This window comes from Aquabacterium sp. (genome assembly GCF_030652515.1).
GTDB lineage: Bacteria > Pseudomonadota > Gammaproteobacteria > Burkholderiales > Burkholderiaceae_C > Aquabacterium.
In genome coordinates this window covers 1-49,438 of sequence record NZ_JAUSAR010000110.1, presented here as the reverse complement: position 1 = coordinate 49,438, position 49,438 = coordinate 1, and the positions used below count along the sequence as shown (strand labels likewise).

General features: G+C 63.1%; 40 protein-coding genes and 1 tRNA gene. 18 read left to right on the top strand and 23 right to left on the bottom strand.

Features of this window, described 5'->3' with window-relative positions; translation table 11 throughout:
- Positions 1–307: 307 nt before the first annotated feature.
- Complete coding sequence (locus Q7V20_RS13345) at positions 308–1,084, top strand: PEP-CTERM sorting domain-containing protein (RefSeq protein WP_304791840.1); 777 nt, start codon at positions 308–310, stop codon at positions 1,082–1,084.
- A 137-nt stretch (positions 1,085–1,221) separates the two neighbouring features.
- Positions 1,222–1,848 (top strand): PEP-CTERM sorting domain-containing protein, encoded by a 627-nt coding sequence (locus Q7V20_RS13340; protein ID WP_304791837.1) that lies wholly within the window; start codon positions 1,222–1,224, stop codon positions 1,846–1,848.
- Positions 1,849–2,656: 808 nt separating this feature from the next.
- On the opposite strand, the gene Q7V20_RS13335 is transcribed toward Q7V20_RS13340, so the two are convergent.
- Positions 2,657–2,746, bottom strand: a tRNA-Ser gene (locus tag Q7V20_RS13335).
- Positions 2,747–2,778: 32 nt separating this feature from the next.
- The gene (locus Q7V20_RS13330) at positions 2,779–3,603 is read right to left on the bottom strand and encodes a symmetrical bis(5'-nucleosyl)-tetraphosphatase (RefSeq protein WP_304791834.1); all 825 of its coding nucleotides are present in this window, start codon (positions 3,601–3,603) and stop codon (positions 2,779–2,781) included.
- Positions 3,604–3,666: 63 nt separating this feature from the next.
- Between Q7V20_RS13330 and Q7V20_RS13325 the strand changes: the two genes are divergently transcribed.
- The gene (locus Q7V20_RS13325; RefSeq protein WP_304791831.1) at positions 3,667–4,971 is read left to right on the top strand and encodes a hemolysin family protein; all 1,305 of its coding nucleotides are present in this window, start codon (positions 3,667–3,669) and stop codon (positions 4,969–4,971) included.
- Here Q7V20_RS13325 and Q7V20_RS13320 read toward each other — a convergent pair.
- The 3 genes from Q7V20_RS13320 to Q7V20_RS13310 form a co-directional block, all read right to left on the bottom strand.
- A complete protein-coding gene (locus Q7V20_RS13320; protein WP_304791828.1) occupies positions 4,959–7,451 on the bottom strand; it encodes a DNA internalization-related competence protein ComEC/Rec2 in 2,493 nt (830 codons plus the stop codon). The two genes, Q7V20_RS13325 and Q7V20_RS13320, sit on opposite strands and share 13 nt — an antisense overlap.
- Before the next feature lie 147 nt (positions 7,452–7,598).
- Complete coding sequence (locus tag Q7V20_RS13315) at positions 7,599–8,492, bottom strand: sterol desaturase family protein (protein ID WP_304791825.1); 894 nt, start codon at positions 8,490–8,492, stop codon at positions 7,599–7,601.
- A complete protein-coding gene (locus tag Q7V20_RS13310; RefSeq protein WP_304791822.1) occupies positions 8,485–10,935 on the bottom strand; it encodes a hybrid sensor histidine kinase/response regulator in 2,451 nt (816 codons plus the stop codon). The genes Q7V20_RS13315 and Q7V20_RS13310 overlap by 8 nt, the downstream gene beginning before the upstream one ends.
- Before the next feature lie 121 nt (positions 10,936–11,056).
- On the opposite strand from Q7V20_RS13310, the gene Q7V20_RS13305 reads away from it, so the two are divergent.
- Positions 11,057–14,071, top strand: a complete 3,015-nt coding sequence (locus tag Q7V20_RS13305) for an ATP-binding protein (protein WP_304791819.1) — start codon at positions 11,057–11,059, stop codon at positions 14,069–14,071.
- A 114-nt stretch (positions 14,072–14,185) separates the two neighbouring features.
- Here the strand turns inward: Q7V20_RS13305 and Q7V20_RS13300 are convergent, their stop codons facing one another.
- Entirely contained in the window at positions 14,186–14,494 is a 309-nt protein-coding gene (locus Q7V20_RS13300) for a hypothetical protein (RefSeq protein WP_304791816.1), read from the bottom strand.
- 264 nt (positions 14,495–14,758) lie between these two features.
- Here Q7V20_RS13300 and Q7V20_RS13295 point away from each other — a divergent pair, with 264 nt between their 5' ends.
- Complete coding sequence (locus tag Q7V20_RS13295; protein ID WP_304791814.1) at positions 14,759–16,342, top strand: ATP-binding protein; 1,584 nt, start codon at positions 14,759–14,761, stop codon at positions 16,340–16,342.
- Positions 16,343–16,376: 34 nt separating this feature from the next.
- Here Q7V20_RS13295 and Q7V20_RS13290 read toward each other — a convergent pair whose 3' ends face one another.
- Positions 16,377–16,874, bottom strand: a complete 498-nt coding sequence (locus Q7V20_RS13290) for an FxDxF family PEP-CTERM protein (RefSeq protein ID WP_304791811.1) — start codon at positions 16,872–16,874, stop codon at positions 16,377–16,379.
- 172 nt (positions 16,875–17,046) lie between these two features.
- On the opposite strand from Q7V20_RS13290, the gene Q7V20_RS13285 reads away from it, so the two are divergent.
- From Q7V20_RS13285 to Q7V20_RS13275, 3 genes are all read left to right on the top strand, one after another.
- Positions 17,047–17,232: a CsbD family protein gene (locus Q7V20_RS13285; RefSeq protein WP_304791809.1), complete on the top strand. Its 186-nt coding sequence runs from the start codon at positions 17,047–17,049 to the stop codon at positions 17,230–17,232.
- Between the two features lie 322 nt (positions 17,233–17,554).
- On the top strand, positions 17,555–18,058 hold the full coding sequence (locus Q7V20_RS13280) for a pyridoxamine 5'-phosphate oxidase family protein (protein ID WP_304791806.1): 504 nt from the start codon (positions 17,555–17,557) through the stop codon (positions 18,056–18,058).
- 199 nt (positions 18,059–18,257) lie between these two features.
- Complete coding sequence (locus Q7V20_RS13275; RefSeq protein WP_304791803.1) at positions 18,258–19,664, top strand: sigma-54 dependent transcriptional regulator; 1,407 nt, start codon at positions 18,258–18,260, stop codon at positions 19,662–19,664.
- Between the two features lie 19 nt (positions 19,665–19,683).
- On the opposite strand, the gene Q7V20_RS13270 is transcribed toward Q7V20_RS13275, so the two are convergent.
- Positions 19,684–19,902, bottom strand: coding sequence for a hypothetical protein (locus Q7V20_RS13270; RefSeq protein ID WP_304791800.1), 219 nt, complete (start codon positions 19,900–19,902; stop codon positions 19,684–19,686).
- A 20-nt stretch (positions 19,903–19,922) separates the two neighbouring features.
- Positions 19,923–20,378, bottom strand: coding sequence for a response regulator (locus Q7V20_RS13265; protein ID WP_304791797.1), 456 nt, complete (start codon positions 20,376–20,378; stop codon positions 19,923–19,925).
- A gap of 245 nt (positions 20,379–20,623) precedes the next feature.
- Between Q7V20_RS13265 and Q7V20_RS13260 the strand changes: the two genes are divergently transcribed.
- Complete coding sequence (locus Q7V20_RS13260; RefSeq protein ID WP_304791795.1) at positions 20,624–21,493, top strand: lyase family protein; 870 nt, start codon at positions 20,624–20,626, stop codon at positions 21,491–21,493.
- 29 nt (positions 21,494–21,522) lie between these two features.
- Positions 21,523–21,723 carry a hypothetical protein gene (locus Q7V20_RS13255; protein WP_304791792.1) on the top strand — a complete coding sequence of 67 codons (201 nt, stop codon included), beginning with the start codon at positions 21,523–21,525 and terminating at the stop codon, positions 21,721–21,723.
- Here Q7V20_RS13255 and Q7V20_RS13250 read toward each other — a convergent pair.
- Entirely contained in the window at positions 21,693–22,343 is a 651-nt protein-coding gene (locus Q7V20_RS13250) for a DJ-1/PfpI family protein (protein ID WP_304791789.1), read from the bottom strand. The two genes, Q7V20_RS13255 and Q7V20_RS13250, sit on opposite strands and share 31 nt — an antisense overlap.
- A gap of 183 nt (positions 22,344–22,526) precedes the next feature.
- On the opposite strand from Q7V20_RS13250, the gene Q7V20_RS13245 reads away from it, so the two are divergent.
- The 5 genes from Q7V20_RS13245 to Q7V20_RS13225 all read left to right on the top strand — a co-directional run bounded on the left by Q7V20_RS13245 (position 22,527) and on the right by Q7V20_RS13225 (position 28,228).
- The gene (locus tag Q7V20_RS13245) at positions 22,527–24,551 is read left to right on the top strand and encodes an AsmA family protein (protein ID WP_304791786.1); all 2,025 of its coding nucleotides are present in this window, start codon (positions 22,527–22,529) and stop codon (positions 24,549–24,551) included.
- Positions 24,548–25,456, top strand: coding sequence for a DUF6279 family lipoprotein (locus Q7V20_RS13240; RefSeq protein WP_304791784.1), 909 nt, complete (start codon positions 24,548–24,550; stop codon positions 25,454–25,456). Before Q7V20_RS13245 ends, Q7V20_RS13240 begins: the two co-directional genes overlap by 4 nt.
- A 5-nt stretch (positions 25,457–25,461) precedes the next feature.
- Entirely contained in the window at positions 25,462–25,866 is a 405-nt protein-coding gene (locus tag Q7V20_RS13235; protein ID WP_304791782.1) for a DUF2177 family protein, read from the top strand.
- Between the two features lie 130 nt (positions 25,867–25,996).
- On the top strand, positions 25,997–27,304 hold the full coding sequence (locus Q7V20_RS13230) for a sorbosone dehydrogenase family protein (protein ID WP_304791845.1): 1,308 nt from the start codon (positions 25,997–25,999) through the stop codon (positions 27,302–27,304).
- A gap of 12 nt (positions 27,305–27,316) precedes the next feature.
- Positions 27,317–28,228, top strand: coding sequence for a catalase family protein (locus Q7V20_RS13225; protein ID WP_304791779.1), 912 nt, complete (start codon positions 27,317–27,319; stop codon positions 28,226–28,228).
- A gap of 3 nt (positions 28,229–28,231) precedes the next feature.
- Here Q7V20_RS13225 and Q7V20_RS13220 read toward each other — a convergent pair whose 3' ends face one another.
- The 4 genes from Q7V20_RS13220 to Q7V20_RS13205 all read right to left on the bottom strand — a co-directional run bounded on the left by Q7V20_RS13220 (position 28,232) and on the right by Q7V20_RS13205 (position 31,576).
- Positions 28,232–29,692 carry an RNA polymerase factor sigma-54 gene (locus Q7V20_RS13220; RefSeq protein ID WP_304791777.1) on the bottom strand — a complete coding sequence of 487 codons (1,461 nt, stop codon included), beginning with the start codon at positions 29,690–29,692 and terminating at the stop codon, positions 28,232–28,234.
- Positions 29,693–29,854: 162 nt separating this feature from the next.
- Positions 29,855–30,118 carry a hypothetical protein gene (locus Q7V20_RS13215; protein WP_304791774.1) on the bottom strand — a complete coding sequence of 88 codons (264 nt, stop codon included), beginning with the start codon at positions 30,116–30,118 and terminating at the stop codon, positions 29,855–29,857.
- Positions 30,105–31,028, bottom strand: coding sequence for a YihY/virulence factor BrkB family protein (locus tag Q7V20_RS13210; protein ID WP_304791771.1), 924 nt, complete (start codon positions 31,026–31,028; stop codon positions 30,105–30,107). The genes Q7V20_RS13215 and Q7V20_RS13210 overlap by 14 nt, the downstream gene beginning before the upstream one ends.
- A 5-nt stretch (positions 31,029–31,033) precedes the next feature.
- Positions 31,034–31,576 (bottom strand): porin family protein, encoded by a 543-nt coding sequence (locus Q7V20_RS13205; RefSeq protein ID WP_304791768.1) that lies wholly within the window; start codon positions 31,574–31,576, stop codon positions 31,034–31,036.
- Between the two features lie 335 nt (positions 31,577–31,911).
- Between Q7V20_RS13205 and Q7V20_RS13200 the strand changes: the two genes are divergently transcribed.
- On the top strand, positions 31,912–32,367 hold the full coding sequence (locus Q7V20_RS13200; RefSeq protein ID WP_304791765.1) for a PA2169 family four-helix-bundle protein: 456 nt from the start codon (positions 31,912–31,914) through the stop codon (positions 32,365–32,367).
- Between the two features lie 36 nt (positions 32,368–32,403).
- Positions 32,404–33,147, top strand: a complete 744-nt coding sequence (locus Q7V20_RS13195; RefSeq protein ID WP_304791762.1) for a DUF4142 domain-containing protein — start codon at positions 32,404–32,406, stop codon at positions 33,145–33,147.
- 30 nt (positions 33,148–33,177) lie between these two features.
- Here Q7V20_RS13195 and kefC read toward each other — a convergent pair whose 3' ends face one another.
- From kefC to Q7V20_RS13150, 9 genes are all read right to left on the bottom strand, one after another.
- On the bottom strand, positions 33,178–34,998 hold the full coding sequence (gene kefC, locus Q7V20_RS13190) for a glutathione-regulated potassium-efflux system protein KefC (RefSeq protein ID WP_304791758.1): 1,821 nt from the start codon (positions 34,996–34,998) through the stop codon (positions 33,178–33,180).
- A gap of 2 nt (positions 34,999–35,000) precedes the next feature.
- Entirely contained in the window at positions 35,001–35,612 is a 612-nt protein-coding gene (locus Q7V20_RS13185) for an NAD(P)H-dependent oxidoreductase (protein ID WP_304791755.1), read from the bottom strand.
- Between the two features lie 64 nt (positions 35,613–35,676).
- A complete protein-coding gene (locus tag Q7V20_RS13180; protein ID WP_304791753.1) occupies positions 35,677–36,234 on the bottom strand; it encodes a bacterioferritin in 558 nt (185 codons plus the stop codon).
- 107 nt (positions 36,235–36,341) lie between these two features.
- A complete protein-coding gene (locus Q7V20_RS13175; RefSeq protein ID WP_304791750.1) occupies positions 36,342–44,927 on the bottom strand; it encodes a GH36-type glycosyl hydrolase domain-containing protein in 8,586 nt (2,861 codons plus the stop codon).
- Positions 44,928–44,933: 6 nt separating this feature from the next.
- Entirely contained in the window at positions 44,934–45,176 is a 243-nt protein-coding gene (locus Q7V20_RS13170) for a hypothetical protein (protein WP_304791747.1), read from the bottom strand.
- A 92-nt stretch (positions 45,177–45,268) separates the two neighbouring features.
- The gene (locus tag Q7V20_RS13165; RefSeq protein ID WP_304791744.1) at positions 45,269–45,769 is read right to left on the bottom strand and encodes a M48 family metallopeptidase; all 501 of its coding nucleotides are present in this window, start codon (positions 45,767–45,769) and stop codon (positions 45,269–45,271) included.
- Positions 45,766–47,190 carry an exodeoxyribonuclease I gene (gene sbcB, locus Q7V20_RS13160; protein WP_304791842.1) on the bottom strand — a complete coding sequence of 475 codons (1,425 nt, stop codon included), beginning with the start codon at positions 47,188–47,190 and terminating at the stop codon, positions 45,766–45,768. Before sbcB ends, Q7V20_RS13165 begins: the two co-directional genes overlap by 4 nt.
- A complete protein-coding gene (locus tag Q7V20_RS13155; RefSeq protein WP_304791741.1) occupies positions 47,187–47,606 on the bottom strand; it encodes a UPF0158 family protein in 420 nt (139 codons plus the stop codon). The genes sbcB and Q7V20_RS13155 overlap by 4 nt, the downstream gene beginning before the upstream one ends.
- A 21-nt stretch (positions 47,607–47,627) precedes the next feature.
- Positions 47,628–48,326, bottom strand: a complete 699-nt coding sequence (locus Q7V20_RS13150) for an RluA family pseudouridine synthase (RefSeq protein ID WP_304791738.1) — start codon at positions 48,324–48,326, stop codon at positions 47,628–47,630.
- A gap of 129 nt (positions 48,327–48,455) precedes the next feature.
- Here Q7V20_RS13150 and Q7V20_RS13145 point away from each other — a divergent pair.
- On the top strand, positions 48,456–49,438 hold a 983-nt coding region (locus tag Q7V20_RS13145), incomplete at its 3' end, for an aconitase family protein (RefSeq protein WP_304791735.1).

Genomic DNA, 49,438 nt, shown 5'->3' with positions numbered 1-49,438 from the left:
AGGCCGATTGCAATAATGCTCATGACTTCCCCTTCCGAATGAACCGTTGATGGAGACTTCGCACTTCCCATCTTGGTCCTTCAAGACCGTTTCCGCCAATACCTGGCGGATAGTTCGGGACGGGGAAGTCCCTTTCATTCGGTAGGCTTTTCAACGGCCCAGTATCAAGCCCGGCAGCGCATGCGGGAACAACGTCGGATAGGCCCTACAAGCTCGCGTAAACCCCAAAGCTGCCCGACTTGCCGGATGCCAATATGCCGCAGCAGGGCCTCGCTGCCCTGCCGTTTCACAGCATATGGGAGAACACATGCAACACTTCGTTCAACAGGTGGCCCGCTTTGGCGTGGCCGTGGCACTGACCACATCGGCCATAGCTGCCCAGGCCACACTCATCGAGAACCACGTGCTAGTGGGGCCAACCTACAGCGGTGGAGGTACTCCGCCCGGCGGCTACGAGCAGGCGTATTCGATCCGTCTGGGCACCGGCTCCTGGCCCTTTCCCTATGTCGACCTGTATGTGGATGTAGCTGCGGGCAAGAGCAGCTACGCCAACATCACCGCAGGGCCGTCCTACCTGACCTACGTTCAGAGCGTGAACATCGCACAGGTGAAGTCGGGTGACGAGATATCGGCCCGCACCCTGACCGATGGAAGCCTGCCGTCCTTTGTGAAAGTGACAGCCTTTTCATTCCAGCAACCCCAGCAGGATCCATACTTTCAGGTCCATCCCTTGACCTCGTCCACGGGCACTGCCCCCGACATCTACCTGGGCTTCTCGTACACCGACACCCAAGGGCTGAACCCCGCCTATGGCTGGGCCCACCTGCGCTACACCCAGGCCGCCGGCCTGAGCTTGGTGAGCAGCGCCATGACCACGTCTGACGCTGGCATCTTTGCCCTCACGCGCAACACCATCTCTTCAGTGCCCGAGGCTAGCACCACGGCCATGCTGGGCCTGGGCCTGAGCGGCATCATGGGCCTGGCGGCCGCGCGCCGTCGCCGCTGTCGAGCCAGCGCTCAAACTGCGAGCGGCTCACCCTGTGGCTGCCCCGGCCCAGCTCGATGCTCATGCGCCTCTTCTTGATTTTTTCATGACAAGGTCTTCCGAGGGTTTTCGCGCCACTCTCTTCGGGGATTGGGTGACCCTGGTGGGCACACTAGAATAAGGCTCAATCCCCTTTGAAGCCCAGCTCGAAGGGAGCACATTCAGGAGGAAACCACATGAAACTGTCATCGGCCATCATGGTCATCGCGGGCCTTGGCTCGACACTGCTGGCACAGGCGGCCACCACAGCACCCACGGTCGACCTTGGGACTGTCACCACCTTCACCACCTTCGTGGACAACGATGCCCGCAGTTACGCGCAGCAATATGATCGCCAGCTGACGTTTTCGCTGGCCAGCGACGCGACAGTGCGCATCGACATGCGCGAAGTGGGCAACACCCACTGGTTAGATCAGTATGCTCACGGCCTGGCTGTTGACAACCTCACCTTGCTGAACTCAAGTCAGCAGCTCCTGGGCACGGCCAGCCTCGACCCGAGCTTCAACGGCACCAGGGCCAGTTGCAACTCCGGCGGCAGGTGCAATGTGGATTTTGCCAAAGGCTATACCTTGACCACCGCGCTGGCAGCTGGCACATACACCATGGAGCTCACAGGCAAATGGCTGAGCAGCAATGCTTCACCGTTGAACTTTGGTGTGCTGGTGGTGGGCGCGGCCGATCAGGTCGCCTACCTCAATGCCTTCACGCCAGCCACCAATCTGCCCGAGCCTGGCTCCTGGGTTTTGATGGCTCTGGGGTTCTGCGGTGTCGCAGCAGTCACGAAGGCGAAGCGCAGGGCCTGAGAAAGCACGCCGCATCTTGCGACTTGGTGAGGGCGCCACCACTGCCTTAAACGTTTCTCAAATAAAGTTCAAGTCCAGCGAGGCCAGATCGCACCGATTGGCGCACGTTGTGGCGTCCTGACCACCAGCCGATCAGGTTCATGGGTGTAGTAGCTGGGCACACCCCTGCTGCCCAACCTACGTCGCTGCCGGAGGTGGGCCACCACCTGATTGCGCGAAACCATCTTGGCTGGGCCAGTCGCAGCATGGACAATTCTTACCGGGAATTGAAAGCGGATATAGCAGAGTTCGCTGCCTAAATCGTGATTCACGGCAACGCTATTGAAGGCGCATTAGACCGAGTCGCTGTCGAGTACTGACTCACCTCAGACGTACTCGAAGCTCAACATCCAACCCCACGCTACACAAAGCTTATGGCAGGGATCACAATGCAACTTTCGTCCGCCTGCTCTGCGGTGCCTAGGGAAGCCGAGGCAATTCAAAGCGCCTGAACCGCCAATCCCTGATGAAGCCCCTGAAGCGACGCCAAGAGGTCTTTGGGCCCTCGCCCCCAAGCTTGCGGATGGATCAGTTCTTCAATGCGATCTTCAGCGCGGCACCTGGGCCCTGGTCGGGGCCTGTAATCGACGAAGCCATTCAATAGCGGGGGGAGCAACTGGCGCAACGAAGCACACCTATGCCAATTGAAGATCAGGCACTGATCGCTGAATTGGCAGGTGTTAACCCGGTGGAACAGATCATTGAAGCGTTTCTTGAACGAAACGCCAACAAGCCACGGGAGCAAAGCTGAACAGCCTGCTGAGAGACTTGGCGGAAGCGGTGAGATTCGAACTCACGGTAAGGTCGCCCCTACGCTAGTTTTCAAGACTAGAGCCTTAAACCACTCGGCCACACTTCCTGGAAGGGCTGCATTGTAATCCAAGGCCAGCCCTACTTTCCTGGCTTTTGCGACTGGGGGCAATCAATCTGGATCAACTCCCGCGTGGCCCCGTCAATCCGGACGGCGCTCAACTGCCCGCCCCAAACGCAACCCGTGTCCAGCGACAGCAACATGTCGGTGTTGATCAAACCCAAGGTCGACCAATGCCCGAAAGCCACCGGGGTATGGGCCGTGCGCCGCCCCGGCAGCTTGAACCAGGGAGAAAAACCCTGTGGCGCCTCGCCTGCGCCGTCCTTCGTCGCAAATTCCATCGTGCCATCGGCGGCGCAAAAGCGCAGGCGCGTCAGGCTGTTGACAATGCAACGCCACCGATCCGGGCCTTGCAAATCGTCTTGCCAGCGGTTGGGCTGGGCGCCATACATGACGTTCAGGAAATCGCCAACGTCGGGGCTTTGCAACATCGCCTCAACCTCACCCGCCAGGCTGACGGTTTGGGCCGCATCCCATTGGGGCACCACTCCGGCGTGCACCATCAACCAGCCGTGCTCCCAGACCGCCATCCGGCGGTGTCGCAGCCAGTTCAGCCAGTCATCCCGGTCGGGGGCCGACAAAATGCTGTCCAGGGTGTCGCTTCGGTGCGGTTTGCGCACGCCATGCGCCACGGCCAGCAGGTGCAAATCGTGGTTGCCCAGCAGGCAAACCGCTGAATCGCCCAGGCTGCGCAGCCTTTTCAGCACGCCAAATGAGTCGGGCCCCCGGTTCACCAGGTCACCCAAAAGGTAGAGCCGGTCCCGCGAGGGAGAGAAGTCAATCGTGGCCAGCAACCGCTCAAGAGGGTCACAACAGCCTTGCAAATCGCCAACGAGGTAGATCATGGCACCGATTCTGCTACGCTTCGGCGGTGAAAATTGATGGCCCGGCGACGCCCGGCGCCCCACATGGACGTTGCGCTTTTAATTTTTCTGACGATTCTCAACGGCTTGTTTGCCATGTCAGAGATGGCCCTGGCCGCCAGCCGCAAGGCGCGGCTGCAGGTGATGGCCGAAACCGGCGATGCTGGCGCCAAGGTGGCCATGGAGTTGCATGACAACCCCACCCAGTTTTTATCGACCGTGCAAATTGGCATCACCTCGATAGGGGTGCTGAACGGTATCGTGGGCGATGCGGCGTTTTCCGGCGGCTTGTCGGTGTGGCTGCAGACCCAGTTTCACCTCAGCGAGAATGTTGCCGCCATCACGGCCACCGGCCTGGTGGTGATGATCATCACGTTCATCACCATCATTTTTGGTGAACTGGTGCCCAAACGCGTGGGCCAGATGTACCCGGAGCCCGTGGCCCGCCTGGTGGCACGGCCCATGAAGTGGCTGTCACGACTGACCAAACCCTTTGTGCACCTGTTGACCGCCTGCACCGAAGGCCTGCTGAAGCTGATGGGCGTGCAAGACAACGGCGGCCGCGGGGTGACCGAAGAGGAAATCAATGCCAGCCTGGAAGAAGGCCTGGACGCTGGCGTGATCGAGGCCAATGAGCACCAGATGGTGCGCAATGTGTTCCGCCTGGACGACCGGCAAGTGGGCTCAATGATGATCCCACGCAGCGACATCGCCTGGCTGAACCTGGATTCATCAATGAAGCAGAACCTGGCGATCATCGCGCTGCACGGGCATTCACGCTACCCGGTGTGCCGCGGTGGGTTGGACGATGTGCTGGGCGTGATCACCGCACAGCAGTTGCTGCACCAGATCACCCAGGGCGTGAGCAACGACCTGTCGCAAGGCCTGCAACCGGCGGTGTTCGTGCCCGAGACCTTGTCAGGCATGGAATTGCTGGACCACTTCCGCGCGTCGGCGGTGCAGATGGTGTTCGTGGTGGACGAGTACGGCGAGGTGCAGGGTGTGATCACCTTGCGCGATGTGCTGGAAGCCATCACAGGCGAGTTCACCACGCCGCAGGACGAGAACAGCTGGGCGGTTCAACGCGAAGATGGCTCCTGGCTGGTCGATGGCCTGATCCCGGTGCCTGAGTTGAAAGACCGCCTGGGCTTCAAGGCGCTGCCCGATGAAGACCGGGGCCGCTACAACACCTTGGCCGGCATGGTGATGATGCTGCTGGGCCGCCTGCCACAAACCACCGACACCGTCGAATGGGACGGCTGGCGCTTCGAGGTGGTGGACATGGATGGCAAGCGCATCGACAAGCTGCTGGCCTCGCCCCTGCCTGAGGAAGAGCTTCAATCCCAATAGTGGCGGGATCGCTGGCGCCAGCATTCGCCCACGCGAAGCTGCTGTGCGGGATCCAGCTTGAGTGCTTGTGGTTGCGCCAGCGGTTCGTCACTGCTGTTCCACAAGAACGCGCCGCAAGCGGGCGTGGCCACCCGTGCCATGCCAAGTTCGTCGTAACGGGCCACCACCTCGGGCGAGGGGTGGCCGTAGCCGTTGCGCCGCCCCACCTGGATCACGGCTTGTGCCGGGCGCACCACCTGCAGGAACGCCTCGGTGGACGAGGTTTTGCTGCCGTGATGGGGCACCACCAGGACCGTGCTGGGCAGACTTGCAGAAGCCCGAGCCACCATGTCGGCCTCTTCCTGGGTTTCAATGTCACCGGCCAGGAGCACGCTGGCGGCCTCGCGCCCGGGCAAGGCCTTGGCCTGAATCCTCACCACACACGACAGGGCATTGGGTGACAGATCAGCACGACGCTCATAGTCTTCGGCGCGGGGATGCAGCACGCTGAAATCGACGCCATCCCATTGCCAATGCTGGCCCGCTTCGCACCGACGATGACGCAAAGGCTCGCCGCGCACCATGGTCTGGCGCAAGGGGTGCTCGTCTTCCAGCGATGAACGCAACAACGCCACCGGCACCTCGCGCACGACCGAGGCTGCGCCGCCCACGTGGTCGGCATCGCGGTGGCTGATGATCAGCTCATCGAGCTGGGTCACGCCCAAGGCCACCAGCAAGGGCACCACCACGCGCTGGCCAGCATCACTTTGGTCACCCACCTTCGGGCCCGCGTCAAACACCATAGCGTGCCGCGCAGTGCGAACCAGCACCGAGGTGCCCTGCCCCACATCCGCCGCCACAACGCTGAACTGGCCCGGCACCGGCGGCGGCACCAGCGACCATTGGCTAGGCAAAAACGGCAACAACAGCAAGGCCGGCAGGCCTGCCAGACGCCAGCGCCAGGGCACGGGCAGCACGAGGGCCGCTGCCGCCAGGACCACGAGCACCGACAAGCCCATGGGCAGCATGGGCACGTGGGTGGCGGCCCACGGCCAGTGGGCCATCCAGGCCAGCACTTTGACGGTCATGGACACCAGCCACGCGGCCACGCTCCACAAGGCAGGCCAGACGACGCCGCCGAGCGCCAATGGGGTGATCAACGCGGTGAACACCGGGATGGCCAGCAAATTGGCGGCAAAGCCGACCACCGACACTTGCTGGAAAAACACCGCCGCCAGAGGCGTCAACGACAAGGTGGTCAACCACTGCGTGTGAACCAGGGCTCGGACCATGTTTGAGGCGCGTGTGCGCCATGACTTGTCGCCAGGCGAAGCCGATTCAAGTGCCGTGCCACTGGACATGAGCACACCCACCGCGACAAACGACAGCCAGAAACCTGCCTGGCAAAAGGCCCAAGGGTCCATCACGGTGACCACCACGGCCGCCGCCAGCCAGACCGGGGGCCAAGGCCAGGGGCGGCCGCCGATGCGCAGCAGCGCCCAGACGGCCATCATGCAGACCGTGCGTTGCGCAGGCACACCCCAACCGGCCAGCAGCGAATAGGCCGTGGCCACCAGCACGCCACCGACCAATTGCGCGACTGGCGCGGGCCAATGGTGCATCAGCCAGGCGCTGCGCCGCCACAACCGGGCCAACAGCATGCTGCCCATCCAACCCACCATGGCGATGTGCAAGCCGCTGATGCTGATCAAATGCGCGATCGAAGTTTTGCGGAAGACATCCCAGTCTTCCCGGTCGATGGCCGACTGGTCGCCGATGGTCAGTCCGGCCAGCACACCGGCCTGGCGCGCATCGGGCACTTGGTGCTGGATGGCCTCGCGGATGGTCTGCCTGAGCCGGTCCACCGCACCGGCCGACCACCAATGGCTGGGCGATTGCAACAGCTTCGGCGCCTCGCCTTTCCTGGTGCGGACCGAGCCGGTGGCTCGCACGCCCTTGTCCAGCAACCACAGCGCCGCGTCAAAGCCACCAGGGTTGCCCGTGGGCACAGGGGCCAGCAAACGCACCGTCCAGCGCCAGACCTGGCCGGCCTGCACCTGGGGCAGGGCATCGCCCATCCGCCAGTACAACATCACGCGGCGTGGCATGCTTTGCCCCAGGGGCTGGCCCTGCAGCGCCAGACTTTGAACCGCCACATCAAACCCCAGGCTGCCACCCCGCAGAGTGGGCAGACCGAGCACTTGCCCCTCCAGCAACAAGTCCTGGTCCTGCCAGGAGGCTGGCAAGGTCTGCTGCATCAGTACATGGGCTCGCCAGGTGGTGCTGCCCCAGGCCAAAAGCACACATGCCAGCCACGCCAAGGGCCACGCTGCACGCCGCTGCGCTGCTTTGCCGCGCCCAAGCCAAACGCTCACCAGCACCATCAGCACGGCCAAAGTACAAGCGCCTTGAGCCCATGCCAAAGCGGTCAAGCTGGATTGCTGCAGTTGCCATGCCAAACCCGCCACCCACGCGGCCATGGCCGTCGTCCACAGGTTCATGCGGGGCTGGGAGCGTGAGGTGGACTGGCGTCGTGGGTCATCAAGCGGTCTCAGCGGCTGCGTCTGGAAAGAAGCAGATTGTTGCTGTCAACCGCCCACTGGCAGACCACCCCAACAGGTGATGGACAAAGCCCCCAGGGGCTGGGGTCAGTCGCGTACCGTGTCGATCGATGAGGGTGGAACCGGGACGGCGCGGCCTGGTGGCTGCCAGGCCGGCGGCATCACCACGTGCATCAATGCCGCCTTGAGGCTGGGGGCCTTGAGCATGTCACGGCCCAGCTCGATCCACGCGTCAAACTCGACGCGCAAGGGGTTGTAGCTGCGCTGCGGCTTGACCAAGCCGTAGCGGATGGGGATGTCATCGCGCTCGGCCACGTAAGTGCCAAACAGGCGGTCAAAAATGATCAGCACGCCACCGTAGTTGGCATCCAGGTATTGGGGATTGCTGGCATGGTGAACACGGTGGGCCGATGGGGTGTTGAACACGTACTCCATCCAGCCCAGCTTGGGGATCCAGGTGGCATGGATCCAGAACTGGTACAGCAGGTTCAAGGTCAGGGTCTGCGCCACCAGCCGGGGCTCAAAGCCGAGCCACACCAGGGGTGCAAAGAAGATGAAGGTGCCGGTGAGCTTGCCGAACAGGCCGATGCGCACGGCGGCCGTCAGGTTCAGGTCATTGGGCGAGTGGTGGACCGAATGGTTGCACCAGAACCATCGCACTCGGTGGGCCGCACGGTGGAACCAGTAGTAGCAAAACTCCTGGCCCACGAACAACAGCAACACGGTCTGCCAGCCATCCAGTTGCAGGGTGGCGAGGCGGTGCTCCTGCGCCCATTGCGTGACGGGCGTGGACAAGGCCAGGGGCACGGTGAGGTTGATGGTGATGCGCAGCACCAAGTCCAGGAAGGAGATGCCCGAGGCACGCCAGTCGTAGCGAGCCCGGCGGGACAGCACCCAGGCCTCAAGCAGGGAGGCCAGCACGATCGCGGGCACCACCACGAACAAAAGGATGGCATCAATGGTGTTGAGCTGGCTATTCATGGTGGGTGGTTGCACGACTGGCCTTGTTCAAAGCACCTTGCATGGCCTGTTGCAAGGTTTCCGCACCAAAGGGCTTGGGCAGCACGGCAATGCCTTCTTCGATGGCCCGGCACAGCTCCTTGGTGTAACCCGTGACCAGCAGCACGGCCAGGCTGGGGTACTCGCGCCGGATCATGGCCACCAGGTCAATGCCACTGGTTTGCCCCGGCATGATGACATCGCTGATGACCAAGTCAACACTCTGGTGGTGGTCCGCCAGCCAGGGCTGCGCGGCGTCGGCGCTGTCCAGGTGAGTGACCTGACACCCGAGCATGCGGATCAACTCGCAGGTGGCCTCGGCCACTTCGGGGTTGTCCTCGACCAGCAGCACCCTGGCCACCAGGGGGGGTACCGCCACCGTTGCCACCTCGGGCACGGCTTCGACCTCGGCTGCGCGATTCAACGGTAGCCGCATCAGCACGCTGGTGCCTTCACCAGGGTTCGACCTGACCAGCACCTCGCCTTTGGCCTGCACGCAAAAGCCGTAAACCTGGCTGAGGCCCAGGCCCGTGCCCTCGCCCGGCGACTTGGTCGAAAAGAAGGGTTCGAAAATGCGATCGCGGATGGCCTCCGGAATGCCCGAGCCGGTGTCGGTCACCACCAATTCAACGGAAGGCCCCACCAGCGAAGAGCCGTCGGCCACCAGTTCAGCAGCGCTCAGGTTGCGAGAGCTGATGATCAGCTGGCCGCCGCTGGGCATGGCATCCCGGGCATTGATGACCAGGTTCAGCAAGGCCAGTTCCAGTTCGGCAGGGTCGACCAGCAGCGGATGCGTGTCGGCCGCCAGCTCGATGCTCAACTGCACGGCGCCGCCCAAGGTGGTTCGAAACAGGTCAGACAGGGCGGGCAGGCTGTCTTGCAGCAAGACCGTTTCCGGCCTGAGGGCCTGGCGGCGCGAAAACGCCAGCAGTTGCCGCGTCAACTTGGTGCCTGCGGTCACGGCCCGGTTGATGGCCCCCAGCGGCTTGCTGTCCTTGACGGCGGGGTACAACTGCCCCATCAGGTAGGCATTGGTGTTGACCACCATCAGCAGGTTGTTGAAGTCGTGCGCCACCCCGCCGGTGAGCTGGCCCAGGGCTTCCAGCTTCTGGGAATGCCGAAGCGCTTCTTCTGCCCGCCGCCTTTGCTCGGACTCTTCCTGCAGGCGGCGCACGGCCTTCAATTCTCTGGAGGCGCGTCGCAACGCCACCGAGGCGACATAGGCCAGTGCCAGCCCCGCCGGGAAGGTGGCAGCGGCCAGCACCGCCACGCGACTTTGCCACTCGGCCAGCAAGGCCGCGCGGTCGATGGAGGCTGTGACATGCACCGAATACGGCTCCAGCCGCCGCAACGAAACCAGTGGCCCAGCATCGCCGGTTGGCTCGCCCCTCTCCGCCAGAGGCGTTGGCCGAGCATTGGGGTCAGCGGCGGGATAGCGGGCCAGGACCGTGCCATCGTCTCGCATCAAGGTCACGTTCAGGCCGGGTTCAGACTCGGCCATCTTCCGGTAGAAATCGGTGAAGTACTGTGGCAGCAGGGACACGGCCACCGCGCCCAGCAAGCTGCCATCCTCCGCCCGCCTGCACCGACTGACGTTGAAGAACGTTCGACCGGTGGTGCGCCCAATGGCCAGGTTGGAGATGTACCAGTTGTCCGACTTCTGGTCACAAAAGACCAGGTAATCCCGGTCATTGACGTTCAAATCCTTTGGCACAGGGAACAGGCGATTGGACACCAGCGGGCTGCCATCGCCCCCCCAGATCCAGATGGAGCGGACCTGTTCCACCTCGGAGGCAGCTTGCACCAGCTTGCGATGCAAGGCTTCTTCCCGGGCACGGATGCCGGCGGCTGATTGCGAACCCAGCTCGTCCAGGATGAAATTGACAATGACGCCATTGGTTTCGATGACGCGCGAGGCGTGCTCCCGCACGATGGTGGCCGCGCGGTCAACCCGGGCGTGCCCCTCATCCAGGATCTGACCCCGTGTGTACCAGGCGATGCTGCAGAAAAACACCACTGGCAGGACCAGCGACATGGCGATCCACATGCGCAACCACCACAAGGAGCCTTCAGACGGCACCGAGGTGTCATCGTCCGCGGCATCGGGTCGGCTCACGCCGATGAAACGCTCCAGAAAAAAAACCACCGCCAGTGCCGACATGACAAAGATGGCGACGTGGAGATGGCTGGGGTGAGGATTCAGGCCCGGGATCAGCGCCCACACCGCGCAACCCATGGCCGTCCAGATCGCCGCCGCCCGCCCGGCCACAGCCTGCACCGCGATCAGCGAGGTGAACGCCAGGACAAAAGGAACGGCATCGGCCAGCCAGGGCTGCAGCAAGGCCCGCGTGCCCATGCCCACCACCACCCCCGCCAGCACCACACCATGCCAACGCCAGGACTTTTTTTCAGCTGAACCGCTCAAGCCTTGTCTCCGATACGCCGACCGCCAGGGAATCCTTGGCAGTCTACAACCGGCCGGGCCCCAGGAGCAGGCCTGATCAGCCTGTGTCAACATGGCGGGGTTGTTGGCTGATGCAAACCCCATGCCCCATTTCTTGCAGAATCTGCGGTCTCGCCTGAGCAAGTTGCACGGCCTCTTCCACTGGCCGTTGGCCTCGCTGCGCGGCTACCTCACTGCGGTCATCATCGTGGCCACGGTGCCCATGTCCGGGCTGGCCTGCTACCTGGTTGTCCAGGAAACGCTGGCAGGCAACAAGGCGCTGGAAGACAGTTTGCTGCGCACCGCGTCCACCTTCGCGCTCACGGTCGAGCGCGAAATGGTGTCGTCGATCGACGCCCTGGCCATCCTCTCGTATTCCGATTCCCTGCAGCGGGACGACGTGGCCGGCTTTTTTGCCACGCTCACCGCCCTGCCCAAGATGCGCAGCACCTGGAGCAGCGCCTACCTGGTCGAGCTGAGCGGTGATGTCATCTTCAACACCCGCCAACCTTTGGGCAAACCGCTGGAGAAAATCAGCGACCTTTCAGCCCTGCAGCGCTTGATCCGCACCGGCGAGCCCGAAGTCACCAGCCTGATGGAGGGGCCCAACGGACAACGCACCACCGGGGTTCTGGTGCCCGTGTTCGTGCAAGGCAAAGTCAAGTACGCGCTGGGGGCCTGGATCACACCCGCCAATTGGCAGAAGCTGATGAGTGGGGTCTCCATCGCGCCTGGTGGCTTCGTGTCGATTTTCGACTCGCGCTTTCAGATCATCGCGCGCAGCCTGGACCCCCAACGCTTTGTCGGTCAACCCGTGCCGCTGGCCGCGCGTCAGGTGATGGGGGACCAGATCGCAGGGATTCAGCGCGCTCAGGTGGCGGGCGACAACAGCACCGATGTGTACGTGGCCTGGAAACGCATCCCCAAGGCCGGCTGGGGCATTGGCGTGGGCGTGCCTGCCGCGCCCATCGACCGCAACCATGCCCGCTCGATCGCCACCGCGCTGGGCGCCGGGATGTTGTCCCTCGCTGCGGGCCTGGCACTGGCCATGCTGGTGGCCAGGCGCGTGACCAAACCCCTGCAGCAATTGGCAGAGGGTGGGCCACAGGCCGTGCAACATCCCAGCGAGGTGCGAGAGCTCGCCTTGCTGCAAAGCGCACTGCGCGTGCTGGAACTGCAACGCGAGCTGGCCCGCGAGCGACTGCAGGCCAAGGCCGATGAGTTTGAAACCCTGTTCCAGAGCAGCCCCATCGGCCTGGCCATCGCGCAGGACAAGGACTGCCACAGCGTCCTGCGCAACCCCGCGCTGGCCGCCATGTTCAATGAGCTGGAAGACGGCCACCTGCCACCACACCTGGTGCTCAAAGAAGGGCAAGAACTGCTGCCCGATGAGCAACCCTTGAAGCACGCGGCCCTGACCGGCGCCAAAACCAGCGACGTCGAATTGGACGTGGTGCACCAGGACGGCCGAACCTTGCGTTTGATTGCCCATGCCGTGCCCTTGTACGACCACAGTGGCCGCCCTCGCGGGGCGATTGGAGCCTACACCGACATCACCGAGCGCAAACACGCCGAAGAGGCGCTGGTCACCGCCGAGCGCCGCCTGCGCGAAAGCCAGCACATGGTGGAGCTGGCACAGGCCGCCGGCCACGTGGGTTTCTTCGATTACGAGTTCGTGCCCGACCGCACCACCTGGACATCGGGCATGGCCCCGCTGTTCGGCATCAAGCTCGCCGAGTTCGAAGGCACCTGGGACGCCTGGCTCAAACTCATTGACGAGAAAGATCGCCAACAGGTTCAGGACAATCTGCAGGCGGCCACGAGCCAGAAGCAAGAGCAAGCCGTGTTCGAGTTCCGCACCTGCCCGCCGGATCGGTCTGTGCGCTGGCTGTCAGGCCGCGTGGTGCTGAAGTACGACGACTCCGGCCAGCCCTTGCACATGATCGGCGTGATGGTGGATGCCACGCAGCAAAAGTCAGTGGAACTGGCCCGGGCCGACTTCGTGGCCCGAGAGCAGGCCGCGCGCGTGGAGGCTGAAAACGCCAACCGCGCCAAGGACGAATTCCTGGCCATGCTGGGCCACGAATTGCGCAATCCCCTGGGCGCCATTGCAGCCGCCTCCGAAGTGCTCAACCGATTGGGTTCCGAAAACCCCGCGGCCCTGAGCGCCCGCCAGATCATCGCCCGCCAGACCCGGCATCTGGCACGCCTGATGGACGATTTGCTGGATGTGGCCCGCGTGATCACCGGCAAGATCATGCTGACCCGCCACCCCCTGGACCTGGCCCAGGCCACGCAGCGCCTGGTGACCACGCTGGAGGTGTCCGGCATGCTGAAGGCCCACACACTGGAGACCGAACTGGAAGAGGTCTGGGTGCAGGCCGACGGCACGCGCATCGAGCAGATCATCTACAACCTGCTGACCAACGCACTGAAGTACACCCCCGACGGCGGACACGTCAAGGCCACCGTGCGCAAGGAAGGCGACATGGGCGTGCTGGAAGTCTGCGACAGCGGCGTGGGCATGACCGAGCCGCTGCTGTCACGGGTATTTGATCTGTTCGTGCAAGGCGACCGATCGCTGGACCGTCGGCAAGGTGGCCTGGGCATCGGCCTGACCCTGGTGCGCCGCCTGACCGAACTGCATGGCGGCAACGTGGCTGCCCGCAGCCAAGGGCACCAGCAAGGCAGCACCTTCGTCGTTCGGCTGCCGCTGGTGGTGTCGGCAAGCACTGCCCTTCCCAGCCCGGCGAACACCTCAACGGCGAATCGGCACGTGGTGGTGGTCGAGGACAACGAGGATGTTCGCGAAGCCCTGCAGGTGCTGCTGGCCCTGGCGGGACACAGCGTGTTCACTGCCGAAGATGGTCAGGCTGGCGCCCAACTGGTGATCGATACGCGACCGGACATCGCATTGATCGACATCGGCCTGCCCAAGCTGAACGGCTATGAGGCCGCTCAACTCATCCGCCAGGCTGGCTACAAGGGACAACTGGTGGCCTTGTCAGGCTATGGTCAACCCAAGGACGTGGCCCAGGCCCTGGAAGCGGGCTTTGATGCCCACTTGGTCAAGCCGGTGGACCCGTCGGCCTTGGAACAGCTGATGAACAAGGTTTGAACAACGCCTTTGGGCATGGCCATTGCTGACATAAGGGTGTTCAAGCCAATCTGGCTTGCCCCCTGAAAGAGCACCGACATGACCCCGCAGTCCATGCTGATTCGCCACCCTGCCTCAACGGGCCAATCGGCTCAGCAACACACCGGCGAGCAGACCAATGGCCATGGATGTCAAAGGCTGTTCTCGGATGTGCGCACGGGCACTGTCCAGCCATTGCCCTTCCAGTTCACCCAAGGTATCGGCTTTGGCATGCAAGGCATCAGCGGCCTGGCTGGCTGCGGAGTGAACGCGCTCAACCGCAGGCTTGGCCTTCGCGGCAACGCTGTCAATCGCATCATGGGCCCGTTGCGCTACCCGATCCACAGCAGCGCCGGAATCGAAAGCATCGCTGTCCTGAAGCAGGGTTTGCGTTCTGTCATTCATCGAGATTCTCCTGAGTTGAAAAGACAGCCCAATCTGGCAAATGGCATGCCTTGTGCATGACATGCACGAAACCAATGAAAACCCAGGTTTTCAAGCCAAAAATCGGCAAGATTTTCTAGGCCATGTAAGTGCTGCTGCATCGAGCGGCTGCGCGGATGAGAAACATGGCCTTGCACAAGCACGCAAAGAGGAGCACTGCTCGCGCGGTCCGTTATGACAAGCCATCAGGTTTCTTCCGCCACCGCACAAGCCTTTGAACTTGTGATGAGTGAGATGCCATTCCAGCGCTTCACAGAAAGCAGCGATGACGTGTTCTGGCTGGCCGATTTGACCACTCGGCAGTTGCTCTACGTCAACTCGCGCTTCGAGCGTTTCTGGGGCGTTGGCAGCGATGCCTTGCTGAAGGATCCGACCCTGTGGCGTCAGGCCGTGGTGGACGCCGACAAGCACCTGCTGCCCATCCCCTTCTTCGCGGACACCGCGGCATCCGAGAACTCGGTGCGTGAGTACCAGATCCTGGATGCCCAGGGGCAACTCCATTGGATCCGCGATCGGCGTTTTTACGTGCGCAACGCCCTTGACCAGGCGGTTCGGGTGGGTGGCATTGCCGAAGACATCACCGAGCGCAAACAAGCCGAGATCCAACGCGAGCAAATGCTGCAACGCGAGCAAATGGCCCGACGCGAGGCCGAAGCATTGGCCTTGTCCAAAGACGAATTCCTGGCCGTGGTCACCCATGAACTTCGCTCGCCACTGAACGCCCTGCGCGGCTGGGCCCATGTGTTGCGGCGGGCCGGTCCGCTCAACGCGTTGCAAGAAAAAGCCCTGGACGCCATCGACCGCAACACCCAGGCGCAAGCCCGACTGGTGGACGATCTGCTGGACAGCCAACGCATCCTTTGCGGTACCTTTGAGTTGCAATGGGGCCGGGCCAACCTGGCCTCCCTGGTCGATGACGCAACAGCCTCCATGCACGACCGGGCGGCCACCAAGCGAATCACCCTGGAGGTGAGCCACGATGACAGCATTGACGCCGTCTCGGCCGATGTGAACCGTTTGCGCCAAGCCGTGACCAACCTGCTGTCCAACGCCATCAAGTTCTCGCCGGAGGATGGCACCGTCCACGTCCGCACACTGCGCACCCACCACTCGGTGGCCATTGAAGTGAAAGACAGCGGCATCGGCCTGACACCAACGCAGCTGCCATTTTTGTTCAACCGCTTTCAACAGGCCGACAGCTCCAGCACCCGTCGCCAGAGCGGCCTGGGCCTGGGCCTGTCACTGGCTCAACAGGTGATTGAGCTACACGGCGGCCGCATCGAAGCGCGCAGCGACGGCGTGGGGCTGGGCTCCACCTTCACCATCGAGTTGCCCGACCAGATCCACCTGCCCCTCCACAACGCAACGCAGCAACAACTGTCCTTGAGCGCATTGGCCGGCAAGCGCGTGATGGTGGTTGAAGATGATCCGGATGGCCGAGAGATCCTGGAGCTGCTGCTGCGAGACGCCAAAGTCGAATTGCGCAGCTTTGACCGCGCGGCCGGCGCCTACGAGCACCTGGCCCACGCCCCCCTCGAAGAACAACCCGACGCCTTGATCTCGGACATCGCCATGCCGGACGAAGATGGCTACGCCTTCATCCACCGGGTGCGCGAACTGGAAGCGCGTTTGCAACGGCCTCGGCTGGTGGCCCTGGCCTTGACCGCGTTTTCGCGCAAGGAAGACCGGCAGCGCGCCCTGGCTGCAGGCTTTGACGAGCATGTGGGCAAACCCATTGACTCTCAGATGGTGCTGCAGACCTTGGAAACCGCCCTGGATAAAAGTGCGAACCGGAGGGTCTCAATGTGAAAAAGGCGCTTTTCGGAGCGCCTTTTTCACCAGCTCAAGACTGATGTCGGCGGCGGTACATGCTGCCCGCAGCCACCAGGCCAGCCAGCGCCATCGCCAGGGTGGTGGGTTCTGGGACCGGGGTAGTGGCCGAGCTCAGCGAGTAAAACCCGCCAAACCCACCCGTGGCCTGGCCCACCACGTTGTAGTAATAAGCACCGGGCGCGGTGATGTCAAACGTGTGAAACGTGCTGCCCGTGGTGCCATCAAAGGCATAGCTGCCCAGGAAGGCATCCTCGACACCGGACTCTCTGTAGAGCTTGACCGTTCCATTTTCAATGTTCAGCAAGCCGGGCGAGCCAAGCGCCACAGCAGAACTGACCACGCTGGCGCCTTCGCCCAGCACAAAAGTGAAGATGTCGTCAATGTCACCAGGCTCGGACAGGTTGCTGCCCAGCTCCAACGTGCCGTGTGTTCCCCAATCAGTGGTGTTGGCGTGCGCATTGAATGCCAAGACGCTGGCAAGCGCGACAGCTAGAAGTTTCAGGCCCATGTGTATTCCCCCAGTAAAAGACGAACTCAGATCGAGTTCGGATTTGATAGAGCAAAGGTCATGCCCATTTAACACCCGGTGATTTTTTTCTGGCGTGGGCCTGCCATTTGCCTGATGGGATGAAGGCGAGATCACGGTGAACTCGCCCAACCCATCCATCAGGAGTTTGACCATGAACAAAGACCAAGTGTCCGGCCGAGCTGAAGAAGTCAAGGGCAAGATCAAGGAAACCGTGGGCAAAGCCGTTGACAACAACCGCCTGAAAGCCGAAGGCAAGGCCGACCAACTGACCGGCAAGGTCAAGGCTGGTTACGGCGATGCCAAAGAGAAGGTCAAGGACGCCATTGACAAGGCCTGATGCATCCGAGGAGTGACGAAACCCTCGTCGCTCCATCCCTGCGCGTCATTTTTACGGCACCCCCTGCCTGCTGAGTCCATGAACAACCACCTTCTCCCTCGCCCGCGCCTGGGCCCTGCTCCGTCGCCGTCACCTGTCCCGCCGCACACACCGCAGCCGAACCCAACCCCGCCACCGCCAGGGCCAGATCTGCCGCCACCGGAAGTGGAAGACCCGCCTCCTGACGAGATCAAGATTCCTGTGCACGAACCCCCAGTGATGCCCACGCCCATGGCGTTGCGCTCGATCATCACCCGGCCAAACCTGGAACTGGAGACACCCCATGACCACATCCACCACATCCGAACAGTCACTGTGGAAGTTGATCCGCGACATCCGCTTCGGCATGCTGACCACACAAGCCGAATCCGGCGATCTGCGCTCGCACCCGCTCACCACACAGAACCGCAAAGAGGACGAGGGGACCGTGCTCTGGTTCTTCATTTCTGCACGCAGTGAAATCCTTCGCGACGTGCTGGCCCGGCACAAGGTGAATCTGGCCTACGCCTCGCCTGAGGATGATCGCTACGTGTCGATCAGTGGCCGAGCACGCCTGGACAACAACCCCCAGCAAAAGCAAGCACTCTGGTCAACCATGTCGCAAGCCTGGTTTCCAGGCGGGGTGGATGACCCGGATCTGGCTTTGCTGGCGGTGGACATCCAGCAAGCAGAATACTGGGACATCAAGAGCAGCAAGATGGTCCAGTTGTTCAAGATGGCCAAAGCGGCCATCACCGGCAAGCAGCCAGAGCACATGGGAGACCACCAAAAAGTGCACCTGACTTGACGGCGGCGTCCTACAACGCCCGACTCTTTCTTTTGCCACAATCGGCGCACGGGGTTCGACCCGGAGCGCCTTTTTGCATTTTTTGGCCGCCGTTTTTAACCACCAGCCAGGTTGGAAAACTCCGGGAAGTTGCGGACACATGGCGGGTGATCGCTCATAATTGTTTTGAACTGGTTTTTACACTTTCAAGGATCTTGGAATGCCTCACGCATTGGTGGTGGATGACGAAGCCGACTCGGCTGAGATGATGGCCACATTGATCGCGATGGAAGGTTTCACCGTCGCGACTGCAGGCTCGCTCCGTGACGCTCGCAAGCAACTCGCGCTGCAGGAACCCGACATCGTTCTGCTCGACTTGATGCTCCCCGATGGCAGCGGCATGCAGTTGTTTGACGACGGCAAGAATCTGAACAACACCGAAGTCGTTCTGATCACCGGGCATGCCAGCCTGGAGACCTCCATCCAGGCGCTGCGCCTGGGCGCGGTCGACTACCTGGTCAAGCCCGTCAACATGAAGCAGTTGCACGGCATCTTGTCGCGCGTGACCAAGCCCTCGGCCTTGAAGGCCGAAGCGGCCGATCTGCAAACGGGCCTGGAAGAAGAAGGCCACTTCGGCTTGCTGTGGGGCCGCTCGGCCGTCATGCGCCATGTGTACGAGCAGATCTTGCGTGTGTCCGGCACGGCGGTGACCGTGTTCATCACGGGCGAAAGTGGCAGCGGCAAGGAAGTCGTGGCCAGCACGGTTCACGACCTGAGCCGCCGACGTGGTCGGCCCTTCCTGGGGGTCAACTGCGGCGCCATCTCGCCGCACCTGATCGAAAGCGAAATCTTCGGTCATGAGAAAGGCAGCTTCACCGGTGCCGATCGCCAGCACCAGGGCTTCTTCGAACGCGCCAGCGGCGGCACGCTGTTCCTGGACGAAGTCACCGAGATGCCGCTCGACCTGCAAGTCAAGCTGTTGCGCGTGCTCGAAACCGGCACCTTCATGCGCGTGGGCTCCACCCAGGTTCAGGAAACCGACGTGCGCATCATCGCCGCCACCAACCGCTCGCCCATGCAGGCCGTGAAAGAGGGCAAATTGCGGGAAGACTTGCTGTACCGCCTGAACGTTTTCCCGATTCACCTGCCCGCGCTGCGCGAGCGCGCCGAAGACGTGCCGTTGATCGCCGAGCACTTTCTGGAGGAAATCTCGCGCCGTGAAGGCCAGGTCAAAACTTTTGACCCCGAAGCCTTGAAACGGCTTTCAGACTATGGCTGGCCCGGCAATGTGCGCGAGTTGCGCAACATTGTTCACCGTGCTTATGTGATGGCCCGAGGCAGCGTCATCGTCGATGAATGCCTGCCCACCACCGACACGCCATTGCCCGTGCTGACCGGCGCGCCCGTCCTGACGATCCGCGTGGGCACCACCCTGGCCGAAATCGAGCGTCAGGTGACGTTGGCCACCTTGGAGTACCTGGGCCGACACAAGGAAAAAACCGCCGCCACGCTCGGCGTCAGCCTGAAGACCTTGTACAACCGCCTCAAGGAATACTCCACCGTGCCAGTCAGCCTGGATGGTGAACTGCCCCCGGACTCGTCATCCTGGGGCGATCTGGGCCGCTGAGCAACGGCCCGCGCGAGGTTCAGCGCTGGGCAGCGGGCAAGTGCCGCTCCGGCGCTGAAGGCCGCCGACGGTAAGTCAGGCCCACCTCGTCTTCGATTTCGGCAAAAGCCGCCTCTGCCTGAAGCTGGGCTTTGCGCGTTGCATACCAACCCTTGCGCGATTTGGACGCATCCCGCGTCGCCTTGTTCGACTCGAATTCATCGCGCAATGCATGGCGTTGTTCAGAAGATGACTTCATCGTGGGCTCCATGTGGAAAATCAGCGGGCGAAAGCAGACAAGGCTGCCATGGGTTTTGACTTCATGCCCCAAGGCGCTTCGGCAAAGAACGACGAGGACCGCCCCAACAGCAACTGGTCAAGCCGCTTGAGAATGGACGGGATGTCCAGAGGCTTTTGCCAGACTTCAAGGAACGTGGTTTCTTGCAACTGCTGAACATCGGCTGCCGTCACGGCGATGGCGGGCACCGAAGAAAGAACCGGTTGCCCGCGCAGGCGTTTCAACAACTCCGTGCCATGACAATCCGGCAGGTTCAGATCCAGCAACAACAAGGCCGGGGGCCGCTTCACCGCAGCTTGGTATCCGTCTTCACCATTGGTGGCGATGGTGAGTTCAAGCGAGGGCAACTGTGCAAACAAGGCCTGCATCAACTGCACATTCACGGGGTGGTCTTCCACGTAAAGGACCTGGGGACGGGAGTGGTGGGCAGGAGGCACGTGGATTCCTCGGCGAGGTTGAATTCACTTTGCCTCAGCAAGCGATATGCCAACCGTCACACACCCTGTCGTCGCCTGTCGAGGGTCGATCAACAGCCTTGAATCGGGAAAATTTACAGAAAAGCATGCAGGCTTCTGGCGACCTCAGAAGCATTGTTTCAAGATGAAACGAATGTAGTTCCAGGCCCTTCAATTGCCACTCCTGAAACGCACGGGCATTGACCCTTGCCGATGGAGATCTCCTCATGCCTTCAAGGACAGAACAACACGTCACGCACGCCGCGGAACGCATGCCGTCGGAGTTGATGGCGGCCATGGCGATGGTCCAGCGTGCTTGTGCCAAGGCCAGCCGCGAATTGGAACAGGTCAATCCAGGCATGGCCCAAGTCATTGACCTGGCCACCGCGCAAATCATCTCGGACCCCTGCGCGGCCTTGCACGTGGCCGCCAGCGTTGGGGTTGCGCACAACCTCCTGCCAGCCTTGGCAGGCTTGAGCGCGGAACTGGCACTGACGACCCACCTGAAAGCGCCAGAGGGCCAGGCGCTTGCAGACCACGCGGCGCAGCTTTTGATGGCTCAACAAGCCATCATGAGCGCGCTGCCCTGCGCGCATCAACTGGTCATGCATCAAAGCACGTCGCGGCAGGTGCGCGAACAAGTGGCCACCGCCTTGACCCACACACTGAGGCTGCCCTTCATCAGCGCAGCGGACACGGTCACGTCCGCGAGTGCCATTGACCATCTGGTCGGCCTGCATGGCGCCTTGCAGTTGGCGGCCACGGCCTTGAACAAGATCGCCGAAGCCATGCGCAACCTCCACCCGGATCAACAAGGCGCCACGCAGTGCGATGCACTGGCCATGGTGTGCCGTCAGGTGATGGGCAACGACATCGCGCTGGTGACCAAAGTCGATGGCGGCCAGCTGGAAGGGCACCCCTTCAAGCCGCTGGTTGCACGCCAGCTCTTGCAAAGCATCCGGCTTCTGACCGACGCGACCACTGTGTTCACGGAATACTTTGTGCGAGGCATCACCGTGAGCCGCGATCGCATCGCTCATGGCTTGGCCAGTTCATTGATGCTGGTCACCTCCAAGCTCACCCTTGAAACCGTTTGATGTTCACCCACCACCATCAGGAGATCAGCATGAACCGCAACCTCTATCACCTTGCCCTGGCCGCCTTGTTCACAGGCACCGTCTGGTCACTGCGCCATCAAGCCAAACAGAAGCGCCAGATGGCCTTGCGATCCAAGGCCAAGCCTGAGGCAGTTCAGACCTGGGAGCATGAAGGTGGGGCACTGCCCCGCACCGGCAGTCAGATGGGCCCGAATCCCACGCTGCCCTGATTGAAGCACCAGGTCGATGGCATGGTGGCGCCATCCGTGTCCTCGATGCGCCGCCAATGCCTGTCCTTGACGATGGCCGCCACGAACTGTTCGGCCACCCTCTCCATGGCGGCATGGTGCAGATCTGTCACGATGCCACTCGCGCTCATGTCGTCGACATGAGATGGCAGCAAGATACCAAGCCCTCTCAACAGATCCACACCCTGCCCGGTGGCAGCCACGGCCTTGCCGTGCTCATAGGCCTCTCGCATGAAGTGAACCGCATCCGAGTCATCCTGCAAACTGGCAACGCTGCCCACGCCGCCAGGGACATACACCGCGTCGAACATCACCGATGGCATGTCCAGCCAGTGGTGGTCCACGCGCACCTGTCCACCGGACTTGCCCTGCAAAGGCCCTGCCCGGTTGGAGACCACCTGAACCTGGGCGCCGCCAGCCTCCAATGCGCGCCGCACGGCATCAAGCTGGACATCATCCAGGCCATCACCCGCCAGCACCGCCACTCTGCGCGATGCCAGCATGGGCAATGGTGGCTCAGCCGCCAGCGAGTCGGCCTGGAGCATGCCCAAAGCCGTGATGGACGAGTCCATCACGATGTCGATGCGTGGTGGGGTTTTCATGATGGCCTCATCGCCTTGATCAGTTGAAAAGGAAATAGAGGATGACCAGCACGAAGGTGGGAACACCCAACAGCCAACCCAAGAAGTACTTACCCATGTTGATTCTCCAAAGTTTGCAGATGCCCCTGCTCAGCAAAGCACGTGCCGCCGATGCACAGGCATACCGATTGCCTTTCACAAAAGATGATGATCAAACAAGGCAAGAAAGGGACACTGCTGGCGCTGGGGTTTTTGGCGGCAACCATCGCCACGGTGGCGGTGTGCGAGTACCAAGGCTGGCCATTCCTCAAAGGCCCTCTTGAACGCACCCTCAGTGAAAAACTGCAAAGGCGCATCGCGCTGGGCGATCAGTTCACCCTTCACCTGCTGGGCGCCATCCGGCTGAGCACCAATGCGTTGACCATTGGCTCCCCAGGTTCGGCCCCCGACCTCTTGAACGCGGTGAACCCTCGGCTTGATGTGCCCTACTCGACCGTGTTTGGATTGGTGGGATCAGGACCGCATCCGCCCATCCGCATCACCTCCCTTGAGTTGGACCGCATGGACGCCACCTTGCGCCGCGATGCCCAAGGGCAGGCCAACTGGCAATTTTCACCACGGTCGGCAAAGACGACCGACTCGCCTGGCATGGGGCTGCCGCGTTTTGACAAGCTGGTGGTCAAAGCCGGCCGCCTGCAGATGCAGGACGATCTGATCAAGTTGAACCTGGATGCCCAAGTCAGCACCACCGAAGGCGATCAGGCGCAAGGCAACAGTGGCCTGCTGATCAATGGCAAAGGGCAATACCTTGAAAAGCCTTTTGACCTGCACATCCGCTCCAGTGGTGTGCTTCCGCTGGCCGCCTCACCCGGCTCGGCGGTGGCAGTGCCGATCACCATGGAAGCCAATGCAGGCCAGTCGCGGCTGCGCTTCAATGGTCAAGCTGTGGACGTGTTGACACTCTCCGACCTGGATGGCACCTTGACACTGTCCGGCCCTTCCCTGGCCGCAGTGGGTGATGCGGTGGGTGTGACCTTGCCCACCACCACGCTCTTCTCATTGAAGGGCCAACTGAGCAAGAAGGGCGATGTCTGGGCGCTCAAGAAAACCCAGCTGAACGTCGGCACCAGCCAGCTGGGGGGCTCATTCACCTTTGACCGCCGACCCAAGGTTCCCCTGCTCACCGGTGAGCTGTCAGGGTCACGCTTTGTCTTGAGCGATCTGGCCCCGGCCTTTGGCGCACAAGCCCCCGGCGCCAACAACCCGGCGCCACCCGACGGCCGGGTGGTACCGCAGCGCACGTTTGACATCCCTTCGCTGCACGCGATGAACGCCGACCTGACAGTGCGTCTGAAGCGCGTTGAACTGGGCTCCTTGTTCGCACGCCCACTTGAACCTCTGGATGGGCAGTTGAAGCTGCAATCAGGGGTGCTGACGATCTCGGATCTGTTGGCCAGCACGGCCGATGGCCAAGTCGGCGGACGTGTCACCCTGGATGGCAATCCGAAGCCCCCCGCCTGGGATGCCGATGTTCATTGGAAAGGCATCCGCCTGGAGCAGTGGCTGAGCCCCCGCAACCAGTTTGCCGGGCAAGAGGAGCCCGACAAGGGCAAGCAGAACCGCTACGTGACTGGCCAGTTGGGAGGCCACGCCAAGCTGCATGGTCAGGGCAACTCGGCCGCCCAGATGCTGGGCACCATGGATGGCGACGCCCAAGCCTGGGTGCAGGATGGCACCGTGTCCCACCTGGTGGTGGAGGCCATTGGGCTGGACGTGGCCCAGGCCCTGGGCGTGGTGGTGGTGGGCGACGACTTGATGCCCATGCATTGTGCCGCCGTCCGCGTGAAGGCACAGCAAGGCGCCTTGAAGCCCGAGGTGGGGGTGATCGACACGGATGACTCCACCATTCTGATTTCGGGCTCACTGTCACTGGTGGATGAAAGCCTGGACCTGGTCATGAGCGCCAAACCCAAGGACTTCAGCCCGCTGACCTTGCGCTCGCCCTTGAAGGTGCAAGGCACTTTTGCCGATCCCAAGTTCAGGCTGGAAGCCAAGCCTTTGGGCCTGAAAGTCATTTCCGCGGTAGCCTTGGGTTTCGTCAACCCTCTGGCCAGCATCATTCCTTTGATCGACTTGGGCGACAAGACCGATGGCGGCTGCCAACAGGCCCTGGCGAAACTCAAAGGTGACCGACCCAACACCAAAGCGGCCAAGGTGGTCCGCCCATGAACCAAACCGCAAAGGGATCCATGACGATCACGCCCCGTGTCACCCGCTCCCTGAGCGCCTCTCTCCTCATGATGGTCGTGCTGGCCTTGGCCGCCTGCAGTGTGGTCAGACTGGCTTACAACCAGGCCGACCACCTGGCCTACTGGCAGCTGAACCGGGCGTTTGACTTCAATGACGAGCAATCGGTCAAGGTAAAGGGGGCGATCAGGCAATGGTTCCAATGGCACCGCCGCACCCAATTGCCGGTGTATGTGCCCTTCCTGGTTCGCGCCGAGAAAGAAGCGCTGGCGCCGGTGTCGCCTGCCCTGGCTTGCGAGCGCCGCACCGAGCTGGAAGGTTGGGGCCGCAAGGCCATCGACCACGCCGTGCCCGCCATGGCTGATCTGGTGCTGTCCCTCAGCCCCGATCAGATCAAGCACCTGGAGAAGCACCAGGCCAAGACCAACGACGATTTCCGGGACGACTACCTGGAGGACAGCGTTGAGGATCGCAACGAAGCCGCCGCCAAGTTCGTGATCAAGGTGGCCGAGATCTTTTACGGCCGCCTGGACACCGCACAGCGCGATCACGTGAAGAGCGAGATCGCCGCGCTGCCGTTGAATGCGCAGAACGTGCTTGAGGAGCGCCAGGTCTATCAACGCGAGTTCGTGCAACTGATCCGCAAGCTCAGCGCCCAGAAAGCCACCCAGGCCCAAGCCCAGCAGGCACTGCGCGAACTGTTCCAGCAGTTCTTCGATCCACCGAAGGAACCTCTGCGCAGCCAGCGCCTGCAATGGATCGCCGCCGGCTGCAAGCTGACCTCAAGCCTGCATCAAAAGACCACCCACGAGCAGAAAGAAAAAGCCGCGCAACGCCTGCGCGACTGGGAGTCCGACCTGCGCATCCTGAACAAGCAAGCCACCTGAGCACGATGAAATACCTGCAAATCTATGGCGGCATTGCAGTGGTGATGCTGGTGCTGGACATGGTCTGGCTCGGTTTCATCGCCAAAGCCTGGTACCAGCAAGGCATTGGCCACCTGATGTCCGCGCAGCCCAACATGGCCATTGGTGCCTTGTTCTACCTGCTTTTCCCATTGGGATTGACGATCTTTGCCGTGCTGCCCACTGGCGATGATCCAGGTTGGACCAAGGCCGCCCTGATGGGCGCCTTGTTTGGTTTTTTTGCCTACGCCACCTACGACATCACCAACCTGGCCACCCTGCGTGATTGGCCGATCAAACTGTCGATCATCGACGTGGCCTGGGGCAGCCTGGTCAGTGGCCTGGCCGCGGGTGCGGGCAAGGCCGTGCAAGTCCACGTCGGACATGTCTGACAAATTCTTAGGCGACGGCCTATGGTCCGGCAGCGCGGATGACACCACAGTGAATCATCCCTGAATCCGTTATGAAGGCCTCGCCATGCTGCAAACACGATCGGTCCGAACCTTGGCGTTGACCGCGCTGATGGCCTCCTTGAGCGCGATGGCCTGGGCCGATGCCAAACTGCCCGTGTCTGCAGGCACCGGTCCGAACCCGCAGCTTCCCAAGCCCGACAAGTCATTGATCCCCACGGTGAACATCGCCCCCGCCAAGGGCTGGCCCACCGGGGGCAAGCCCTCCACCGCCAGCGGCACCACGGTGTCACGCTTCGCCGAAAATCTCGACCACCCTCGCTGGCTGTACGTGCTGCCCAACGGCGACGTGCTGGTGGCGGAAACCAACGCGCCACCCAAGCCAGAAGATGGCCAAGGCCTCAAAGGCTGGGTGATGAAGAAGGTGATGAAAAGAGCCGGGGCCGGCGTGCCCAGCGCCAACCGCATCACCCTGCTGCGCGACGCCAATGCCGATGGCGTGGCCGAGACACGAACCGTGTTCCTGCAGGGCCTCAACTCGCCCTTCGGCATGGCCTTGGTTGGCAATGACTTCTATGTGGCCAACACCGATGCGGTGTGGAAATACACCTATGTGCCCGGCCAAAGCCAGATCCCAGGATCCGGCACCAAGGTGGTGGACCTGCCCGGCGGCCCCATCAACCACCACTGGACCAAGAACCTGATCGCCAGCAAAGACGGCACCAAGCTTTACGTGACCGTGGGCTCCAACAGCAATGTGGCCGAGAACGGCATGGACGCCGAAAAAGAACGCGCAGCCATCCTGGAGGTAGACCTTAAAACTGGCAGCCGCCGCGTCTTTGCCTCAGGCCTGCGCAACCCCGTTGGACTGGGTTGGGAGCCCGAAAGCGGCGCCTTGTGGACGACCGTGAACGAACGCGATGAACTGGGCAGCGACCTGGTGCCCGACTACATGACCTCGGTCCGAGACGGTGGTTTTTACGGCTGGCCCTACAGCTACTACGGTCGGCATGTGGATGACCGCGTGAAACCTGCCAACCCGGGCCTGGTCGCCAAGGCGATCGTGCCCGACTATGCCTTGGGGCCGCACACCGCTTCCTTGGGCCTGAGCTTCTCGCAAGGCACCACCTTGCCGCTTCAGTTCTCCAATGGCGTGTTCATTGGCCAGCATGGCTCGTGGAACCGCGAGCCTCGCAGTGGCTACAAGGTGATCTTCGTGCCCTTCAGCAAAGGCAAGCCCACCGGCGAACAACCTTTGGATGTGCTCACCGATTTTGTGAACAAGGACGGCGATGCCCTGGGTCGCCCGGTGGGTGTGGTCATCGACAAGCAGGGCGCTTTGTTGGTGGCCGATGACGTGGGCAATGTGATCTGGCGCGTGACGGCTTTGCCCACGGCCGCACCACCCAGAACCCCCTGAAGGAGTTCCATCATGTTCAACCCCGACCTGGTCTCGCCTTTCCCTGTGCGCTACGAGGCGCGGTTCGAGCATGCTGAAGCCAGCGAAGCCAGCACCGAGTACGGCTTGGCAGATGCGCCCCCGGCCCCAAGCCATGGGCTGCTGCGCGGCGAGTTGCGGGTGCTCACCGGTTTGCCGCCAGCCTTGGCCCAGGGCATGTTCACCACGCCCATGGCCTACCCTGTCGTCATGCGCTTGTCGAGCATCCCTGGCGACTTGGCCGACGCCAGCGGGCCCACCCCACGGTGCATGGCCATCAAGGTGCTGGGGGTGGAAGGCGCACGCCTGCCGGGATCGGAAGGCCAGGTCACGCAGAACTTCGTGTTGATCAACAGCCCACGCAGGGCGGTGCCCCCCCGCAAGGGTCTCATGGCCACCTTGAAAAGCATGGGTAGCGGCAGCCACCCGGACACCCACATCGTGGGCGAGACCTTCTATTCGCAAGTGCCCATGCTTCACGGCACCTACATGGCCAAGCTGTCGGTGGTGCCCATCTCTCCGGGCATGCTGCTGCTGGAAAATGCCCGACTGGATCTGCACGACAAGCCCCACGGCTTGCGCGATGCGGTGCTGGATTTTTTCTCAAGCCACAGCGCGGAGTGGGAGGTTCGTGTGCAGTTGTGCACGGACATCGACACGATGCCGATTGAAGATGCCTCGGCCGTGTGGCCAGAAGAGGTCAGCGCCTACCTGCCCGTGGCCCGCATCACGGTGCCACCTCAAGCAGCCTGGAGCGAAGCACGCGCGGCTGTGGTCGATGACAGCTGGTCATTCAACCCTTGGCAAGGTCTGGCCGCGCACCGCCCTTTGGGCGCCATCATGCGCCTTCGAAAGGCGGCGCAGGTCACCCAGGAACCGAAGTCGCTGGACGACCTGCCCGATTGAGCTTCAGGCCACCACGTGCTTGCGTCGCCGGTCCACCGGCGGCACCTTCAGCAACTGACGGTACTTGGTGACGGTGCGACGTGCCACCTGCAGACCCTGCCGGGCCAACTGACGGGCGATCTCCGCGTCTGACAAAGGATTGGCCAGATTCTCGGCATCGATCATGTCCTTGATGACCCCACGGATGGCCGTGGCCGAGCACTCACCGCCGCTGGCCGTCGGCATGGCGCGCGAGAAGAAGTACTTCAGCTCGAACACGCCCACGGGGGTGGCCATGAACTTGTTGTTGGTCACCCGGCAAACCGTCGATTCATGCAAGCCCACCTCTTCGGCGATCTCTTTCAAGCCCAGCGGCTTCATGGCCAAGGGGCCAAACTCCAGGAAGTGGTGCTGGCGCTTCAAGATGGCCTGCGACACCATCAGGATGGTGGAGAAGCGCTGCTCTACATTGCGCACGGTCCAGCGCGCTTCCTGCAGGTTGGCCGCCAACTCGGCATGGTTGGAATCACGGTGCTTCTGGAACAGCTCGGCGTACATCTGGTTGATGCGCACACGTGGCACCACCGCCGGATTCAGCGAAGCCACCCATTCACCACGCACCTGCTTGACGATGACATCTGGGGTCACGAACTGGGTGTCCGAGGCCGTGCCAAAGCGCCAACCAGGCCTGGGATCCAGGTGACGGATGCGCTCGCACGCGGCATCGATGTCGGCCGCTTTGCAGCTGAGTGTCTTGGCCAGGCCCGCCACGTCGCGCTGAGCCAGCCGACTGAGGTAATGCGTGACGATGATGCGTGCCAGGTCACGGACCTGCTCGTCTTCGATGGAAGGCACTTGCAACAACAGGCACTCGGACACACTGCGGGCACCCACCCCCATCGGGTCCAGGGTTTGGACCTGCTTGAGTGCGGCCTCCATCTCGGCCTCACCGGCCGCAGGCGACAAGTCGGTCAACGCCGACAGCTCCATCAAAGGGGTGCGCAGGTAGCCATCGTCATCCAGAGATTCAATGATGGTGACCACCAGCACCCGCTCGCGGTCACTCAAAGGCCAGGCGTTCATCTGGGTGCGAAGGTAGGCGCGCAATCCCAGGTCATCGGCCACCATGTCGATCATGCTGGTGTCGGAATCGCCGCCTGAGCCGGTGCGCGCGCCAGTGGCCGATTGCCAGCTGTCGCGCTCCCAGGAGGGCTCGGCATCGCTCATGGCCGAAGGGGTCTCGGCATCCATGGATTCGGAGACGGCCTCGGCCACTGGCTCGGCCACCGCAGGGGTTTCGCTGGCATCGGCCGCATCGGCACCGGCGGTGTCTTCTGGCTCTAGAAATGGGTTCTTGCCCATCGCATCGCGCACTTCCTGGGCAAAGTCCAACGATGACAATTGCAGAAGGCGCACCGCTTGCTGCAAGCGGGGGGTCAGAGCCTGATGCTGCCGGTGTTCCTGGCGAATGGCCGGTGAGTTCATGGGGCGTCTCTCTGAGGTGTCATGGGAGTGACTCTCTTTGCAACACCCGTGCCGGATTGACCTCCGTGGGGAAACCGCTTTCAAACCCCCGCGACGCGCGTGCAAATTTCAAAAGGCAGGTGCGATTTACCGCAACAAGTGCCGATGGGCAGGATTTTTGCTCTAACGCCGGGGTTTGGCTTGGCCGCCTGTCGGTTTTCCCGACTTGAGGGTGCGGTTGTAGACCTCGTCCGCCACCGGAGAGCGGTCCGTGTCCACCAAGCCGCGCTCAATGTCGGCGTGCGCCTGCTTCATCTCCGGCCTGGGCTCGCTGGTCTGACTGTCGGCTGACTCGTCGTGCTCGTGGGGCAAACGGGGTGATGATTTGCCCTTGACGCTGGGCAAGGTGTCACCTTGCGGAGGGGATTTTTTTTCAGTGGGATTCATGCCCTTGAACGGGCAATCCACGTGCCGGACGGGCCCCAGGGTAATGCTCGTCCACCACGGCCCCCAAAGCGCCCCCCAAGAGCAGAATCTGAGCGGAGTAATACACCCACAGCATCACCACCACGAACGAGCCCGCAGCCCCATAACTGGACGCCACGCTGGCATGGACCAGGTACAGCCCGATCAGGTGCTTGCCCACCGAGAACAGCACCGCGCTGCTGATCGCGCCCACCCACACCGCCAGACGGCTGGGTTTTCTTTCCGGCAACCAGCGCAGCAAGGCCGCAAACGCCATCACCAGCACGCCCGTGGACACCGCCACGTCCAGCAGCCCCATCAGCTCAGCCATGGTGGGATAACGGGTCGACATGTAGGAGCTCAAAGCGGCCAGCACGGCGCTGAGCAACAAGGAAACGATGGCCAGGAAGCCAAACCCCAGCACCAGTGCAAAGCCGATCAGGCGCGCGCGCACAAAGGTGGACAAGGCCGAGGATGGCGCAGGCACCACGCGTGCAATGGCGTTGAGCGCGCGGCGCAACTCGGCGAACACGCCCGTGGCTCCCACCAGCAAGGTGGCCACGCCCAGCAGGCTGGCCCACAGGCCGTTGGGGTGCCGCCAGGCCGACTCGATCATGGCCTCGATGCCCTTGGCAGCAGCCTCGCCCACCAGCCCTTCGATCTCGCCAACGATTTGCCCGCGAGCCGCGTCTTCACCAAACACCGCACCCGCAACGGCAATGGCCACGACCAGCAAAGGCGCGACGGCAAACATGGTGTAGAAGGCGATGGCCGCCCCCAACTGGGGCCCCCGGTCATCCGACCAACGCGTCACCGCCTTGACCAGGATCTGCAAGGGTTGCCGCAATATTGGCGGCATCAAACGCCAGATTCGGTCAGGCCAGCCAACCATGCCAGTCAATAGCGGTAACGCAAGCTCACCGTGGCGGTGTCCACGTTGTCGCGGCCGGTCACGAATTTGAAGTCATGGCGATTCAAGTCGGTCGATGCTGACCAGTTCTGCGACACATCCCAGTTCAAGCCCACACCGTAAGAGAGGCCGAAGCCATGGGCAGAACCGGTTGGAACGGCCGGATTGGTCGCCAAGTCCATGCGCGTGCGCGCATAGTTGGCACCCAAGCGCCCCGTGAGGCTCACGCGCGAGCCCAAAGGCAACTCACCCAGCAGGTTCACGTTCAAACCCCTGACGCGAACGGCATTGCCCACATGCTCCAGATTGCTCATGCGCATGTAGGCCAGCTCGAATCCCCAGCGCTGACTGAACTCCCCACCCGCGTACAAGGTGATGGCCTTGCCGCTGCGTCGGCAAACCATGCCTTCAATGCAAGGCAGGCGGGCCGAGCCAATGCTCAAGCCCACATGGTGTTTGTTCTGGCGCGGCTTCCAACCCTGGTCGTCTGATCCAGGCGCCTCGGTGCTGTATTCCAGGTTGCTGGCCAATGGCCCATCCCTGGGAGGCAAGTCACCAGGTACCTCGGTAGCGCGACTGAACTGTGAACAAAGACACAACATGACCAGCCACCAGGCTCGCGGTCTGAGGTGTCGTTGTGAAAAGTTCATCGCGGCTCCTTGCAGAAAAAAGCGCGGTGCGCTGATGGATCAAACACTGATCAGCAACCAGCGTGCCGTGCTTGGCGAGCCCTGTGTGCGATGTGCATGCGGCACGCTGCTTGCCTGCCATCGTAGGCATCAGCGCACCACTGCAATCGCGGGAAATGCGGCTGATTCATTGCTTCACAACCGCGTTAAAACGCCTTCAACCAAAGGATGACACCATGACGAACGACCAAATTGTTGACACCCTCAACGACCTCATCGAAACCTCCAAGGACGGCGAGCAAGGCTTCAACGCCTGCGCCAAGCACGTGACCAGCAGCGAGCTGAAAAGCCTGTTCATCCAGCGTGCCGTTGAATGCCAGCGCGCCGCAGCAGAGTTGCAACCCTTTGTGCTGCAGTACGGCGGCAAGCCCGAGCAAAGTGGCAGCGTGGCCGGCGCCCTTCACCGTGGTTGGGTGGCTGTGCGCGACTCCCTGACCGGCTACAGCGATGCCGCCGTGCTGGAAGAGTGCGAGCGTGGCGAAGACTCGGCCCTGGCTCGCTACCGCAAAGCCCTGAAGGAAGATGCCCTTCCCCCTGCATTGCGCGCCGTCATCGAGCGCCAGCTCACCGGTGTCCAACGCAATCATGACCAAGTGAAGTTGCTGCGCGATCAGCACAAGGCCACCCTGTAGAAGCTTCTGCAGGCTTTACGCGACTGAGGAGAAACCATGAAAACCAAAAGTCAGATCATGGGCCTGGCAGGCATCGCGGTGTCTGCCACCCTGGCCTTGAGCGCGTGCAATCGGCAGGACGATGTGTCGTCTCGAACGGCCGACGCCACCGACACGCCGTTGCAAGACAGCGCGATGGTGGCCGCCAACGATTCAGCAGCGTCTGCCACCAATGCCAATCCGACCGGTGACAGCAGCCTGCTGCGCGACCCCAACGACACCTTGAGTCGCGAACCGACAGCGGCGGGCATGTCCAACATGCCCTCGCCCACGGCCGCCAGCACGGCGTTGAACGCAGCAGAAAAGAAGTTCCTGTCAGACGCGGCCAGCGCGGGCCAGTATGAGTTGGCTTTGGCGCAGTTGGCCACGGCCAATGCGTCGGACTCTTCGGTGAAATCCTATGCCGCGATGCTGGTGAGTGACCACACCATGGCCAATCAGAAATTGCAGTTGCTGGCCCAACGGCGCAATGTGGTGTTGCCCACCACCTTGCCACAGGACAAGCAAGAAGTGATTGACCGCTTGACCAAGGTGGTGGGTCCGGAGTTTGATCGGCAGTTCACCCAGATCGTGGGTTTGCACGATCACAAGACGGACATCAGCCTGTTCGAAAAAGCCAGCAGGGAAGCCAAGGACAGCGAGGTTCGCGATTTCGCGGCCTCCACCTTGCCGACCTTGCGGTCTCACCTCACTGCGGCGCAGAACCTGCCAGCCCATGTGAAGGGCGCTTCAGGCACCTGATGGGAAAACGGGCCTGGGCAGCCGGTTGCATCAAGGCTGCTCATCGCCCCAACCCTGGGGCCGCCTGCCTTGCGGTGCTTCCCGCTCTTGCGCGAACAGCTCTTCCAGTTGTTGGCGCCCCTGCTTGGCCATGGCCACCAGGGCCTTCTGATCCTTGTGGTGCGGCCAGAACTGGTCCAGCTGCTGCACGGAGTGGCGCCTGAAACGCAAGGCCATTTGCCGCGCATGGTGGGGATGCCAGCCCATCAACTCGAGCACGCTGCGCCCGCTCATCAGGGCTGAATCCAGCGTCTCACGCTCGATCAGGGTGACCCCACGGTCGCGCAGCGCATACCAGTGCTGCACATTGCGCGCCCGTGCCACGATGGCCAGGTGCGGGAAATGCTCATTGGCCAGATCCACCAGCTTCAAGCTCTGCTCGACATCGTCAATCGCCACCACCAGGACCTTGGCAGAAGCCGCGCCAGCCATGCGCAGCAAGTCCAGGCGGGTGGCATCGCCGTAATGCACCCGAAACCCGAAGCGGCGCAGCGCTTCAACCTGTTCAGCATCGTGGTCCAGCACGGTGGCTTTCAGGCCATTGGCGTACATCAGGCGGCCCACCACCTGCCCGTAGCGGCCAAAGCCGGCAATGATCACGGGCGCTTCCTGGCGCTCCGCCAATGAGGCATCCGGTGAGGGCGATGCAAGCCGGGCAAAACGGGGCAACAGCCATCGGTCAATGGCCACCACCAGCACGGGCGTGACCAGCATCGACAAGGCCACGGTGCCGATCAACAGTGAGGACACTTCGGCGGAGAACACCCGTGCCCCTGCGGCCTGCTGGAACACCACAAACGCAAACTCGCCACCTTGGGCCAGCAGCAGCGTGAACACCGGCCGCTCGCCCACGGGCACCTCGACCACCTTGGCCAGCCCCCACAGCACCATGCCTTTGACGGCCAGAAAACCGAGCAGGATGCCCAAGACCAGCCACACGTGCTGCGCCAAGGCCCCGAAATCAATCGTCATGCCCACGGCCATGAAGAACAAGCCCAGCAGCAGGCCCTTGAAGGGTTCCACGTCGGTTTCCAGCTCGCGCTTGTACTCACTTTCAGCCAGCAGCACGCCCCCCAGGAAGGCGCCCAGCGCCATTGACAAGCCCACGGCCTGCATCAAGCTGGCAATGCCCACCACCAGCGCCAGCGACGCGGCGGTGAATATCTCTTGCGACTGGCTGCGCGCGATCCAGCGCAGGGCGTGGCGCAACAACAAGCGCCCCACCACCACGATGCCCACGATGACGGCCAAAGCGCGCAAGGCTTCCAGCCACGGATTGCCCCCCGCCTCGGCCTGGGCCCCCAGCAAAGGGATCAAGGCGAGGATGGGGATGGCCGCCACGTCCTGAAACAACAAGATGGCAAAGCCCGCCTGCCCGGCCGAGGTGGGCAGCATGTTGCGCTCGTTCATGACCTGCAAGGCCACGGCGGTGGATGACAAGGCCAAACCCAGGCCCGCCACCACGGCGATTTGCCAGGACACCCCAAACGCCATGGCCCCGGCGGCCAAGGCCAATGCGCAACCCAGCAACTGCTGGCTGCCCCAGCCGAAGATGGGCCGACGCAGCGCCCACAGCTTGGGAGGCTCCAGCTCCAGGCCGATCAGGAAGAGCATCAGCACCACGCCAAACTCGGCGAAGTGCAGGATGGATTCGGTGTCGGACACCAACTTCAGGCCGAAGGGGCCAATGGCGATGCCAGCGGCCAGGTAGCCGATGATCGAGCCGAGGCCGAGCTTCTTGGCCAAGGGCACCGCGATGATCGCGGCGGACAGGTAGACCAGGGTGCTGAGCAACCAGTTGCTGTGTTCCATGCTCAGGCGTCCTCGGTCGGGCGATCGCGGACAGGCACTTCGCACAGGGGGCAGGCCTCCAGATCGGCCATCTCCGGCCAATCGGGGTAGGTGCTCAAGCGGTCGCGGTAAACCTCGACATGGGCTTCGAACGCCTGCCGGGACACGGCATGGGCGCCGTGCAACACCAGTGGTGGCAAAAAGCGCAGGCCGCACAACGTGGCGGTTTGCTCGTAAGGCGGCAGGAAGGCGTCAAAGAAGTAGCGGTTGTAGCCTTCGGGACTGTAGGTTTCCTGCGTGCCCCCGGTGGTGGCCACCAGCCACAGATCCTTGCCGCGCAAGGCGCTGCCGCCCTGGCCATAGGCCCAGCCCAGGGTCAGCACCTCATCAAGCCACAGCTTCATCAGCGGCGGCATGCTGTACCAATGGATGGGGTGCAACCACACGATCAGATCGGCCTGCGCGGCCAAGGCTTGCTCGGCAGGCACATCGATCATGTGGTCAGGGTACAGGGCGTACAGGTCGCGAACGGTGACGTTGGCGAGCGCCGCCACTGATTGCATCAACGCGCGGTTGACCCGCGAATGACGCAGATCCGGGTGCGCGGCCAGGACAAGGATGGAGGGAGCAGACATCGGGCACAAAATAACGCAGGTGCGCCTTTGTACCGCATCGCAATGGGTGGCCCGCTGGCCAGGCTCATTCTTCCAGCCAGTCCTTCAATTCGTCAGCATGCTCCTGCTCGTCGCTGAGGATGTCTTCCAGCAGGCGCCGGGTAGTGGAATCCTTGTCGCCAATCAGGTCGATCATCTGGCTGTACGTCTCGATGGCCACACGTTCTGCCACCAGGTTGGCGCGGATCATGGCGGTCAGGTCCAGCGATTCGTCGTACTCGGCGTGGCTGCGCTTGGTCAGGCTGTCGGGTGAGAAATCGGGTTCGCCGCCCAGCTGCGAAATGCGGGTGGCCAAACGGTCGGCATGGCCTGCCTCCTCATTCGCGTGCACCATGAACTCCTCAGCGATCTTGGGCGAAGAGCGGCCCTCGGCGGTGAAGTGATGGCGCTTGTAGCGCAGCACGCAAACCAACTCGGTGGCCAGCGCAGCGTTCAGCAGCTTGATGATGTCCTCGCGCCAGGGGTCGTCATGCGGTGTGACCGCCCCTTTGTTCAGGCCGGACTTGGCCGCGTTGATCGCGGATTCATCGAGCACCAGGCGGTTGCCAGGGGCCTTGGAGGTCGTGGGGGCGTCGGTGCTCATGGGGATGTCCTCGTCTGCGGGGGTGATGGCATGACTTCAATTTACGATCGGCCACCATCCACCTGCATCGGCGTTTGGCGCGTGCGTTTGTAGGACATCACCGCATGTCAATCGGGCAAGGGGATCAGGAACCAGGTCTCCGGCCCCAGGCCATCCCAACGCACAGCTTCACCCGGCTGCAGCACCTTGGCGCCTTGGCCGGACGCCTTGGCCATCTCCACCGTGGCGGCAGGCCGGCACAGCTTGAAGTGAAGTGTGTGGCCGCCTCGGCGCACCGTCATGTCGGCGTGCTGCCAGTGTGATGGCAAGCAGGGTTTGAAGGTCAAGCTGCCATCGCGTTGCTGCAAACCGAAGATGGATTCGATGGCCGCGCGGTGCAGCCAGGCGGCGGCACCGGTGTACCAGCTCCACCCACCGCGCCCCACATAGGGCGGCTGCGTGTAGACGTCCCCGGCCATCACATAGGGTTCGATGCCATAGGCCGGGCCGCGCGTGGGGTGCGCGGTGCGGTGGGCCGGGCTCAGGTAGGTGAAGTAGCGGTAGGCCGCATCGCCATCGCCACGCTGGGCCTGTGCCATGAGCGCCCAGACACCCGCGTGTGAGTACTGGCCGCCGTTCTCGCGCACACCGGGCGGGTAGGCCTGGATGTAACCTGCGCTGGGTTCGGCATTCGCCAAGGGCGGGTCGAGCAGCTTGATCAGCCCCGCTTGCGCATCCACCAGGTGGGTTTCCACGGCCGACATGGCCATGCGCTCATTGGCGGGCGTCGAGGCCCGCGACAAGACCGCCCAGGCCTGGGCGATCAGGTCGATGCGGCACTCGGCGTTGGCGCTGGCACCCAGGGCCTGGCCATCGTCGAAGAAAGCGCGGCGGTACCACTGGCCGTCCCAGCCATGCTCTTGCAAGGCGCTCTTCCAGCCAGACAAGGCCTCTTCCCAGCGACGGGCGCGGGCAGTCTCGCCCTGCCCTTTGGCAATGGGCGCAAAGTCGGCCACGATGCGGCACAAGAACCAGGCCAGCCACACCGATTCACCCCGGCCTTCGGATCCGACCCGGTTCATGCCATCGTTCCAGTCGCCCACGCCCATCAGTGGCAAGCCGTGCACACCAACCTTCAGGCTGCGGTCAATGGCGCGGGCGCAGTGCTCATACAGGCTGGCGGTCTGCGGGCTGGTGCTGGGGGTGTAGTAGGCGTCCTCGGCCCCTTCGGGGATAGGGGCACCTTCCAGGAAGGGGACTTCTTCGCTGAGCAGGCTGGCATCGCCGGTCGTGTTCAGGTAATGCACGCTGGCATAAGCCAGCCACAGCAGGTCGTCCGAGAAATGCGTGCGCACGCCAGCACCCGTGGGCGCATGCCACCAATGCTGCACATCACCTTCCGGGAACTGCCTTGAGGCCCCCAACAGAATCTGCTGGCGCAGCATGTCGGGCGCCGAGCCCGCCAGGGCCAGCGAGTCCTGCAACTGGTCTCTGAATCCAAAGGCGCCACCGGCCTGGTAGAAGCCAGCCTTGGACCACAGGCGACAGGTCACCGTCTGGTAAAGCAGCCAGCGGTTGACCATGGCGTCGAACAGCGGGTCCGGGGTTTTGACGGTGGTCGCGCCCAGGCGCTCGTTCCAGTCTTCGCGCACCTGCTGCAGGCGCAAGCTGGGCGACACAAACGCACTGGTGACGGCCAAGTGCCGGGCCTCGTCCAGGCTGTTGGCATGGCCGAGCAGGAAAACCTGTTCCAGCTCCGTCCCGGGTTCCACCGACAACCGCACGGACAAGGCGGCGCAGGGGTCGAGGCCCACGCCGCGCTTCTGCCCAAAATAGTCGGGCACGACCAGGCGGCCGCGCGCGTCGAAGCATTCACGGCGATCGCAGGTCCAGTCATCGGACAAGCCCGCATCGTCCAGCTCACTGACCATGGCCAGGAAGGCGGTACCGCCACCAAAACCTGCTGAATGCTCGCGCTGCGTGGCCATGAGCGCGGTGATGCGCCGCGCGCCACCAATGCCGCGCGGATCGGGCAAGGTTTGCGTGAGCGTGCTGGTGCGCACCGAGTGGCGATCGGTACGGTTGGCGCCCATGATCCACTCCACCAACTTGATGGCGCGCAGATTCAAGGTCTTGCTGCCCTGGTTGAGCAGCTTGAGCCTGAGTTGTTTGATGGATTGCTTCGGGTCAACACACCAGCTGACCTGCACATCCAGATCGCCCTGACGGTGGCTGATCGTGGTGATGCCTTGCTCATGCCTGACGCGGTAGTTCGCCGGGGCGCCACCCAAGCCTGCTGGCGTCACATTCCAGACTTCGCGGGTTCGCTCGTCTTGCAGCAACAGCCACTCACCGGACGGGTCACCCACCGGATCATTGGACCAGGGGGTGACCTGGTTCAAGCGACTGTTCACGGCCCAGGTGTAGCAGCCACCCGCTTCAGAGATCTGAGCACCAAAGGCGGGGTTGGACAACACATTGATCCAGGGCCGGGTGGGCCGCTGCCGTGGCGTGACTTCGAAGCGGAACTCGCCACTGGCCTCGTCGAAAGTGCCGTTGGGCGGGCTGGGCGCCACGCCAGACGGGGTGCTGGCCAGCACGGTCACCTGGGGTGAGTGGCTGCGCTCTTCCAGGGCCTGCTCATGCCGCTCGCACCACTCGGTGATGTGGTGGGCCAGCGGGCGTCCATCGGCGTTCAGGTGCAGGCGGGCCAGGACATGGAGGGTCCGCAGGTCTTCCACCGACAGCTCGTTGCTGCGCAGCACGTAAAAGCCCGATGCCGCCGAGGGCCCGGGGTTGCCAGCGATGTCCGACACATAGCGTTCGCGCAGGGTGCCGATGTCACGTTGAAGCGCCATCAGGTAGGACGTGGGCTCGGCATTGACGATCACCAGATCGCAAACCACCGCGCCCCAGGTCCACAGGCGCAGGGCCTGGGCCAGGGAGCGAACCAGGCCCAATCCCTGTGGCACACCGGCCGACACCAGCACGATGGGCCGGTCGCCCGAGATGCCGAAGCGCCACAGCAACTTGCGGTCACACGCATTGGCGGGGCCTTCCTCACTGACGTTGATCGGCCGGGTCACCACCATGGCGAGCGCCGTGGTCAAGGTCTGGATGGCCGCGAAGGTCTCGGCGTTGAGCCGCAGGTCGCGCAGCTTGATGCCCGCCAGGGTGGCCGACATCAACGAGGCCCGCTCGATGTGGGCGCGTTGGCGGTACTTGTCCATGACGGACCGCAAAGTCGCCACATTGTCAGACGCCGCCGTGCACATGGTCAGGCAGGCCTTGGATTGCGCGGGGATGTGCAGGCGCACCGACAGGCAGGCGACCGGGTCCAGGCCGGTGTTCAGCACGGCAGCTTCGCCAGGTGGCCGCGACGGATCAAGCTCAGGCGGCGCGTCAAACAAACCTTGCGGGCTGCTCACATCGTGGTTGCGGCCCAGCCAGCGCAGGCGGTCGGTCTGGATGCGCACCTCGGTGATCAACCCGGCATCGCCATCGGCCAGGAAATGCGCGGCCGACAGGCCCTTCTCCGTGACCAGGCGGGGTCGGCGCTCGAACATCAAGGCCTGCTGCGCGGCCACCCACTCCGCCCTCACGAACAGGTTGGAGAAGGCCGGGTGCGCTTCGTCTGCACGTGGGTCGGCCAGGGTCACATCGAAGGCGGACATGAACTCCAGGTCGATGCCGCGGTCGCTCACATTGCGGATTTCGACCTGGCGGAACTCGATGTCGTCTTCCGGGCTGACCCACACGGTGACGCGCGTTTCCAGCTCCGGCCAGATGGCATCGAAGCTGACGCGCTCGGCGTGGTAAGTGCTGTGGTAGTGGGCATTGGGGTCAGGCGCGGGGTGCTGCGTGAGCGACACCGGTGTCAAAGCCTGGTCCCAGCGCAGGTACATGAAGCTGCCACAGGCATCGCGCAAGACATCATCACGCCAACGTGTGATGCCCGCGTTGCCCCAGCGGCTCCAGCCCGCGCCATTGGGGCGCAAGGCCACGCTGTAGCGGCCATTGGACAAGAGGTGCGTGGGCTCCAAAGCCGCCACGCCGGGTGTGACATCGCGCAGCATACCCAGCGCATCGCGTTGCTGGCCATCTGTCACGGTGCTGGCCGGTGGCGTGTGCAAGGTTGAAATCTCACGCGGCACGCGCTCGTGCAGCAAGGAGGCCACCGCCTCGATGTGCGCATTGGCCATGCCCCAGCGGCGAGGCGCGCCGTCCAGCAGCACATTGGCCAGCGACACGATGCTCATGCCCTGGTGGTGGGCCATGAAGGTGCTCACGCGCGAGACCCGATCCACGCCCGTCTGGCGCGATGGCGAAAAATCCAGGGCTTCAATCAGCCCATAGCGTCCACGCCCCAAGAGCGATTCGATGCGCCGCAGGTTGCTCACCGCCTGGCGAGGCAGCAGCTCGGCCGCCAGCACGGTGGCGTAGGGTGCAATCACCAGCTCATCCAGCGGTGTTCGCCTCAATGCCAACCGAGGCACGCCTTGGGGCGAGTACTGGTAGGCCAGCGTGTGGTCGCTGGCCGCATACGCCGATTCGGACATGCCCCAGGGTGTGCGCTGCTTATGGGCATAGCTCATCTGTTCCAGCACCGCGGCATGCCCTGCACTGTGCAACAGGCTGCCGTGCGGCTCATCCAGCACCAGCGAGGGCATCAGGTACTCGAACATCGAGCCAGACCATGACCGCAGCCCGGCATGCGTGCCCGCCGCGTAGGTGGGCCGCCCCAAGGCCGCCCAATGGTTCACCGGCACATCGCCCTTGGCAATGGCCAGCAGGCTGGTCAGGCGTGATTCGGAGGCCAGCAAGTCGTAGAAGCTGGCATCCAGCTGCTGCTCGGCGATGCGGTAGCCAATGTGGAAGAGGTGCCGCTTGCGGTGGTACAGAAAGCTGTAGTCAGGCTCCCAGGCGATGCGCTTGAACTGCCTGGCCAGGCTTTCCAGGCGGGCAACGGCCTCATGGGCCTGGGCCTGCGCCGCTTGGTCACGCCAGGCCGACCGCAAGGTGCTCAGGTGATCGGCCAGGCACCACAGCAGGCTCTGAATCTCTGGCCGGGCCTCCGAGAAAAGCTGCAGGGCCTCCAGTTCCAGGGCGGCCCCGTTCAACAACCGCTGGCCCCCTTGGGGCATCTGACGAGCGCTGCCCAAGGGATCGACCAGGGCCACCAGTTGCATCAAGGCCAGGTGACCCGGCAACTCGGCCAGCAATGGCAGCATGGGCTGCAAACGCTGGGCCGACGCCTGCAAGGCCAGCCTGGCAGCGCGATCATCCAGCGGCGCTGCACTCAACTCCAGGCAGGCTTGCGCCGTGGCCAGCAAATGCCCGCTCAGGTTGCCACTGTCCACGGTGGAGACATAGCTGGGCAGCAGGGGGCGCAAAGTCTCAGTGTCGTACCAGTTCAGGAAGTGGCCACGGTGGCGCTGCATGGCGAGCATGGAGGCCAAGGTGGCCTCCAGCCTGTCCAGCAGGTCCTGGGTGCCGATCCAGCCAAACTGGCGCGCACAAGCGGTGCTGAGCAGGTACAACCCGATGTTGGTCGGCGATGTGCGGTGCGCCACCATGTCGTAAGGCAAGGTCTGCAGGTTGTCGGGCGGCAGATGGTGGTCCTGCGGCCCGACACAGCGTTCGAACAAGCGCCAGGTGTCGCGGGCCAGACCTGACAGGTAGAACCGATCGGCCGAGGCCACCGCATCCTGCACAGGGGCCACACTGACCCGACTCACCCACCAGGTCCACAAGGGCGATGCGGCCCACAGCAGACACAGCCCCAGGGCCAACCAGGGATAGGGCGACGTGAAGAACAGCAAGGTGCCCATGATCAGGGCCACGGCGGTCACGTTGCGATGTCGCCAGATGATGGCCGCCAAGGCATGGCTGGTGGATGCCTGCGCAGCCGCGGCCGTGGTCCACTCCAGCAAGTGCCGATGGCTGACCAGCATGCGGTACAGCGTGCGCACGATCGCGTCAGCGGCCATCAAGGCCCCGTTCAACAACTGGGCCAGGTGCCACAGCCCCGCCCCCACGGACCGAACCACGTCTGCCAAAGCCTGCCGATAGAAGTGGGCCATGGCGATGTCATCGCGGCTGGGGGCCAAGCCCGCCACAGCCCCCAACAAAGGGCCTCCTACAAAAGCGACCAGCACCAGGGCGATCACCGCCCATGGCGAGATCACGCCACTGCCCAGGGCCAGGATCAGCAAGGCAAAGGACATCGGGGCGACCAGCGAGCGGCGCAGGTTGTCGATCATCTTCCAGCGGTTGATGCCGCCGATGTCGAACCAGCCGCCACGAACCAGGAAGCTCAGCAATTGCCAATCGCCGCGAATCCAGCGGTGCAAGCGAGAGGCCGCGACATCGGCGTGGAAGGGCGCATCTTCAATCAGCGTGATGTCGGTGACCCCGGCGCAACGCACCAGGGAGCCTTCCAGCAGGTCGTGGCTCAGTACACGGCCCTCAGGCAGGCGCCCCGAAAGCACCGCGTGAACCGCTTGAACATTCAGCAAGCCTTTGCCGGTGAAGGAGCCTTCATCGAACACGTCCTGGTAGACCTCGGAGCTGGCCGCGCTGTAAGGATCAATGCCCAGCTGCCCCGCGAACAGCCAATGAAAACGGGTCATGTCGCGGGGAGCCGGCAGGGGCGTCACGATGCGGGGCTGCAAAATGCCATGGCCGCTGATGACCCGGGTGCCTCGCGCATCCAGGCGAGGCCTGTTGTGCGGGTGCGCGGCCACGCCCACCAGGTCGCGCAAACGGCCAGGGGGTAATTGCGTATCGCTGTCCAGGGTGACGACATAGTTGGTCTGCGGTGCGATGCGGGACGCAGCGTCCAGGTTCAGGAATGCGCCGGATTGGCCTGTGGCCAGGGCCTCGATCAATTGCTCCAGCTTGCCGCGTTTGCGCTCCCACCCCATCCAGGTTTGCTCGGTCTCGCTGAAGCGTCGTTCGCGGTGCAAGACGATGAAGCGCGGGGCCTCGTCGCCCTCCACCGGAAAGCGTTCGTTCAGTTCACCCAAGCGATGCGCCACCGCTTGCACCAAAGCCTGATCCGTCGGCAGGCTGGCCACCTCGGCATCGGCCCAATCGGTCAGCAGCGCGAATTGCGCATGGCGTTCAGGGTTGGCCATGTAATGCAGGCACAGTTGGTGGGTCAAGGCCTTGACCGATGCGGCATCGGTCAGCATGGCCGGGATCACCACCATCACACGGTGTTCTGGCGGAATGCCATCGCTCAGGGCCAGGCGCGGAAACCTGACGGGCCGCACCGACTCGCTGATCAAGCGGTTCACCATGGCCACCACGGCCTCGGAGGCCGGGAAGATCATCAACAACACGGCCAGGCCCATGAGCCATCCTGCCCCCGGCCAATCCAACGCCTGCGGGCCTGGGTGGTTCACCACCCAGGTCACCAAAGCCGCCGTGCCCAGGGCCAGGGCCGCCAGGTAAGCGGGCACCGCCCCCGCCCGCCAGGCAAAACGCCAGGCCATGGCGGCGTGTTCCTGCAGCCCCAGGGCGCTCATCAACTGGGGGCGACCTGGGCCTTGCAGCCAATGGCTGGCCACGGTCACATCGTCGGCGATCTCAGGCGGCATGGGGGAGGCCTGTGCACGGTTCATCAGCGCCAGCAGCGCATGGGCCACGGACAACTCGCTCTGCCCGCTGCGGCGGGCCAGATCTTCGATGTCATGCAAGGTCTGGCTGCGCGTGTCATCGCGCTCGGCCTCGAACGTGGGGGCCGACATCATCAATTGCATCAGTGAACTGGTTTGCCCGACGATGTCGGTCCAGTCCGCGTCGCCAATCGCCCGCAAGGCGCTGATGGCATTGCTCACGCTCAGGTTGTTGGCCGTGCGCTCTACAGGTTGCTGCATCTGCACTGCGGCCAGGTCCGGCAGGGTCTTGTTCAGCCACTCGTGGTAACGCTCGTGGCCCACGCCCGCGATCTGCGAGTCCTGCAGACGCTGCGCCATTTGCGTCAGGAAAGCGCGCCCAGCACCGCGGGCATTCATCAAGGCCAGCAGCGCATCGAGTTGATGAGGGCTGTAGGTTTCGATGCGGTCGCAGCACAAATTGGCCACTTCGCGGGCCGCCTTGCTGGTGGCCACGTTCTCGGCCAGGCGACGCAAGTTTTCGATCAACACCACGCGCAGGGTGGTGGGCAGGGCCCACAGCTCGCCCAGGGTCAGGTCACGGACCTCCTGATAAGCGCGCAAAAAGTGGGTCAGCAGGTCTTCGTCGAAAGCGCTGTCGTTGTGGGCCACGAAAGCCCAGGCCACGCCGTAGACGCGCGGCAAGCCTGCCAAAGGCTCATCGATCAGCACGGGCAGATCACGGAAATAGCGGCGCGGCAAGCCGTCGCGTATTTCCTTGAGCTGCGCCTCGATCAGGTGGAAGTTGTCCAGCAGCCATTCGGCCGCCGGGCTCACGTCATGGCCGGTGATGGCCTGGGCGCTGATGTAGTGGTGCGCTTCGCGCAGAACGCGGATGTTGTCCCGCAAGCGCGGAAAGAAAGCGGTGGAGCGCAAGGCCGCGTTGCGCGCCCGGTGGGTGGCGGCCAAGCTGCGGCCATGGTCTGCAAAGCGGCTGACGCCAAATATTTCGGAGCGGTTGGCGGGCGCCATGGGCCCACGCGAAGGCGAGAGGATGTTGCACACCTCTGCCGATGCTTCTGGCAGCAGCAGAAGCAGAGGAGATCGGGCCATGACGGCCTACAGCGCCAAGGAGGCTATGCCAACGACGACCATCACGGTGACCAGGGAGGTCACAAAACGCGGTGCCACGAACCCATGCGCCGATTCGGCCAGGCAATGCAAGCTGAACCACCGCCCTCGGGAGTCCTGACACGCGTCAAAATGCCCACTCAAAGACGACAGGTCCATGGGCGAGGTGTCAGGCGCGTCGGGGATGGAAGCCGTGCTCCAGCTCGGGGAGAAAGCGTGGTGCGAGTTCATGCGGGGCTCTCCTGGTGATTTTGAAGCCCATGTTGCGCCCCGCATCACCCCGCGTCTGTCGGCCCAACGCGTCGGGCCCGGTAGGACGTGTCCTACGCCGCGCCGCTTAACGCCAGGTTCGTCAGGTAAAGCCGCAGATCGAACTCGTACTGGTGGTATTCGGGCTCCATGTGGGTGCACAGTTGGTAGAAGGCTTTGTCATGCGCCTTTTCCTTCAAGTGCGCCAATTCATGCACCACGATCATCTTGAGGAACTCTGGCGGGGCCTCTTTGAACAGGCTGGCCACGCGGATTTCGCGCTTGGCCTTGAGCTTGCCGCCCTGCACGCGCGAGATCGCCGTGTGCGTGCCCAGCGCATGCTGGATCACCTTGAGCTTGCCGTCAAACACCACCTTGTGGATGGCGTCTGCATTGCGCATGTGGCGGGCTTTCAGGTCCAGCACGTAGTCGTACAAGGCCTTGTCGGTGCGCACATCATGCTTGTCGCCGTACTTGCGCAGCAGCACCTCGCCCAGTTTGCCCTGGTCAATGACCTTCTGCACCTGCACCAGCACATGCTCGGGATAGCCCACCAGGTACTTCAAACCGCTCATGGCGCGATCTGCTCAGCGTAGTCGTACAAAGCGCCCAGGATGCTTTCGCCCCGCTCGTCGGCGGTTTCGCTCAGTGCATCGATGCGGTCAAAGAAGGCCTGCAGCGACAGGCCACCGCCCACGCCCTCGTGCAGGCGTTCCACACGCAGTTGCTGCCACCGCTCCTGGTCGGAGGCGCTCAGGGTTTGTGGGAAATTGCGGGCGCGGTAGCGGAACAGCAATTCGTCAAGGCGCGGGTCTTCGAAGCCGGTGCGGCGTTCGGCCAACAACTCGGGGCTCAAGGCCCGCAGGCGGTCCAGCGCGTGGCGGTCATCCTTGCTCAGGAAGCCGCCGTACAGGTCTTCATCGACATCAGCGGCCTGATCACGCGGCGGGCGCGCAAAAACATCGGGCCAGATCCCCGCCATCGAGGCGCCCTGACGCGCCGCCAACTCGGCGTGGCGCAAGGCTTGATCAAGGTCCAGGCCCCAACGGGCCGCCACGGCGGGCGTGAGCGTCTTGAGGTTGCCGATCACGATGGGCGATTTGTTGATGTGGATGGAACGCAGCGGCAGGCGCGTCATGCCCTCGGGCAGCTCATCGGTCTTGCTGAAAGTGCGCTGGCGGATGACTTCGGCGTTGAGCGAGAACAGCTCACGGGGGTCCACCGACAGGTCCCACACGATCAGCTCGTTCTTGTTGGTGGGGTGCGGTGCCAAGGGCCACACGATGGCCAGGCAGCCGCGCTCCACCCCGTACTGGCCCGACACATGCAAGAAAGGTTTGCCCACGCCGATTTCGGCCAGCACGGCGTCCTTCTTGCGCAGCTTCAGGCAGAACTCGAACAGCTTGGGCTGCTTTTGCTGGATCAGGCGCGCCAGGCCGATGGTGGCGCGCACGTCGGACAGCGCATCGTGCGCCGCTTCGTGCGACAGGCCGTTGGCGGCCGTCAGGTGTTCCAGCTTGAACGAGGGGCGGCCATCGTCGTGCTTGGGCCATTCGATGCCTTCCGGGCGCAAGGCCCAGGTGCAGCGCACCACGTCCAGCAAATCCCAGCGTCCGCAGTTGTTCTGCCACTCGCGGGCGTATGGGTCTATCAGGTTGCGCCAGAACAGGTGGCGGGTCACCTCGTCGTCAAAACGGATGGTGTTGTAGCCCACGCCGATGGTGCCGGGCCAGGCCAGTTCGCGTTCGATGGCCTGGGCAAAGGCGTGTTCGGGCAGGCCGCGCTCCAGGCAGGTTTGCGGCAGGATGCCTGTGAGCAGGCAGGACTCGGGGTCGGGCAGGTAGTCGGGCGCGGGCTGGCAGTAGTGCATCACCGGCTGGCCCACTTCATTGAGCTGGGCGTCGGTGCGGATGCCCGCGAACTGCGCAGGCCGGTCGCGGCGGGGCACACGGCCAAAGGTTTCGTAGTCGTGCCAGAAGAAGGTGAAATCGCTCACTGCCATTGGGGGTCAATGCCTTGTTGCTGGCACCAGTCTTGCGCCATCGTTGAATAAGCCTGGTGGTGGAACGAGAACCACTCGTCTCTCAGATCTGGCAAGGTCTGCATGGCCTCCTTGAAGGCCTCGAAGGGCTCGTCATCCTGGAATGCCGCGGTCAAGGTCTCACGCGCCTGCGGATCGCCCACCCCCGCGATGAAGGCCTCGATGACCTGCAAGGCCGGCTCTGCCTGCACCGGCTCGATCCAGCGGTAGCGCGGGTTGGTGGCCAGGTCGGGCGGCAAGGCTTCCAGCCCCTCGCCAGCATAAATCACCTCGCCAGTGTCCAGGTCCAGGTAATGGCTTGGGTCGTCCAGCTCATAGCGGGTGGCCAGGGCGATGATGAGGTCGTCCAGATCGATCGTCAAAGTCTTCATGGTGGTCATTCAAAGCGGATGTCAGAACGGGACGGGGCTGGTGATGTGCACCCATTCGCCCGTTCGCGGATGCTGCAACTTCAACTCCGCCGCGTGCAGCAACAGGCGATCGGCCTGCGCGCGCACGGCGTCACTGGCGTACAAAGGGTCACCCACGATGGCGTGCCCGATCGACATCATGTGCACGCGCAACTGGTGGGAGCGGCCCGTCACCGGCGTCAGCTCCACCCGTGTGGTGCCTGGCAAAGCACCACACGCCACCACTCGCCAATGTGTCAAAGCCGGCTTGCCTTCGGTCCAGTCCACCTTCTGGCGAGGGCGGTTGGGCCAGTCGGTGATCAGGGGCAAGGCGACCTCGCCACTGTCGGCTTCCATCTGGCCAGCCACCATCGCCACATAGCGTTTGTGCACCAGCCGCTTCTGGAACAAATCACTCAATTCGCGGTGGGCCTGCGCGCCCAGTGCCATCACCAGCAGGCCGGAGGTCTGCATGTCCAGCCGATGCACGATCAAGGCTTGCGGAAACGCCAGCAGCACGCGCGAAGCCAGGCTGTCATGAAACCTCTCACCCCGGCCCGGCACACTCAGCAAACCGCTGGGTTTGTTGACGATGAGGAAAGTGTCGTCCGCGTAGGCGATGTCCAGCCCGGTGTGCGGCGGCGGCGCGTACTCGGCCAGTTGGTGCTCGACCAGGCCTGCCATCGACGGCTCAGTCATCATGAACACACCACCCCGTCACCTCAAAACCAGACATCACAAAACCCCATGGCGCCAAGCCTAGCGCAGAACTTGGCAGGCCCTGCCACAATGGTATTTTCGCATCGCGTCTGTTTTGCACGGAGAGTCCACATGGCCAAAGTTCCCAAGCATGCGTTTGCCAAAACGCTCAAGACATTCAAGACCGCCTCAGGCAAATCGCTGCAGTTCTACTCGCTGCCCGAATTGACCAAGCAGTACCCGAACGTGGCGCGCCTGCCCGTCTCGATCCGCATCGTGCTGGAATCCGTGCTGCGCAACTGCGATGGCAAAAAGGTCACCCCGGAACACGTCGCCGAGCTGGCCCAATGGCAAGCCGTGGCACTGCGAACCGATGAAATCCCCTTTGTGGTCTCTCGCGTGGTGCTGCAAGACTTTACTGGCGTGCCCTTGCTGGCCGACCTGGCCGCGATGCGCAATGTGGCCGCCAGCCTGGGCAAATCCCCAAAGTCCATCGAGCCGCTGGTGCCAGTGGACCTGGTGGTTGACCACTCCGTGATGATCGACCACTACGGCGCCAAGAACTCGCTGGATCTGAACATGAAGCTGGAATTCCAGCGCAACCAGGAGCGTTACCAGTTCATGAAATGGGGCATGCAGGCCTTTGACACCTTCGGCGTCGTGCCCCCGGGCTTTGGCATCGTCCACCAGGTCAACCTGGAATACCTGGCGCGCGGCGTGCACAAAACCAAGGATGGCGTGGCCTACCCTGACACCCTGGTGGGCACCGACAGCCACACCACCATGATCAACGGCATCGGCGTGGTGGGCTGGGGCGTGGGCGGCATCGAGGCCGAGGCCGGTATGCTGGGCCAACCGGTTTATTTCCTGACCCCTGATGTCGTCGGCTTCGAATTGACCGGCCAACTGCGTGAAGGCGTGACGGCCACCGACCTGGTGTTGACCGTGACCGAGATCCTGCGCAAGGCCAAGGTGGTGGGCAAGTTCGTCGAGTTCTTCGGCGCGGGCACCACCACCCTGGCCCTGCCCGACCGCGCCACCATCGCCAACATGGCCCCCGAGTACGGCGCCACCATGGGCTTCTTCCCCGTCGACGCGCTCACCCTGGAGTTCCT

Excerpts from the sequence above, each read along its gene's own strand:
- Q7V20_RS13345 (WP_304791840.1), top strand. The coding sequence starts at position 308 with ATGCAACACTTCGTTCAACAGGTGGCCCGCTTTGGCGTGGCCGTGGCA.
- Q7V20_RS13340 (WP_304791837.1), top strand. The coding sequence starts at position 1,222 with ATGAAACTGTCATCGGCCATCATGGTCATCGCGGGCCTTGGCTCGACA.
- Q7V20_RS13330 (WP_304791834.1), bottom strand. The coding sequence starts at position 3,603 with ATGATCTACCTCGTTGGCGATTTGCAAGGCTGTTGTGACCCTCTTGAG.
- Q7V20_RS13325 (WP_304791831.1), top strand. The coding sequence starts at position 3,667 with ATGGACGTTGCGCTTTTAATTTTTCTGACGATTCTCAACGGCTTGTTT.
- Q7V20_RS13320 (WP_304791828.1), bottom strand. The coding sequence starts at position 7,451 with ATGAACCTGTGGACGACGGCCATGGCCGCGTGGGTGGCGGGTTTGGCA.
- Q7V20_RS13315 (WP_304791825.1), bottom strand. The coding sequence starts at position 8,492 with ATGAATAGCCAGCTCAACACCATTGATGCCATCCTTTTGTTCGTGGTG.
- Q7V20_RS13305 (WP_304791819.1), top strand. The coding sequence starts at position 11,057 with ATGCCCCATTTCTTGCAGAATCTGCGGTCTCGCCTGAGCAAGTTGCAC.
- Q7V20_RS13300 (WP_304791816.1), bottom strand. The coding sequence starts at position 14,494 with ATGAATGACAGAACGCAAACCCTGCTTCAGGACAGCGATGCTTTCGAT.
- Q7V20_RS13295 (WP_304791814.1), top strand. The coding sequence starts at position 14,759 with ATGAGTGAGATGCCATTCCAGCGCTTCACAGAAAGCAGCGATGACGTG.
- Q7V20_RS13290 (WP_304791811.1), bottom strand. The coding sequence starts at position 16,874 with ATGGGCCTGAAACTTCTAGCTGTCGCGCTTGCCAGCGTCTTGGCATTC.
- Q7V20_RS13285 (WP_304791809.1), top strand. The coding sequence starts at position 17,047 with ATGAACAAAGACCAAGTGTCCGGCCGAGCTGAAGAAGTCAAGGGCAAG.
- Q7V20_RS13280 (WP_304791806.1), top strand. The coding sequence starts at position 17,555 with ATGACCACATCCACCACATCCGAACAGTCACTGTGGAAGTTGATCCGC.
- Q7V20_RS13275 (WP_304791803.1), top strand. The coding sequence starts at position 18,258 with ATGCCTCACGCATTGGTGGTGGATGACGAAGCCGACTCGGCTGAGATG.
- Q7V20_RS13270 (WP_304791800.1), bottom strand. The coding sequence starts at position 19,902 with ATGAAGTCATCTTCTGAACAACGCCATGCATTGCGCGATGAATTCGAG.
- Q7V20_RS13260 (WP_304791795.1), top strand. The coding sequence starts at position 20,624 with ATGCCTTCAAGGACAGAACAACACGTCACGCACGCCGCGGAACGCATG.
- Q7V20_RS13255 (WP_304791792.1), top strand. The coding sequence starts at position 21,523 with ATGAACCGCAACCTCTATCACCTTGCCCTGGCCGCCTTGTTCACAGGC.
- Q7V20_RS13250 (WP_304791789.1), bottom strand. The coding sequence starts at position 22,343 with ATGAAAACCCCACCACGCATCGACATCGTGATGGACTCGTCCATCACG.
- Q7V20_RS13245 (WP_304791786.1), top strand. The coding sequence starts at position 22,527 with ATGATGATCAAACAAGGCAAGAAAGGGACACTGCTGGCGCTGGGGTTT.
- Q7V20_RS13240 (WP_304791784.1), top strand. The coding sequence starts at position 24,548 with ATGAACCAAACCGCAAAGGGATCCATGACGATCACGCCCCGTGTCACC.
- Q7V20_RS13235 (WP_304791782.1), top strand. The coding sequence starts at position 25,462 with ATGAAATACCTGCAAATCTATGGCGGCATTGCAGTGGTGATGCTGGTG.
- Q7V20_RS13230 (WP_304791845.1), top strand. The coding sequence starts at position 25,997 with ATGGCCTCCTTGAGCGCGATGGCCTGGGCCGATGCCAAACTGCCCGTG.
- Q7V20_RS13225 (WP_304791779.1), top strand. The coding sequence starts at position 27,317 with ATGTTCAACCCCGACCTGGTCTCGCCTTTCCCTGTGCGCTACGAGGCG.
- Q7V20_RS13220 (WP_304791777.1), bottom strand. The coding sequence starts at position 29,692 with ATGAACTCACCGGCCATTCGCCAGGAACACCGGCAGCATCAGGCTCTG.
- Q7V20_RS13215 (WP_304791774.1), bottom strand. The coding sequence starts at position 30,118 with ATGAATCCCACTGAAAAAAAATCCCCTCCGCAAGGTGACACCTTGCCC.
- Q7V20_RS13210 (WP_304791771.1), bottom strand. The coding sequence starts at position 31,028 with ATGGTTGGCTGGCCTGACCGAATCTGGCGTTTGATGCCGCCAATATTG.
- Q7V20_RS13200 (WP_304791765.1), top strand. The coding sequence starts at position 31,912 with ATGACGAACGACCAAATTGTTGACACCCTCAACGACCTCATCGAAACC.
- Q7V20_RS13195 (WP_304791762.1), top strand. The coding sequence starts at position 32,404 with ATGAAAACCAAAAGTCAGATCATGGGCCTGGCAGGCATCGCGGTGTCT.
- kefC (WP_304791758.1), bottom strand. The coding sequence starts at position 34,998 with ATGGAACACAGCAACTGGTTGCTCAGCACCCTGGTCTACCTGTCCGCC.
- Q7V20_RS13185 (WP_304791755.1), bottom strand. The coding sequence starts at position 35,612 with ATGTCTGCTCCCTCCATCCTTGTCCTGGCCGCGCACCCGGATCTGCGT.
- Q7V20_RS13180 (WP_304791753.1), bottom strand. The coding sequence starts at position 36,234 with ATGAGCACCGACGCCCCCACGACCTCCAAGGCCCCTGGCAACCGCCTG.
- Q7V20_RS13175 (WP_304791750.1), bottom strand. The coding sequence starts at position 44,927 with ATGGCCCGATCTCCTCTGCTTCTGCTGCTGCCAGAAGCATCGGCAGAG.
- Q7V20_RS13170 (WP_304791747.1), bottom strand. The coding sequence starts at position 45,176 with ATGAACTCGCACCACGCTTTCTCCCCGAGCTGGAGCACGGCTTCCATC.
- Q7V20_RS13165 (WP_304791744.1), bottom strand. The coding sequence starts at position 45,769 with ATGAGCGGTTTGAAGTACCTGGTGGGCTATCCCGAGCATGTGCTGGTG.
- Q7V20_RS13155 (WP_304791741.1), bottom strand. The coding sequence starts at position 47,606 with ATGAAGACTTTGACGATCGATCTGGACGACCTCATCATCGCCCTGGCC.
- Q7V20_RS13150 (WP_304791738.1), bottom strand. The coding sequence starts at position 48,326 with ATGATGACTGAGCCGTCGATGGCAGGCCTGGTCGAGCACCAACTGGCC.